At 42.3% G+C, this 57,671-nt stretch carries 51 protein-coding genes and 1 pseudogene (1 of these 52 running past the window's edge); 12 read left to right on the top strand and 40 right to left on the bottom strand.

Annotated features, from left to right (window positions below):
- From F0226_RS07005 to fkpA, 9 genes are all read right to left on the bottom strand, one after another.
- Positions 1 to 105: GTP-binding protein (locus F0226_RS07005; RefSeq protein ID WP_238928544.1), on the bottom strand; the 105-nt coding region annotated here is incomplete at its 3' end.
- 146 nt (positions 106 to 251) lie between these two features.
- Complete coding sequence (gene fusA / locus F0226_RS07010) at positions 252 to 2,348, bottom strand: elongation factor G (protein WP_171734979.1); 2,097 nt, start codon at positions 2,346 to 2,348, stop codon at positions 252 to 254.
- Between the two features lie 165 nt (positions 2,349 to 2,513).
- The gene (gene rpsG / locus F0226_RS07015) at positions 2,514 to 2,984 is read right to left on the bottom strand and encodes a 30S ribosomal protein S7 (RefSeq protein ID WP_012604916.1); all 471 of its coding nucleotides are present in this window, start codon (positions 2,982 to 2,984) and stop codon (positions 2,514 to 2,516) included.
- A gap of 103 nt (positions 2,985 to 3,087) precedes the next feature.
- Complete coding sequence (rpsL, locus tag F0226_RS07020; protein WP_017035800.1) at positions 3,088 to 3,462, bottom strand: 30S ribosomal protein S12; 375 nt, start codon at positions 3,460 to 3,462, stop codon at positions 3,088 to 3,090.
- A gap of 181 nt (positions 3,463 to 3,643) precedes the next feature.
- Positions 3,644 to 3,919, bottom strand: coding sequence for a sulfurtransferase complex subunit TusB (gene tusB, locus F0226_RS07025; protein WP_171734980.1), 276 nt, complete (start codon positions 3,917 to 3,919; stop codon positions 3,644 to 3,646).
- An 8-nt stretch (positions 3,920 to 3,927) separates the two neighbouring features.
- Positions 3,928 to 4,284, bottom strand: coding sequence for a sulfurtransferase complex subunit TusC (gene tusC / locus F0226_RS07030; RefSeq protein ID WP_171734981.1), 357 nt, complete (start codon positions 4,282 to 4,284; stop codon positions 3,928 to 3,930).
- Positions 4,281 to 4,679: a sulfurtransferase complex subunit TusD gene (tusD, locus tag F0226_RS07035; protein ID WP_171734982.1), complete on the bottom strand. Its 399-nt coding sequence runs from the start codon at positions 4,677 to 4,679 to the stop codon at positions 4,281 to 4,283. Before tusD ends, tusC begins: the two co-directional genes overlap by 4 nt.
- Positions 4,676 to 5,398 carry a PAS domain-containing protein gene (locus F0226_RS07040; RefSeq protein WP_171734983.1) on the bottom strand — a complete coding sequence of 241 codons (723 nt, stop codon included), beginning with the start codon at positions 5,396 to 5,398 and terminating at the stop codon, positions 4,676 to 4,678. Before F0226_RS07040 ends, tusD begins: the two co-directional genes overlap by 4 nt.
- 185 nt (positions 5,399 to 5,583) lie before the next feature.
- Complete coding sequence (gene fkpA / locus F0226_RS07045) at positions 5,584 to 6,369, bottom strand: FKBP-type peptidyl-prolyl cis-trans isomerase (RefSeq protein ID WP_137375121.1); 786 nt, start codon at positions 6,367 to 6,369, stop codon at positions 5,584 to 5,586.
- 131 nt (positions 6,370 to 6,500) lie between these two features.
- Here fkpA and F0226_RS07050 point away from each other — a divergent pair, with 131 nt between their 5' ends.
- On the top strand, positions 6,501 to 7,481 hold the full coding sequence (locus tag F0226_RS07050) for a hypothetical protein (protein WP_171735083.1): 981 nt from the start codon (positions 6,501 to 6,503) through the stop codon (positions 7,479 to 7,481).
- Between the two features lie 2 nt (positions 7,482 to 7,483).
- Positions 7,484 to 7,711 (top strand): SlyX family protein, encoded by a 228-nt coding sequence (locus F0226_RS07055; RefSeq protein ID WP_171734984.1) that lies wholly within the window; start codon positions 7,484 to 7,486, stop codon positions 7,709 to 7,711.
- A gap of 121 nt (positions 7,712 to 7,832) precedes the next feature.
- Here the strand turns inward: F0226_RS07055 and F0226_RS07060 are convergent, their stop codons facing one another.
- The 5 genes from F0226_RS07060 to kefG form a co-directional block, all read right to left on the bottom strand.
- Positions 7,833 to 8,813, bottom strand: a complete 981-nt coding sequence (locus F0226_RS07060; RefSeq protein ID WP_171734985.1) for an isoaspartyl peptidase/L-asparaginase — start codon at positions 8,811 to 8,813, stop codon at positions 7,833 to 7,835.
- Positions 8,814 to 8,981: 168 nt separating this feature from the next.
- Positions 8,982 to 9,575 (bottom strand): peptidylprolyl isomerase, encoded by a 594-nt coding sequence (gene slyD / locus F0226_RS07065; RefSeq protein ID WP_171734986.1) that lies wholly within the window; start codon positions 9,573 to 9,575, stop codon positions 8,982 to 8,984.
- A gap of 96 nt (positions 9,576 to 9,671) precedes the next feature.
- Complete coding sequence (locus F0226_RS07070) at positions 9,672 to 9,872, bottom strand: YheV family putative zinc ribbon protein (protein ID WP_137375116.1); 201 nt, start codon at positions 9,870 to 9,872, stop codon at positions 9,672 to 9,674.
- A 65-nt stretch (positions 9,873 to 9,937) separates the two neighbouring features.
- Complete coding sequence (kefB, locus tag F0226_RS07075; RefSeq protein ID WP_171734987.1) at positions 9,938 to 11,737, bottom strand: glutathione-regulated potassium-efflux system protein KefB; 1,800 nt, start codon at positions 11,735 to 11,737, stop codon at positions 9,938 to 9,940.
- Complete coding sequence (gene kefG / locus F0226_RS07080; RefSeq protein WP_171734988.1) at positions 11,724 to 12,332, bottom strand: glutathione-regulated potassium-efflux system ancillary protein KefG; 609 nt, start codon at positions 12,330 to 12,332, stop codon at positions 11,724 to 11,726. Before kefG ends, kefB begins: the two co-directional genes overlap by 14 nt.
- A gap of 195 nt (positions 12,333 to 12,527) precedes the next feature.
- Here kefG and F0226_RS07085 point away from each other — a divergent pair, with 195 nt between their 5' ends.
- The 6 genes from F0226_RS07085 to crp all read left to right on the top strand — a co-directional run bounded on the left by F0226_RS07085 (position 12,528) and on the right by crp (position 18,366).
- The gene (locus F0226_RS07085) at positions 12,528 to 14,450 is read left to right on the top strand and encodes an ABC transporter ATP-binding protein (RefSeq protein ID WP_171734989.1); all 1,923 of its coding nucleotides are present in this window, start codon (positions 12,528 to 12,530) and stop codon (positions 14,448 to 14,450) included.
- Positions 14,447 to 14,926, top strand: coding sequence for a TIGR02444 family protein (locus F0226_RS07090; RefSeq protein WP_171734990.1), 480 nt, complete (start codon positions 14,447 to 14,449; stop codon positions 14,924 to 14,926). Before F0226_RS07085 ends, F0226_RS07090 begins: the two co-directional genes overlap by 4 nt.
- Before the next feature lie 285 nt (positions 14,927 to 15,211).
- Complete coding sequence (locus tag F0226_RS07095) at positions 15,212 to 16,189, top strand: hydrolase (RefSeq protein ID WP_171734991.1); 978 nt, start codon at positions 15,212 to 15,214, stop codon at positions 16,187 to 16,189.
- 83 nt (positions 16,190 to 16,272) lie between these two features.
- On the top strand, positions 16,273 to 16,485 hold the full coding sequence (locus tag F0226_RS07100) for a YheU family protein (RefSeq protein WP_171734992.1): 213 nt from the start codon (positions 16,273 to 16,275) through the stop codon (positions 16,483 to 16,485).
- Positions 16,486 to 16,622: 137 nt separating this feature from the next.
- Positions 16,623 to 17,492, top strand: coding sequence for a phosphoribulokinase (locus F0226_RS07105; RefSeq protein ID WP_171734993.1), 870 nt, complete (start codon positions 16,623 to 16,625; stop codon positions 17,490 to 17,492).
- A 241-nt stretch (positions 17,493 to 17,733) separates the two neighbouring features.
- Positions 17,734 to 18,366 carry a cAMP-activated global transcriptional regulator CRP gene (gene crp, locus F0226_RS07110; RefSeq protein WP_017036097.1) on the top strand — a complete coding sequence of 211 codons (633 nt, stop codon included), beginning with the start codon at positions 17,734 to 17,736 and terminating at the stop codon, positions 18,364 to 18,366.
- A gap of 135 nt (positions 18,367 to 18,501) precedes the next feature.
- Here crp and F0226_RS07115 read toward each other — a convergent pair whose 3' ends face one another.
- The 21 genes and pseudogenes from F0226_RS07115 to pilM all read right to left on the bottom strand — a co-directional run bounded on the left by F0226_RS07115 (position 18,502) and on the right by pilM (position 45,889).
- Positions 18,502 to 19,293 (bottom strand): DUF1338 domain-containing protein, encoded by a 792-nt coding sequence (locus F0226_RS07115; RefSeq protein ID WP_171734994.1) that lies wholly within the window; start codon positions 19,291 to 19,293, stop codon positions 18,502 to 18,504.
- A gap of 208 nt (positions 19,294 to 19,501) precedes the next feature.
- The gene (gene astD, locus F0226_RS07120) at positions 19,502 to 20,959 is read right to left on the bottom strand and encodes a succinylglutamate-semialdehyde dehydrogenase (RefSeq protein WP_137375107.1); all 1,458 of its coding nucleotides are present in this window, start codon (positions 20,957 to 20,959) and stop codon (positions 19,502 to 19,504) included.
- A gap of 144 nt (positions 20,960 to 21,103) precedes the next feature.
- Positions 21,104 to 22,123, bottom strand: a complete 1,020-nt coding sequence (gene astA / locus F0226_RS07125; protein WP_171734995.1) for an arginine N-succinyltransferase — start codon at positions 22,121 to 22,123, stop codon at positions 21,104 to 21,106.
- 110 nt (positions 22,124 to 22,233) lie between these two features.
- Positions 22,234 to 23,445, bottom strand: coding sequence for an aspartate aminotransferase family protein (locus F0226_RS07130; RefSeq protein ID WP_171734996.1), 1,212 nt, complete (start codon positions 23,443 to 23,445; stop codon positions 22,234 to 22,236).
- Between the two features lie 400 nt (positions 23,446 to 23,845).
- Complete coding sequence (locus F0226_RS07135; RefSeq protein WP_171734997.1) at positions 23,846 to 24,424, bottom strand: aminodeoxychorismate/anthranilate synthase component II; 579 nt, start codon at positions 24,422 to 24,424, stop codon at positions 23,846 to 23,848.
- A 277-nt stretch (positions 24,425 to 24,701) separates the two neighbouring features.
- Positions 24,702 to 25,595, bottom strand: a complete 894-nt coding sequence (locus F0226_RS07140; protein ID WP_253820785.1) for an endonuclease — start codon at positions 25,593 to 25,595, stop codon at positions 24,702 to 24,704.
- A 47-nt stretch (positions 25,596 to 25,642) separates the two neighbouring features.
- Positions 25,643 to 29,032, bottom strand: coding sequence for an ExeM/NucH family extracellular endonuclease (locus F0226_RS07145; protein ID WP_171734998.1), 3,390 nt, complete (start codon positions 29,030 to 29,032; stop codon positions 25,643 to 25,645).
- Between the two features lie 165 nt (positions 29,033 to 29,197).
- Positions 29,198 to 32,371, bottom strand: coding sequence for an ExeM/NucH family extracellular endonuclease (locus F0226_RS07150; protein WP_171734999.1), 3,174 nt, complete (start codon positions 32,369 to 32,371; stop codon positions 29,198 to 29,200).
- A 22-nt stretch (positions 32,372 to 32,393) separates the two neighbouring features.
- The gene (locus F0226_RS07155) at positions 32,394 to 33,485 is read right to left on the bottom strand and encodes a porin (RefSeq protein ID WP_171735000.1); all 1,092 of its coding nucleotides are present in this window, start codon (positions 33,483 to 33,485) and stop codon (positions 32,394 to 32,396) included.
- Between the two features lie 399 nt (positions 33,486 to 33,884).
- Positions 33,885 to 34,901 carry a tryptophan--tRNA ligase gene (gene trpS, locus F0226_RS07160; protein ID WP_171735001.1) on the bottom strand — a complete coding sequence of 339 codons (1,017 nt, stop codon included), beginning with the start codon at positions 34,899 to 34,901 and terminating at the stop codon, positions 33,885 to 33,887.
- Positions 34,902 to 35,077: 176 nt separating this feature from the next.
- Positions 35,078 to 35,764, bottom strand: coding sequence for a phosphoglycolate phosphatase (locus tag F0226_RS07165; protein WP_171735002.1), 687 nt, complete (start codon positions 35,762 to 35,764; stop codon positions 35,078 to 35,080).
- 117 nt (positions 35,765 to 35,881) lie between these two features.
- Complete coding sequence (gene rpe, locus F0226_RS07170; protein WP_171735003.1) at positions 35,882 to 36,556, bottom strand: ribulose-phosphate 3-epimerase; 675 nt, start codon at positions 36,554 to 36,556, stop codon at positions 35,882 to 35,884.
- Between the two features lie 198 nt (positions 36,557 to 36,754).
- Entirely contained in the window at positions 36,755 to 37,645 is an 891-nt protein-coding gene (locus tag F0226_RS07175) for a Dam family site-specific DNA-(adenine-N6)-methyltransferase (RefSeq protein ID WP_171735004.1), read from the bottom strand.
- Between the two features lie 237 nt (positions 37,646 to 37,882).
- Positions 37,883 to 39,451: an AAA family ATPase gene (locus F0226_RS07180; RefSeq protein WP_171735005.1), complete on the bottom strand. Its 1,569-nt coding sequence runs from the start codon at positions 39,449 to 39,451 to the stop codon at positions 37,883 to 37,885.
- A 77-nt stretch (positions 39,452 to 39,528) separates the two neighbouring features.
- Entirely contained in the window at positions 39,529 to 40,617 is a 1,089-nt protein-coding gene (aroB, locus tag F0226_RS07185) for a 3-dehydroquinate synthase (RefSeq protein WP_171735006.1), read from the bottom strand.
- A gap of 24 nt (positions 40,618 to 40,641) precedes the next feature.
- Complete coding sequence (gene aroK, locus F0226_RS07190) at positions 40,642 to 41,160, bottom strand: shikimate kinase AroK (protein ID WP_171735007.1); 519 nt, start codon at positions 41,158 to 41,160, stop codon at positions 40,642 to 40,644.
- A 176-nt stretch (positions 41,161 to 41,336) separates the two neighbouring features.
- Positions 41,337 to 43,046, bottom strand: a complete 1,710-nt coding sequence (locus F0226_RS07195; protein ID WP_171735008.1) for a type IV pilus secretin PilQ family protein — start codon at positions 43,044 to 43,046, stop codon at positions 41,337 to 41,339.
- 59 nt (positions 43,047 to 43,105) lie between these two features.
- Positions 43,106 to 43,621 carry a pilus assembly protein PilP gene (locus F0226_RS07200; RefSeq protein ID WP_171735009.1) on the bottom strand — a complete coding sequence of 172 codons (516 nt, stop codon included), beginning with the start codon at positions 43,619 to 43,621 and terminating at the stop codon, positions 43,106 to 43,108.
- Positions 43,608 to 44,201: a type 4a pilus biogenesis protein PilO gene (gene pilO / locus F0226_RS07205; protein WP_171735010.1), complete on the bottom strand. Its 594-nt coding sequence runs from the start codon at positions 44,199 to 44,201 to the stop codon at positions 43,608 to 43,610. The genes F0226_RS07200 and pilO overlap by 14 nt, the downstream gene beginning before the upstream one ends.
- Before the next feature lie 124 nt (positions 44,202 to 44,325).
- Positions 44,326 to 44,883 (bottom strand): annotated as a pseudogene (locus F0226_RS07210) (PilN domain-containing protein); the annotation flags it as partial.
- Positions 44,867 to 45,889: a type IV pilus assembly protein PilM gene (gene pilM / locus F0226_RS07215; protein WP_171735012.1), complete on the bottom strand. Its 1,023-nt coding sequence runs from the start codon at positions 45,887 to 45,889 to the stop codon at positions 44,867 to 44,869. The gene pilM and the pseudogene F0226_RS07210, both read right to left, overlap by 17 nt.
- A gap of 204 nt (positions 45,890 to 46,093) precedes the next feature.
- Here pilM and F0226_RS07220 point away from each other — a divergent pair, with 204 nt between their 5' ends.
- Positions 46,094 to 48,739: a PBP1A family penicillin-binding protein gene (locus F0226_RS07220; protein WP_171735013.1), complete on the top strand. Its 2,646-nt coding sequence runs from the start codon at positions 46,094 to 46,096 to the stop codon at positions 48,737 to 48,739.
- Positions 48,740 to 48,849: 110 nt separating this feature from the next.
- On the opposite strand, the gene oxyR is transcribed toward F0226_RS07220, so the two are convergent.
- On the bottom strand, positions 48,850 to 49,752 hold the full coding sequence (gene oxyR, locus F0226_RS07225) for a DNA-binding transcriptional regulator OxyR (RefSeq protein ID WP_171735014.1): 903 nt from the start codon (positions 49,750 to 49,752) through the stop codon (positions 48,850 to 48,852).
- Positions 49,753 to 49,974: 222 nt separating this feature from the next.
- Between oxyR and F0226_RS07230 the strand changes: the two genes are divergently transcribed.
- Together F0226_RS07230 and F0226_RS07235 are read left to right on the top strand one after the other, a co-directional pair.
- Positions 49,975 to 50,703, top strand: coding sequence for a glutathione peroxidase (locus tag F0226_RS07230; protein ID WP_171735015.1), 729 nt, complete (start codon positions 49,975 to 49,977; stop codon positions 50,701 to 50,703).
- 189 nt (positions 50,704 to 50,892) lie between these two features.
- On the top strand, positions 50,893 to 52,359 hold the full coding sequence (locus F0226_RS07235) for a dihydrolipoyl dehydrogenase (protein ID WP_171735016.1): 1,467 nt from the start codon (positions 50,893 to 50,895) through the stop codon (positions 52,357 to 52,359).
- A gap of 107 nt (positions 52,360 to 52,466) precedes the next feature.
- Here the strand turns inward: F0226_RS07235 and F0226_RS07240 are convergent, their stop codons facing one another.
- The gene (locus F0226_RS07240; protein ID WP_171735017.1) at positions 52,467 to 52,814 is read right to left on the bottom strand and encodes a RidA family protein; all 348 of its coding nucleotides are present in this window, start codon (positions 52,812 to 52,814) and stop codon (positions 52,467 to 52,469) included.
- 87 nt (positions 52,815 to 52,901) lie between these two features.
- On the opposite strand from F0226_RS07240, the gene F0226_RS07245 reads away from it, so the two are divergent.
- On the top strand, positions 52,902 to 53,153 hold the full coding sequence (locus F0226_RS07245; RefSeq protein WP_171735018.1) for a DUF3624 domain-containing protein: 252 nt from the start codon (positions 52,902 to 52,904) through the stop codon (positions 53,151 to 53,153).
- A gap of 203 nt (positions 53,154 to 53,356) precedes the next feature.
- Here F0226_RS07245 and argH read toward each other — a convergent pair whose 3' ends face one another.
- The 3 genes from argH to argB form a co-directional block, all read right to left on the bottom strand.
- Entirely contained in the window at positions 53,357 to 55,231 is a 1,875-nt protein-coding gene (gene argH / locus F0226_RS07250) for an argininosuccinate lyase (protein WP_171735019.1), read from the bottom strand.
- A gap of 338 nt (positions 55,232 to 55,569) precedes the next feature.
- Positions 55,570 to 56,781: an argininosuccinate synthase gene (locus tag F0226_RS07255; RefSeq protein ID WP_171735020.1), complete on the bottom strand. Its 1,212-nt coding sequence runs from the start codon at positions 56,779 to 56,781 to the stop codon at positions 55,570 to 55,572.
- Between the two features lie 120 nt (positions 56,782 to 56,901).
- Positions 56,902 to 57,671 carry the 3' portion of an acetylglutamate kinase gene (gene argB / locus F0226_RS07260; protein ID WP_171735021.1) on the bottom strand. It continues 19 nt past the right edge of the window, so 770 of the gene's 789 nt are visible here — the last part of the coding sequence; its start codon lies off the right edge, out of view — the gene reads right to left on this strand; its stop codon occupies positions 56,902 to 56,904.

The raw sequence follows: 57,671 nt of genomic DNA on the forward strand, positions 1-57,671 counted from the left end.
TGTAGTACAGATAGCAGCAGTTAGAGTTGTTTTACCGTGGTCAACGTGGCCGATAGTACCAACGTTTACGTGCGGTTTCGTACGTTCAAATTTTTCTTTAGACACAATCGTGTTCCTTCCTAGTTATGATTCGCCACGTTCATTATTGAGCGAGACGCGCCAGAAATTGCTATTTTATGCGCCAACTCTCGTTAGCGCAATATTTGGACGCATTGATCTTTCAAAAAATGAAAGAAATGTATCCCTTTTGTTTAACCACGCTCTGCAATGATTGCATTAGCAACATTTTTTGGCACTTCAGCGTACTCACTAAACTCCATAGAGTAAGAAGCACGACCTTGTGTCGCAGAACGCAAATCAGTTGCGTAACCGAACATGACAGACAACGGAACTTGTGCACGAATTATCTTCAGGCCAGCTGTCCCCTCGTCCATACCTTCGATGATGCCGCGACGACGGTTAATATCGCCAACAACGTCACCCATCCAATCTTCTGGAGTAGTTACTTCAACTTTCATCATAGGCTCAAGCAGTACAGGTTGCGCTTCAAGTGCACCTGTTCTGAAAGCCATAGAGGCAGCGATTGTAAACGCCATCTCACTTGAATCTACTTCATGGTAAGAACCATCATATAGTGTAGCTTTGATATCCAAAACTGGATAGCCCGCTAGAACACCATTGTTCATTTGCTCTTCAACGCCTTTAGCGACAGAGGTAATAAACTCTTTTGGCACGATACCATTGGCAATTTCATCTACGAAGACAAAGCCTTCACCGACTTCTGATGGTTCCAGTTTAAGCCACACGTGACCGTACTGTCCTTTACCACCGTGTTCGCGGATAAATTTACCTTCAGCTTTCGCTGTACCACGAATGGTTTCACGATAAGCAACTTGCGGATTACCAACGTTGCAGTTCACGCTGAATTCACGTTTCATGCGGTCAACGATGATATCTAAGTGCAGTTCACCCATGCCAGAAATTAGTGTCTGACCAGTTTCGTCATCCGTTTCAACACGGAACGATGGATCTTCTGCCGCTAGCTTACCTAACGCGATAGTCATTTTATCTTGATCAGCTTGAGAGCGAGGCTCTACAACGATCTGAATAACTGGATCTGGGAATTCCATACGTTCAAGAACAATTTTATGGTTCTGATCACATAGAGTTTCACCAGTAGTAACATCTTTAAGACCGATAATGGCTGCGATGTCACCAGCTCGTACTTCTTTTACTTCTTCACGTTTGTTTGAGTGCATTTGAACAATGCGCCCTAAACGTTCACGTTGTTTCTTCACAGAGTTGTAAGCTGTCTTACCGCTTTCAACAACACCAGAGTAAACACGGATGAAAGTTAAAGTACCAACAAATGGGTCTGTTGCAATTTTAAATGCTAGCGCTGAGAACGGTTCTTTGTCGTCCGCGTGACGCTCAATTTCATTCTCGTCATCATCGATACCTTTAATAGCAGGTACATCGACTGGAGAAGGAAGGAAATCCACAACTGCATCTAGAACAGCTTGTACACCTTTGTTTTTGAAAGCACTACCGCAAGTTGCAAGTACGATTTCATTATTAAGGGTACGAGTACGAAGACCTTGTTTGATTTCAGCTTCTGTCAATTCACCTTCTTCAAGGTATTTATCCATTAGCTCTTCATTTGCTTCTGCAGCAGCTTCAACAAGTTCTATACGATATTCTTCAGCCATTTCTTGCATGTCTGCTGGAATGTCTTCGTACGTAAAAGTCATGCCTTGGTCAGCTTCGTTCCAGTTGATTGCCTTCATCTTAATAAGATCGACAACACCCTGGAAATTTTCTTCAGCACCAATGTTAAGTTGAATAGGAACAGGAGTCGCACCTAGGCGGTCCTTAATCTGTTCAACTACACGCAAGAAATCTGCGCCTGTACGGTCCATTTTGTTAACGAAAACCATACGTGGAACTTGGTACTTATCAGCTTGACGCCATACTGTCTCTGACTGAGGTTCAACACCAGATGAGCCACAGAAAACAACAACTGCACCATCAAGTACACGCAGAGAACGTTCTACTTCGATAGTGAAGTCAACGTGCCCAGGAGTATCGATGATGTTGATGCGGTGGTCAGAATACTGAGCTTCCATACCACGCCAAAACGTAGTAGTTGCTGCTGAAGTGATCGTAATACCGCGCTCTTGCTCTTGCTCCATCCAGTCCATGGTTGCTGCACCATCGTGAACTTCGCCGATTTTGTGAGAAAGACCGGTATAGAACAGAATACGTTCACTTGTGGTTGTTTTACCTGCATCTACGTGAGCAACGATACCGATATTACGGTACTGCTCAATAGGAGTTTTACGAGCCACGGTTGAATCCTCTTATTAGAGACTTAGGGACTATTGCTATGCCTAGATTATGCGTTAAAAGCGATACTTCGCTAAAAAGCTTTGCCCTAGAAATAGCAATAGTTCCTAGCATAAGCATAGGAACTAAAGAAGTGCTGCAAGGAACCTTGCAGCACTGAAAAGGTATTACCAGCGGTAATGTGCGAACGCTTTGTTTGCGTCAGCCATACGGTGAACGTCTTCACGTTTCTTAACCGAAGTACCTTTGTTCTCAGACGCGTCTAGCATTTCAGCAGCTAGGCGTTGAGCCATAGATTTTTCACCACGCTTACGCGCAGCTTCAACTACCCAACGCATAGCAAGAGCGTTACGGCGAACCGGACGAACTTCTACAGGTACTTGGTAAGTTGAACCACCCACACGGCGAGATTTAACTTCTACCGCTGGACGAACATTTTCAAGAGCTTCTTCAAATACAGCTAAGTGATCTTTACCAGATTTCTCAGCCATAACTTCTAGTGCAGTGTAAACAATCTTCTCTGCAGTAGATTTTTTTCCGTCAACCATAAGGATGTTAACGAATTTTGCCAGCAGTTCAGATTTGAACTTAGGATCTGGAAGGATCTTACGCTGGCCTATAACGCGACGACGTGGCATGGAATTTCTCCGTTGTCTTCTTCAGGTTTTTTCCAAAACTTTTCAGAATAATAAATAAATAGTGTTTGGCCTTACTTAACGCTTTCTTTTTAAAAAAGACGCATTAAGACTTAGGACGTTTCACACCATACTTAGAACGACCTTTCTTACGGTCGTTAACGCCTGCACAGTCAAGTGCACCGCGAACAGTGTGGTAACGCACACCTGGTAAATCTTTAACACGACCACCACGGATAAGAACAACACTGTGTTCTTGAAGGTTATGACCTTCGCCGCCGATGTATGAAGTAACTTCAAAGCCGTTAGTTAGACGAACACGACATACTTTACGTAATGCTGAGTTCGGTTTTTTTGGAGTAGTAGTATATACGCGAGTACATACACCACGTTTTTGTGGGCACGCTTCTAGTGCTGGCACGTTGCTTTTAACAACTTGCTTTACACGAGGTTTGCGAACCAACTGGTTAATAGTTGCCATTAACTAGCTCCTGATTTACTTAAAAGTAAGCTTGATGAAAAATCTAGACCCTATACACATAGTGTAAATAGGGACGCAAAATTCTATTCAGCAGTGGGATGTGTGTCAAGAAATATACAGATCTTTTTTAGCCGTCTAGAGCTCAGGAAAATTTACACATCCAAAATTACACTCACAATAACTACCAAGTTGTTGATTTTAAATGCAATACTGTCAACTCTACAAATTCTTCAAAATCTACTTGTTCAAGGGTTTCACTGACTAAATTTTGTAGACCTCGACTTTGTAGATCAGCTTCTAAGACTGATACCTTATTTAAGTCGTGTAATTGCGTGTGATATTCATGATTTGGGAGAGAGGCATAAACCGAATCTTCAGTCAAAATAAGATGATCATCTTCCGAAAAATACTGAAGAACTAAAGGAAGTTTGCTTAAAGATTTTACGATATGAAGCATATTCGACCTTAAAAGGTTAATAGTTGGTCACAAAGTGCTAACTTATTTATGATGTCGTTTTTCGAAAGGCATTCAACCTCGATAAGAAGCTTATCCTCACTCAGACCGAATTGTTTTAGGCTAGATTGGCAGACATATACGTTCTCAATATCGTATAGGTCCATCAGTTTAAACGCTGAGATATAATCACGGCTAAGCACCTTGTCTGGGCTTTGATTTTCGAGTAATTGAGTAACTCCATCGCCCAAAAAGAATACGGAAATCTCTTCTGTATACGCTGAAGCAGCAAGTAGTGCATCGAGTCCTTCTCGACCTGAAGAGGTACTATGAGGAAAATGGTGAAAAACGAATGCTAACTTCTTCAAAACTGTACAATCCTATCTTGGCTTAATAAGGCTTCAGCCAAGCTTCCTAAACCACTTTGAGAGAAGCCTTCAGCTAGGTTTGATGAGCTTAACTTATGCAGGCTAGCCTCATCCTCACCGATGACTCCTCTTCTTAACGCAGCCGCCACGCAAGTTTCTAAACTGACATTATGCTCAGACGAGAGAGCTTGCCATGCTGCTACTAAATCAAACTCATCGTTAGCAGGTACCGTTAGACTCGATCCATTGGTGACTCCATCTTGATAGAAAAATACGCTTTTAAGCTGATGCCCTTTCTCTATTAACGCCTTTGCAAACAAATACGCATTACGTGCAGACTGGGAGCCATACACGGGTCCGTTCACTACAAGCGTGTATGTAAGGAAAGAACTCAACTTTCTTCATCCTCTGTCTTACGTTGACGAATGTAGAGGTAAACCGTATGTTTTGAAATATTAAGGCGGTCAGCTACACGGTTGATAGCATCTTTAATATCAAAGATGCCTTTATCGTAAAGCTCCATCACTATTTGACGGTTTTTAGTATTATTCGAAACGGCTTTGTCCGCATTAATTTCTTCAATTGTGCGCTCTACCGTTTGGTCAACTAGCTCTTCTACATCACTCGCAAAGTTTACTGAAGATGCAGCTTCCTCAGCTTCTTGGGTCGGCATAAATGAATGTAATACTTGAGAAAAAGGAGCATCAAGGTTGACGTTAATGCACAGCAGACCAATCACTCGCTGATCTCCATTTCGGATTGCTACGGTGATTGATTTCATTAATACCCCGCCTTTTGCGCGTGTAAAATATGAGCGTGAGAAATTTCTTTCTGACCCTTCAATATCTTTTAGCATTTTAAGCGCGAGGTCGGTGATAGGCGAGCCTACTTGTCGACCAGTATTCTCGCCATTAGCAATCTTGATTGCAGAAGTATTAAGATCTTCTAATGAGTGCAAAACGATTTCACAAAACGGACCGATAAGGCTAGCAATACCATCGACAACCGCTTCATAAGATCGAAGAATTATTTTATCGTGCTCGCTGAATGGCATCACATGGACAGATTCCATTTCAAGCAACATATCAGCGTTAAGAGTTTCTGTAGTTGTCACTAATCCCTTACCTTCGTCTGAAAAATCAACAAATTTATGTAAGTTTATCAGAAAATTTGAAATGAACACCTAGCTAACATTAGAACTAGTGATTTAGAACAACTTCTATTTTCAAATATTATCCTGAATACAAAAAGAAAAGGCCTAACCTAAGTTAGACCTTTACGTATCGCTTAAAGCGCTAATTATTGAACAGCGGTCTCTTCGCCGTTATCAATTTTTAGAAGCTCAACTTCAAATACGAGAGTTGAGTTAGCTGGAATTGTCGGTGTATCTTGCTCACCGTAAGCTAGCTCTGGCGGGATAACAAACTTGTACTTAGAACCCACTTGCATTAGTTGAACACCTTCAGTCCAACCAGGAATCACTCGATTTAGAGGGAAAGTCGCTGGTTCGCCACGATCGTAAGAACTATCGAACTGAGTACCGTCAATCAAAGTACCTTTGTAATGTACTTGAACAGTATCTGAATCTTTTGGTGACTCACCTTCAGCTGAAGACAGTACTTGGTAAAGTAGACCTGATTCAGTTTGACTTACGCCTTCCTCTTTCGCGAATTCGCTGCGGAAGTCATTGCCAACCTTCATCGCTGCTGCTGCTTTTTCAACAGCTTGAGCTTGCATCGTTTCAGCAACACGCTTGTCTAGTGATTCTAGCGCAGCGCGAGTTTCTTCTTCATTCAGCTCAGAATTTCCAGCGAATACATCTTCGATACCCTTAAGTACGATGTCTTTGTCTAGATTAATACCTAGCTCGCTTGGCTTATCAATGCTTGTGCTTAGGTAGTTTGCGAACGATACACCAATTGCGTATGCCGCTTTATCATCGTCTGATTTAAAACTAGTAACTTGGCTTGCTTCTGCTTGCACTTGCTCAGTTTGTGGCGCTTCTGCTTGTGGCTCTTCTTTCTGACAACCAACTGCTAACATAACCGTTGCAGCAAGAAGCGATACTTTTAAAACTGATTTCATTAAAATCTCCAATTAATGGCCAAGCCATTGGTTATTGTGCACAAATCTCATTATTAGATTGGTGTGAATAGGTTAGTTATACCAATATACTAGTTATATGTCTGTCGACACAAACTGGATTATTAGAAGTGATGCGAATAATTTCTCACTCATTGCTATGTGCAATTGTCATCACCCTGTTAAATGGATGTCTGTTCTCTGCTAAAGAAGAACAACGTTGGGAAATAGAGCCCAGCGGTACCACCAGCTTCGCACTTAGCCGTGATGGTCGCTTTGCTTTACTCTATTCAAAGCAAAAGCATCTTCTGCTTTGGGACCTAGAAGAAGACCAAGAATTAGCGCAACTCGGTCAACAAGACCCTGCTGCCAATTCAGTATCCAAGATACGCATATCTGACAATGGTCGCTATGCCATTACTGCAAGCCAACTCAATTTTGCCGTTTGGGATTTATCTTGGACTCAAGCAGAAGGACTATGGTCGATATCTGACGGTCTTATCCGCGATGTTGATATATCAAGCAACGGTGAAAAAGTCTTGCTTGGGTTATCCAACGGTAAAGCTATTTATGTGGACTTAGTCACCGGGCGACGCCTAGAGTTCCTTGCCCACCGAGAAAAAGTTAATTCTGTCGCGTTATCTTCCAATGGTCGCTTTGCCCTCTCAGGTGGTAATGACTATAAAGCTTATCTTTGGGATACCGAAACCGGCTTAGTAATACGACAATTTGAGCATGAGCAACGTGTAAATAGAGTGGCTTTACAGCGCGATGGTGAGCTTGCTTTTACTTCTGATGGCGGTAACCAAGCCATTGTTTGGGATTTGAGTGATGCCGATAATCAAACCCCACTTAAAAGTTGGTCTCGCCAGCTTATATTCTCAAGTGCTCGATTTTCAGATGATGGTTCTAAACTGGTTACAGGCACACCTGCAGGGCAAGTTAATGTGTGGGATACAGAAAATGGGGAAAGGATTTCAAAGTACCAAGTTGAACCACTAAAAGATACTCGCCCTCCACGTGCGGTAGTGTATGATGCAGCCTTTGATTCACAGCAGCGAGTGATTACCGCTACTTCAGCCGGTATTGCACAAGCTTGGAAACTCGACGATTAATTATGACGGATAACAACCTTCAGCCATTGCAAGATCGCATTGAAGATCTTGAGTGTAAGCTAGCCTTTCAAGAACAAACCATTGAAGAGCTAAACGATGCTTTGTCTCAGCAGCAATTATTGATTACTAGAATGCAAGACCAGATGAAGTTTGTCGTAGGCAAAGTAAAAAACATGGATAACTCCAACTTAGCCGATGTATCAGAAGAGACACCACCACCGCATTATTAAAAGCGGAATGATGACTACTATCGCTGATAAAGAGTATACAAAATAAAAGGTAACCATTTATATTGGTTACCTTTTTATTTTATAGGATTCTTACTTTCTACAAGTTCATTCTTACGGGTATCTATTCATCCGCGTAAATTTTCACTTCTACCTTACCGTGAATATCCACACTTGCTCGGTACATCCCGGAGCTATTCATTCCAAAATGAATATCCCCTTTGCTGTCGACGGCAATTAAACCACCTTCACCACCCATTGTTTTTAAGTCTCCTTGAATAATATGCTCACAAGCCGTATGCACATCTTCATTCAAGTATCTCATTCGAGCAGCAACATCACCGGCAACCATTTTTCTTAAAAAGAACTCACCCATTCCAGTCGTAGACACTGCAACATTGCCATTTTCAGCCATAGTACCCGCCCCTACAATGGGTGAATCCCCTACGCGCCCGTACTTTTTATTCGTCACCCCACCAGTACTTGTAGCAGCGGCAAGGTTTCCTTGCATATCTAAAGCCACAGCTCCAACAGTTCCGTATTTTTTATCATCTGGATATTGAGTTTTTGCCGATGGTGACTCGGATGGCTCTGGATCTTTTGATTCAGAAAGGGCAAATAAGCCTTTTTCCTTCATCGACAATAGTTGCTCATAGCGACGTTCAGTGAAGAAGTAATCTTGCTCTGTATATTCATAGTCATGTTCAAACGCGAACTTTTCTGCACCTTCGCCAATCAGTAAAACATGGTTACTCTTTCGCATCACGTCACGAGCCAGCTCAATAGGGTTTTTAATATGGCGAACCCCAGCAATGGCTCCAGCATCTATTTCTAAACCGTGCATAACAGAAGCATCCATTTCAACAAACTCATCATGAGTCAATACAGAGCCTTTACCCGCATTAAAATGTGGGCAGTCTTCCATCACTTTTACCGCATCTACGACCGCATCTACCGCATCACCACCACTTTGCAATACTTGATGCCCAGCCAGAACTGATTTTTCGAGTGCAGAGATAATCTCTTGATGAAGTTCGTCACTCATTTGAGATCGTAAAATCGTACCCGCACCACCATGAATTGCTATTGAAAAAGGTTGAGTCATTGCCGCTCTCCGTTAAACTTGAACTTGAACTTGAACTTGAACTTGAACTTGAACTTCTCAGTATCAATATAACCACGAGATGTTCAACGTAATTTTCTTTGGGGTATAAAAAAGCCCCCATTAAAGGAGGCTATTGCTCAATGCATTAACACATTGAAGGCTCGATTCTTAGTGAGAACCGCAGCCACCGCCACCGCAGCAGCCTTCTTTTTTCTCTTCACCGTGGTCGTGACCTTCGCCACCACAGCAGCCGCCTTCGTGATCATGGTCATGATCGTGGTCGTGACCACAGCCACCTTCTTGGTGTACGTGACCGTGTTGAACTTCTTCTTCAGTCGCTTCACGAACTGCCACTACTTCAACGTCAAACGTTAGAGTTTGGCCAGCTAGCATGTGGTTACCATCAACCACTACTTCGTCGCCATCTACTTCAGTCACTTCAACTGGGATTGGACCTTGGTCAGTATCTGCTAGGAAACGCATGCCAACTTCGATTTGCTCAACACCTTGGAATACATCAGCAGGAACGCGCTGAACTAGTGCGTCGTTATGCTCGCCGTAAGCGTCTTCAGGTGTAACAGTTGCAGAGAACTTGTCACCAGCAACTTTGCCTTCAAGCTCAGTTTCAAGACCAGTAATTAGGTTGTTGTGACCGTGAAGGTAATCTAACGGAGCTTCGATTGTCGATTGGTCAACAACTACGCCGTCTTCAAGTTTTACTTGATACGCGACACTAACTACTACGTTCTTTTCAATTTTCATGGGAGCTCCAAGGAGGTTGAACTAGGCTCTTTACGCATAGAGCCTAAGAATAAAATTTACACATCGACATTATGGGGATGAATTGCTGAAACTCAATCATTCTGGCTTAAAAATACCAATCATTTCCTGCTTAGCATGTTCATTTTTTTCTACAGCTTTCGGTTTTCTTTGTTCCGAGAAGTCACATTCCACACATTCTACGAGCTCTATATTATTCTCAATCCACCAGCGTAGGGTGTCTTGAGTACTACAACTGGGGCAACTTGCACCCGCTATAAAGCGTTTTTTCTGTTTCACGTTATCTATCCTTTACGGCTTTGGTTTTTAGTAGGTAAGCCACTTAGGCAATAATGCCGATACACTTATTGCCAATAATTTCGAGATTGACGGTCATTTTCCATCTCATGACCAAAAATCTCTTCAAGCTCTTTACGGGCTTCTTTAGCTCTTGAGGCTAATTCTTTATCTTCAGTATGCTGAGGCAGCAATTCTTTTAACATAGCATTATCTAGCTTTCTAAAATGTGCTTCGGCTCTTTTTGCTTTATATGGATGCATGCCTAATTCGGTCAGTGTTTGGCGACCTAGATCTAATGCACCTAAGAAGGTTTCCCGAGAGTAATTATCCACACCATGATTCATCAATTGATACGCTTCTACCCGGCTTCTTGCTCGTGCAAGTAATTTTAAGCGAGGGAAGTGATGACGACACAAATCAACAATCTTCATGATCTCATCCGGCGAGTCAGTACAAATCACCATGGCTTCAGCTTTATCCGCCCCTGCAGCCCTTAATAGATCAAGCTGAGTAGCATCACCATAAAACACTTTATAACCAAACTTTCTTAAGAGATGGATTTGGCTCGCATCGCTTTCTAGTACTGTGATTCGGATTTTATTGGCATACATTAGACGCCCGATAATCTGACCAAAACGACCAAAGCCCGCAATGATAACTCTTGGACTACGATCAATCACATCCGAAGACATGCCTTCTTCTTCACTAATCTGATTTAATTGCTTAGCAAAAAACTTATCCTGCAACTTCAGCATCAATGGGGTTGTTACCATAGATAAGCTCACGACCACTAATAGAAAAGAGGCTTGCTCTGCCGTTAGAATGCCTTGAGTACTTGCAGCAGTAAAAATAACAAAAGCGAACTCACCACCTTGGCTTAAGATCATTGCCATGCGGCTTCTAGCTTTAGGACCAATAGAAAAAGCCCGTGCCAGATAATACAAAATCAAGCCTTTGGTTATCACTAACCCAGCAACCGCGATCAATACTTCAAATGGCGCTAAGGCTAATAGACCTAGATTGACCGCCATACCTACTGAAATAAAGAACAAACCAAGCAATAAACCTTTAAACGGCTCAATCGCAATTTCTAATTCATGGCGATATTCACTTTCGGCAAGAAGTACCCCTGCCAAGAATGTCCCAAGAGCCATCGACAGACCAATTTTTTGCATCAACACCGCAATGCCGATAACAAGCAATAACGCCGCAACAGTAAATAGTTCTCTTACTCCACTCATAACAACATAGCGGAATAAAGGTCTTACTAAGTAATGACCACCCATGAGTAAACCAAGAACCCCGGCTATCATCCATGCTGCATCATGCCAACCGCCACCAGTGCTACCAGCCAATAATGGCAGAACAGCAAGCATTGGAATTACCGCGATATCTTGAAAAAGTAAAACCGCGAAACCAGAGTCACCAGCTTCTTTTCCTGCTAAGCCTCTTTCTTCTATTACTCTTAATGCAATAGCCGTAGAAGAGAGTGCTAACCCCATACCAATTACAAGGCTGACTTGCCAAGTGTCTACAAACAAACTGGCCACGGCTGAGATAAACAATGTGGTCAAGGTGACCTGAGCGCCACCTAAACCTAAAATAGGTCCCCGCATTTGCCACAATTTTTTAGGGTTAAGTTCTAGCCCTATAAGGAACAGGAGTAATACAACGCCAAACTCGGAGAAATGCAGTATTGCTTCTACATCACTTATTAACCCAAGCCCCCATGGACCAATAGCCACACCTGCTAATAAATAACCGAGAACCGATCCCAGACCTGTTCGCTGAGCAATAGGAACTGCAATAACAGCAGCAGATAGGAAAATCACACTACTTTGGAGAAAGTCACTAGTCAGAGCCATCTTCTGCTCCTGTGTCTTGAGTCGAATCTTCCGGTGAAATGACTAACGGATTGCGTAACCAATTTCGATATTGGTCAGCATGTTGGTAGCGCTCTGCATCTGAAACGTTTCTCGCCCAGTGGAGCACTAAAGGCTCCATCCAGTTCATCTTGCAAAGCAAAGCCGTCAATTCGAACGGTTGCAAAATTTCTTGTAGAGGATATTTATTATAGCCGCTCTCACCGAATGCTTCTTCTTTGCCACCAGTAGTAATCACACTACGCCAGTATTTACCTTGTAGTGCCGTTTCTTCACCAAAAGCAAAACCTTTACACAAAACACGATCGAACCATTCTTTTAAGAGGGATGGGCATGAGTACATAAACAAAGGATGTTGGAACACAATGACATCATGTTCACTTAACAATTGATGCTCAAAAGGAACATCAATGAAAAAGTCAGGATAGGCGGCATACAAATCATGCACCTTAACGTGATGCAAAGACTCGATCTTTTTGATCATGACCTGATTGGCAATCGAGCTTTGCGGCTCAGGGTGAGCGTAGATAATCAGAACTTTAGGCACTGACTCATTAGCTAATGGTGTATTACTCATTCCTTCGAAACATTCCTTACAAAGCAAAGCGTTGAAACAGCGTCTATTTACCTAAAATAAAACAGTACGCATTCAAGTAAAGGTTATCAATATGTTATCTGCATCATAACCCAAATTGCATTGTGATCGACTTTTATCTGGTTTACCCCTACTATGCCTGTCGTCTGCCCACCTCTAATTTCAATTGCTATTTCTATGATTACTTTCTCTGATATTCAACTGCTTCGCGGCGGTAAACCATTACTTGAACAAGCTTCAGCAACTATCCAACCTGGCGATAAAGTCGGTCTAGTCGGTAAAAACGGCTGTGGTAAGTCCACATTATTCGCTCTTATTAAAGACGAACTTTCTATTGATGGCGGTACCTTTAGCCAACCTGCTCATTGGGAATTAGCGTGGGTTGCTCAAGAAACACCTGCATTAGAGCGCACGGCCATTGAATACGTAATTGATGGTGATAGAGAGTATCGAGGATTAGAAGATCAACTAGCAAAAGCCGAGCAAGATGATAACGGCACGTTAGTAGCGGAGATTCACGGTAAAATAGAAACGATTGGTGGCTACACAATTAAATCACGTGCGGCTGAACTGCTAGATGGTTTAGGCTTTAGCCAAGAGCAAATGTCATGGAACTTGCCACAATTCTCTGGTGGTTGGCGTATGCGTTTAAACCTAGCGCAAGCACTACTGTGCCGAAGTGATCTACTGCTACTTGATGAACCAACCAACCACTTAGATTTAGATGCAGTAATGTGGTTAGAGCGTTGGTTGCAAAACTACCCAGGCACACTGGTACTGATTTCTCACGATAGAGACTTCTTAGACCCAATCGTGAACCGTATTATTCATGTTGAAAACCAACTGCTGAACGAATATACCGGTAACTACTCGTCTTTCGAAACACAGCGTGCTCAGAAGCTAATCCTTCAACAAGCAATGTATCAAAAGCAGCAGAAACAAATGTCGCACATGCAAAGCTACATTGACCGTTTCCGTTACAAAGCATCGAAAGCTCGCCAAGCACAAAGCCGCATTAAAGCATTAGAAAAAATGGAACAGGTGTTACCTGCTCAATTTGATAACCCGTTTAACTTCCAATTCAAAGAACCAGACGCTTTACCAAATCCGATCATGATGATGGACGAAGTATCAGCAGGCTATGGTGATCACCTCATCCTCGAAAAGATTCGTTTGAATTTGGTTCCTGGTAGCCGAATTGGTTTACTGGGTCGTAATGGCGCAGGTAAATCAACACTGATCAAACTGCTTTCTGGTGAATTGAAACAACAAGGTGGTGAATTAAGTTATTCTCAAGGCGTTAAGATCGGCTACTTTGCTCAGCACCAATTGGAAACTTTGCACCCTGAAGAAACACCATTACAGCACATGATGCAAATTGCGCCAAAGCACACAGAACAGCAATTGCGTGATTACCTAGGTAGCTTTGGTTTCCAAGGCGAAAAAGCCATGGATAAGGTTGCGCCTTTCTCTGGTGGCGAAAAAGCACGCCTCGTGTTGGCATTAGTCGTTTGGCAAAAGCCGAACTTACTTCTACTTGATGAACCAACCAACCACCTTGATTTGGATATGCGTCAGGCTCTGACTTTTGCCCTACAAACATTTGAAGGCGCAATGGTCATTGTCAGCCACGATAGATACTTACTCCGCGCGACAACTGATGATCTATATTTAGTACATGACAAGCAAGTTGCTCCTTTTGATGGTGACCTAACAGACTATTACAAATGGTTATCAGAGCAACAAAAAGTCGAGCGTAAAGAAGCGCAAGCACTTGCTCCTGCAAAAGAAAGCACCAATAGTGCTGCCGCTAAAAAAGATCAAAAGCGTCGTGAGGCAGAATTCAGAAAACTGACTGCACCAATTCGTAAAAAGCTGACTCAATTTGAAAAGAAAATGGACTCGCTGACACTTTCTTTAGAAGAAGCAGAACAAGAATTGTCAGACACTTCTCTTTATGAAGCCGAAAATAAAGCTAGACTTAATAAAGTATTGGCACAACAAGCCACCAGTAAATCTCAATTAGAAGAAGTTGAAATGGATTGGATGGCAGCCCAAGAAGAACTAGAACAAATGGAACAGGATATAGATAGCCTATGAGCCTAGAGCACGTAACGATATCACTAACACTTGAACGACTCTGGCAGTTTAGCCTTCAGTATTACAGTGTGCGTGAAGTAAAAGATGCGTGCTTATCTCTCCAAAATAATTTCCATGGCAATGTTAACTTGCTGCTGCTACTTAAATGGCTAGATGAGCAGCAAGTTAGCTTTCACGAAGAAGACTGGCACAAAGTCCAGCAATGTTTAAGTCGCTCAGAGACTTTACTGCATAGCTATCGTGAATTCAGAAAACACCTAAAGCATCACGTTTCTGATTCTCTGTATCGAGAAGCTCTTCAGTTTGAGCTTCAGCTTGAAAAACAGCAGCAGTCGGATTTGGTGGACTGCATTAATACCCTTCCCCTTAATACGAATTACCAAGAGCCTCTTGTTTTACGCTACTGCCGTTTACTGGGTGGAGAGTCTCTTTATCGCGCATTTTCAGAACCTGCTCCTCATATCGCCAATCAATAAGCTCCAATTGATCAAATAAGCTCAATTGACTAAAGAAGCCTGACATCAGCACTCTTAAATATCAACCTAGTCTTATCCCTCTCCTATAAGGGACATCTATTACTTGGATACTTGGTTTATCGGCTAATGAGCTAATGAGCTAATGACTCACTGGCACTCCCCAATATGCCATCATTGCTTCCATTCATACGTACTCAACACTTGCACTCAACGCACTGATAGACCAAGCTCAAAGAGTAAAAGCCTAAATATTATTACTCATTAACAGATGGACTGAGTTTTTCTATGACCATATTTACCGCAGCTGCGGGCTTATCAAACCCTCATCTACAAACTCTAGTGCCGCGGTTTATTCGCAAGCAGACGTTGTTCAAACCCACTTGGCAAACCTTAGATACACCAGATGGTGACTTTCTCGATCTTGCTTGGAGCGAAGACCCGAAAAGTGAGCAGCTAAAGAAGAAGCCTATCTTCGTGTTATTTCACGGATTAGAAGGCAGCTTTGAAAGCCCTTATGCCAATGGGTTAATGAATGCTTTCGCGAAGGACGGTTGGCTATCTGTGATGATGCACTTTAGAGGATGCAGCGGAAAACCCAACAGATTAGCTAGAGCCTATCACTCAGGTGAAGTGGAAGATGCCCGCTTCTTTCTCGAATTTTTAAACGAGCAATTCCCAGACAATCCTAAAGTGGCTGTTGGCATTTCTTTGGGCGGTAACATGCTCGCTAATTACTTAGCCGATTACGCTGATGACCCTTTGCTATCAGCCGCAACCATAGTGTCAGCCCCTTTTGATCTTGCCAGCTGCTCAAGTCGCATTGAGCAAGGCTTCTCCAAGGTCTACAAAAAGTACTTATTAAACTCACTAAAAGATAATGCCTTGAAAAAAGGTCAGATTTTGCTTGATGAGCTAGGGATAAGCGCAGAATCAATCAAGAATATCCGTCGCTTATACGAATTTGATGAAAAGATTACCGCTCCATTGCATGGTTTCAAAAACGCTCAAGATTACTATGTGAAATGTTCAGCGCTTTCAAAGCTGCAAAAGATCAAACTGCCTACTCAGATCATTCACGCTAAAGATGATCCTTTTATGACTGATGCCGTGATCCCTAAATTTGTGCTTCCTGAAAATATTGATTACCGACTCTTTCAGCATGGTGGTCATGTCGGATTTATTACAGGGAATACTTTAAAACCTCGCTTTTGGTTAGAAGAAGCATTACCTGCCTACTATGAAAGTATCCAAGATTCGGCATAATAGCCGCCTTGTTTTCTTTCGTCATTTCAATTGAGCCAATTAAGGTTCAAACCAAAATCTGACCGTAAAATAGAGATGTATTTATGATCATTCCATGGCAAGACATTGCACCTGAAACCTTAGAAAACCTCATTAAAGAGTTTGTGCTTCGTGAAGGTACTGACTACGGTGATGTTGAAATTTCTCTACAAAACAAAATTGACCAAGTTAAAAATCAACTGAAAACAGGTGATGCCAATATCGTTTTTTCTGAGCTGCATGAGACCGTTGATATTCAGCTGCGACATACGATGTAATACAAGAGAAGTAGTACAAGAAAATAAGCGAGAAATGCGATATTGGTGAGCATACAGCTATGCTGCGTTAGCCAATGAGCCATGTTATAGTGAAAACGATTGCTAACAAGTAAGTTATTACAAAGACAAGGGTTGTCATGTCCGCTAAACATCCAATTATCGCAGTAACGGGTTCATCAGGAGCCGGTACGACTACAACTTCAGAAGCCTTTAGAAAAATGTTCAATATGATGGACGTAAAGGCTGCATGGGTAGAAGGCGATAGCTTTCACCGTTTCACTCGCCCAGAAATGGACGTAGAGATCCGTAAAGCCCGCGAGCAAGGAAAACACATCAGCTACTTTGGTCCGCAAGCGAACGACTTTGGGGCACTAGCTGAGTTTTTTCGTAAGTATGGCAATGAAGGGGCTGGTCAAGTACGCCGCTACCTACACACTTTTGATGAAGCCGTTCCATACAATCAAATGCCAGGCACTTTCACTCCTTGGCAAGAAATCCCTGAAAATTCAGATGTGATGTTCTATGAAGGACTGCACGGTGGTGTTGTTGATGGCGATATTAACGCCTCACAGCATGTCGATTTATTGATTGGCATGGTACCTATTGTGAACTTAGAGTGGATTCAAAAGTTCGTCCGAGATACTCGAGATCGAGGGCATTCTCGTGAAGCGGTAATGGACTCAATTGTTCGCTCAATGGACGACTATTTGAACTACATTACACCGCAATTTTCACGCACACATATTAATTTCCAGCGTGTTCCAACAGTAGATACATCGAATCCTTTGAACGCAAAAGGCATCCCTAGTTTAGACGAAAGTTTCGTAGTCATACGATTGCGCGGTATTAAAAATGTCGACTTTCCATATCTTCTAGCTATGATTGATGGCTCATTTATGTCCCGACATAATACGCTAGTCGTGCCTGGCGGGAAGATGAGCTTTGCTATGGAGCTCATCGTAAGACCTATCCTTCAACAGCTGATTGAAACGGGAAAAATCGGTTAACAGAACGATGTATTATCAGGTTACTTTTCATACCGTGATCATGTGCACAATTTTGCGTAAAAAATCGCAGCTTGGTCACGATTAAAATCAAGAAATAGTGACTGAAAAAGGATACTATTTTAGACCGAAACAAAAGATAGCTTGCAGCACTGAAAAAGTGCTCTTACCCTAAAGCCTAATTTAGGCTTAGCTAATTAATACGGAAAGCAGCAAGCATACCCTGCAGAGGAAGTGAGATATTATGGTTCTAGGTAAACCTCAAACCGATCCAACATTAGAATGGTTTCTGTCACATTGTCATATTCATAAGTACCCTTCTAAAAGCACGCTAATTCACGCTGGTGAAAAAGCGGAAACCTTGTACTACATCGTAAAAGGTTCTGTTGCAGTTTTAATCAAAGACGAAGAAGGTAAGGAAATGATTCTTTCTTACCTAAACCAAGGTGACTTTATTGGTGAACTTGGTCTATTTGAAGAAGACCAAGAGCGTACTGCTTGGGTTCGTGCTAAATCTCCTTGTGAAGTGGCTGAAATTTCATTTAAGAAATTCCGTCAACTTATCCAAGTGAACCCAGACATCTTAATGCGTCTATCATCTCAAATGGCTAATCGTCTACAAGTGACTAGCCAAAAAGTAGGTGATTTAGCTTTCCTTGACGTGACTGGTCGTATCGCTCAAACGCTACTAAACCTAGCTAAACAGCCAGATGCAATGACTCACCCAGACGGCATGCAAATCAAGATCACTCGTCAAGAGATCGGTCAGATTGTTGGCTGTTCACGTGAGACTGTTGGTCGTATCTTGAAAATGCTAGAAGAGCAGAACTTAATTTCAGCTCACGGTAAGACTATCGTTGTTTACGGTACTCGCTAATTTTTAATCGCTAGTATCTAGCCATTAAAAGCCGAGACAAATAATAAAGCCACTAACTGTAAAGTTGGTGGCTTTTTCTTTTAGTCGGTCGTTCTAGAGCTTAATCATGAAAAAGCCTAGGAAAACTTAGATAGATTAACTGTCTGTACTTTCAAAAATCTTATCGGCAGAAGCTGCGACAAAACCAGTATAAATTTCGCCATTTGCCATCACGTATCGCTTCGCAAATTCATAAAAGCCACCCGGAATCATTTCGACACCTTCAGTGAAAGTAACCGCAACTTTATCTGCCATCGTTGAAGATTGCTCAAGAAGCACTTCAGGTGACCCTTTTACTTCTCCACCAGCGCCATTAATAGTAAAGCCTTCAGCTCTCAAGTAGTCATTCACAGATTGTACTTCATCAAACTTATTCAGCTGATTCACACTTACTGTAAAGTGGTTTGCTCCATAACCATGCGCAGCAAGCCAAGAAGCGTACTCACTTTCTTTCGCTAGTGCTTGGAAATCAGTGAAGCTTAAATCCCATAGTCGCCCACCGAATAGGAACTCATGACCTTTTAGCTTGCTGGTGTCTAATTGCTCTACTAGCTTAGCGACTATCGATTGTAATTCACTTGAACACTCTTCAACCTTCAACTCACTGATGAACACTTTAGGTTGATTTGGATCTGGATGTTCAAAATGCTTCGCGACTAATTTTTTACTTTCGAAAAGGTAATCACCACATGCTTGATAGCCCAGATCTATAAATGGCTTCGCTAAGGTATCAATACCAAGAGGTGCTACGTTGAAAGTCCGCAGTGCAATATGGTCATTAATCAACGTTTCATCTTCTTTCAACAACTGTTGAACTTGTGCCGCTGAAGGACATAAGCGTTGAATATAATCGTTCCATAATGAGCTAAATAATAGATCGGGCGTCATGGTGACTCCTTGTCGAGGGTCTAGCAAGCTAGAGAGATTGGATTAAAAAGATACGCTACCGCTCTTAATGCCATAGCAATTTTACAATCGTTATACCGACTAAAAGCCTTCCATGAGCAAGCAATCGTCAGTAATTTTTTATTATTATGCCTAGCCTTACATCTAGGTAAGGCTAGTATTTAAGTTATATGTTTAGTGAGGTCTTTATCTAAAGTTCAATACCAGGGCTAAACGTCGCAGGCAGTAATGTTTCGCCACCTTCCATTGAAGCCATTGGGTAAGCACAGTAATCCGCTGCGTAGTAAGCACTTGGTCGTAAGTTACCAGACGCACCTGGGCCTCCAAACGGAGCATCACCACTTGCTCCCGTCAGCTGACGGTTACGGTTTACAATACCCGCACGGATATGATCAACGAAGTATTCCCATTCAGAGTCATCCGTTGAAACAAGCCCTGCCGATAAGCCAAAACGGGTATCGTTAGCTAAGTTAACGGCTTCTTCCAATGATTGGTAACGCACAACCTGTAGAAGTGGTCCAAAATATTCCTCATCAGGCAACTCAGCAATGTTTGTTGCATCGATAATACCAGGAGTCACAAATGCAGCTTCAAGACCTTTAGCTTCCACTAGGCTAACTCCGCCAAGAGACTGAAGATTTGCTTGAGCATCAAGAATGAACTTCGCTGCCGCTTCTGAAATTTGTGGGCCCATGAAAGGTGCTGGCTCAGCAAATGGTTGATCTACACGAATCTTCTGAGTCGCGGCTACCAATTTATTAATGAGTAGGTCGCCCTTCTCTCCCACCGGAACATACAAGCGACGTGCACAAGTACAACGTTGACCTGCGCTAATAAACGCAGATTGAATAATGGTATAAACCGTCGCGTCAACATCCCCATATTGGTCAGAAATAACCATAGGGTTGTTACCACCCATTTCGAGTGCCAGCATTTTGCCCGGCTGCCCTGCAAATTGACGATGTAAAATATGACCGGTATTTGCACTACCAGTAAATAGCACGCCATCTAAGCCTTTTGAGTCAGCTAATGCGATACCAGTTTCTTTAGCGCCTTGCACAAGGTTAATGACACCAGCAGGCAAACCCGCTTCTTGCCATAACTTCATTGCAAATTCTCCAGTCCAAGGAGTTTGCTCTGAAGGCTTGAATACCACAGTGTTACCCGATAGCAATGCAGGGACAATATGACCGTTTGGTAGGTGACCAGGGAAGTTGTAAGGACCAAAGACAGCCATTACACCCAATGGGCGATGACGAAGTACAATTTGGTTGCCAGCAGCTTCACGAGAGGCTTCACCCGTACGCTCATGGTATGCACGGATTGAAATAGCAATTTTACCTGCCATTGCACCCGCTTCAGTACGAGTTTCCCAAATTGGTTTACCCGTTTCTTTTGCAATAATTTGTGCAATTTCTTCGCTGTTTTCTTTCACTTTTTCAGCGAAAGCTAAAACAATAGCTTCACGCTCAGCAAAGCTTAGCTTCTTCCAACCCACAAATGCATTACGTGCAGCGCTAACCGCTGATTCTACTTGAGCGGGAGTCGCACTGTCGCCTTGCCAAACAACCTCATTATTAAATGGGCTGACTGATGTCATCGCTTCGCCTTGTCCGGCTACCCATTGCCCTGCAATCCACTGAGTCATACTACTGTCCTTACTTACAATTCTGCTAAAAAGCACTTAATGCACTTTCTTGAACACTTGATCACGTCAAACGCTGGTCACTTAAAACGTCATCACTTCAAACCTCGGTCAATTCACGGCTCCATTAAGAAGCCGAAATCGAACTTACTGAGCTAACATGCGAACAAAGTCGCCTTCTTTGACTTCCAAAGCTTTCGCCACTTCAGGGGATAAAATCACCTTATCGCTTGCTTGATCGTAAGCAGCTTTCGCAGCGGCCGCTCGGAAGTTTTCAAATGAAGTATTACCAATTAAATAATCTTGGGAGCTTGAATGTTCAGCGACCTTCACTTGCGCTCTGATCGAATGACGAACCGATTCAATATTTCGTAAATCACATTCAACGGTAGGACCTGCATCAAAAATGTCGACATAACCTCGGTTGGTGAAACCTTCTCGCTCTAAGAGTTTTAATGCAGGGCGAGTATTATCGTGAACCTGTCCGATTACCGCTTGAGCTTCTTGGCTAAGTAAATTCACGTATATCGGCAACTTAGGCATAAGGTCGGCAATGAAGCCTTTTTTACCTATACCAGTTAAGTAATCTGCCAGCGTGAAATCAATAGAGAAGAAGTGCTCTTGCAACCACTGCCAAAAAGGTGAATTACCATCAGCGTCAGATACGCCACGCATCTCTGCAAAAATCGTTTCGGAGAAACGCTCTGGATGCTCAGACATGATCAAGAAACGGCACTTTGACATCAAACGACCATTCAATCCCCCACGGAAAGATGGACGCAAAAACAAAGTACAAATTTCACTGCAGCCTGTGTAGTTATTACCAAAAGTCAGCAGCTTAACAACATTGTTCACACCCAACTTTTGCGAGGAGTGCACAACCTTACTGATATGGTAAGAATAAAATGGGACGTCCCAACCGATAGAAGCTTCGATACCTGTAGTACCGGCTACTTCTCCCGTTTCGCTATCAACGCCAACCATTAGGTAGCCTTCATCACCAGGTTCGGTGACATTCGCTTTGGAAAAACTGTATTCGGAGTGCGTAATTCGGTTAGTTAAGAGCTCTTCATTTACAGGAAGAGATGTGAATCCATGTCCTGATTCAACGGCGCAAGCATGCAGCGCGTCATAATCAGATAATTTAATAGGGCGAACAACTAGCATCAATATTCCCTCCAGATGCAAAACAGGCCCAAAACTAGACAGTCTGGGCCTTTAGCAAGTCATCATAGAACCGCTCTATGGCGAATATTCTTATGACGCGAGCTTTGAGGCTAAACTAACGTCGCAATTGCTTTGTCTAGTTTTGCTAAGCCTTCTTCAATTTCTTGTTTAGTGATGACAAGTGATGGTGTGAAACGAACGACATTTGCTCCCGCAACCAATACCATCAAGCCTTCTTTACCCGCAGCAACTAATACGTCACGAGCTCGACCTTGCCATTTCTCATTAAGTGCAGCACCTAGCAGTAAGCCTTTACCGCGGACTTCACTGAAAAGCTGGTACTTATCATTTATTTTAGTCAAACCTTCACGGAATAGCGCTTCACGCTCTTTAACACCCGCTAAAGTTTCAGGTTGGCTAACTACATCAACTACCGCTTCTGCTACTGCACAAGCCAACGGGTTACCACCGTAAGTTGAGCCATGAGTACCCACTTTAAGGTGAGGAGCTAAAGCGTCAGTAGTCAGCATTGCACCAATTGGGAAACCGCCACCAAGAGATTTTGCTGTACTAAGAATATCAGGTGTTACCCCTAAACCTTGGTAAGCATAGAAATCACCAGTTCGGCCATTACCTGTTTGTACTTCATCAAAAATAAGAAGTGCATTGTGTTTATCACACAGTTCACGAACAGCATTCATGAATTCAGATGTTGGCGAAATAATACCGCCCTCACCTTGCAGAGGTTCCATCATGATTGCACAAGTGCGCTCAGAGATATGCGCTTCTAAAGCGGCAATATCATTATAAGGTAGATGAGTAACATCGCCTGGTTTAGGACCAAAGCCATCAGAATAAGCTTCTTGACCACCAACCGTTACAGTGAAGAATGTACGACCGTGGAAACCTTGTTTGAATGCAATGATTTCTGATTTTTCAGGTCCATGTACATCAACAGCCCAACGGCGAGCTAATTTAAGTGCCGCTTCATTCGCTTCAGCGCCAGAGTTAGCAAAGAAAACTTTATCAGCAAAGCAAACGTCTGTGAGTTTCTTAGCAAGGCGTAATGCTGGCTCATTGGTCATAACATTACTTAGGTGCCAAATCTTATTTGCTTGCTCAGTCACTGCTTTAACCATTGCAGGATGACAGTGACCTAAACAACTAACTGCGATACCACCAGCAAAGTCGATATACTCTCGACCTTCTTGGTCCCAGACTCGTGCGCCTTCGCCTTTAACTGGAATCATTTCCATTGGGTTATAACAAGGCACCATCACCTCATTAAACAGACTACGTTCTACTTTATTTTCCACTGTCATCGCACATTCCTTTATCGATACCGCATGCTTCGCAAATAAGCGTAATGATTCATAAGTGAGACAAAATTATTTTGTTCCGCTTTTATCCCGCTGCAGCATTGTATTTACATTTAATTAACCATTTCAATAGTGATTTATTCTTTCACATCGGAAAACAACTGAATAAACGTCACTGCCTCTGACTATTTATGCATCAAGTAGTTTGTTTTATGAAGCTTTTTTTATCGAAGGAGGTATTTGGCCGTAACAATACATAGCAAAGACGGCGATATAGCGCTGTCCGCACTAAATACGGCGAATAAGTTTGCAAAGGAGGTATTACGAAATATAGATATAACAAATGTTATAAAAAGTGATCGATGCCCATTAGAGGTCAGGCGCAGAACAAGGAATAAAACACTTAGCGAGCGAGGAAGTTAGCCAGTAACTGGTGTCCCTGTTCTGTTTTAATTGATTCAGGGTGGAATTGAACCGCATCAATTGGCAATGTCTTATGCTGATAACCCATGATTTCATCCATGCTGCCATCTTCAAATTCAGTCCAAGCCGTTAGTTCGAAACAATCAGGTAATGTGCCATTTTTCACAACTAATGAATGATAGCGAGTTACCGTTAATGGATTATTTAAGCTTTGAAAAACACTTCGTCCATTGTGTCTAATTGGAGACGTTTTTCCATGCATAACTTGCCTAGCTCGTACGACTTCACCACCAAAAACTTGGGCAATCGCTTGATGACCTAAACAGACTCCCATTAAAGGCAGTTTACCGGCGAAATACTCTATGGCAGCTAATGAGATTCCAGCATCGTTTGGAGTACAAGGACCAGGAGATATCACTAAGTGAGTAGGTGCGAGGGCTTCAATTCCTGCTATATCAATCTCATCATTACGTACCACTTTCACCGTTGCACCTAACTCACAAAAGTATTGGTACAGGTTATAAGTAAAAGAGTCGTAGTTATCGATGATTAATAGCATGAGTAAATCGTTGACCGTATTGAAGGGAGGACAATAGGGTGTGTATTGTGCAGTAAGAGGCTAGAAAGGCAAGTATTTCTGTTCAAAGGTAAAATATCCAACTATGAAAAATTCCCTATTCCTTGAAGGCTAGAACTCTCTGATACTTGCATTAGCCAAGGAGTCACCAATAAAAAGAAAGGCGCACAAGGCACCTTTCTCTGTTATTGATTCTTTAGTTATTGGCTTCTTATTTAAAACCCGTCACCTAGTAACAAGCATAGCGATGATCTATTCGCTACTTACAATCTTTAGCAAAGATTGAGTCCACCCATTGTGGGTTATCAACGAATGGGTTTCGGTTACCTTGAATCTCTTGAATTTTAGTGTTTCTATTAAATTCAAATTCATCTACTGCATCTTGGGTATTCCAAGCCAGTAACGTACACACATTCCCTAGAGCAGTACCGTTATCTACCACTGTTGGTACTAATTCTAGATCTGGTGTCTTAGAGTCATTACCTTCATAACGTGTTGCCATGTAGAAGATCATACGAGCAACGTCGCCTTTCACTTGATCACGAGGCTCAAATGAGTCGCCATCACTGTAGTTTCCAGGCGCTTCAGTTAACTCACTTCCGCCGTTATCAAACTCTAAATTCCCACGCTTGCTGTTCACAGACTCATCTGTAGGACGAAGGTGATGGATATCGGTATAGCCGTAAGCACTCTTATCGTTGAATCCACCATTTGATTTCGGGTAAGTATGTTCACGGTTCCAGTTATCCTGACCTAAACTGCCTTGACCTGTCTTCTGCCCTTTCTCTTGCGAGCGACCGGTATACATTAGAATAACGTTGTTACTGTTATTCGGATCTTCATCCGTTTTATCTAATGCATCCCACACATCAAAGCTGCTAGATGAATACGATAATTTAGTAATACCAGTAGAAATAATACTATTCAGGGCAGCTTTCAATTCATCGCCTGATTTGTCTAACGCGCTATCGTAGTAACCATTTGGGTTATGTATCTCACCTGGTGGTACTGGCGGCTCTACAATTGTCATTTCACACGTTACCGATGGAATACCACCAACAACATGTGGATCATGAGCTTGTTCATAAGCTGCCGTTGCGACAGAGGCATACGCACATGGGATAAGTAATGTAAGTAATGTTTTTTTCATCATAATATTTCGATTAGGGGCGAATTCACCCCTCTCCTATCAGCAACGAGTTATTTGAACTTACGACGTAAGAAGCCAAGACCTAATAGGCTTAATAAGCCACCTAAGCCAAATGAACCACCGTCGCTATCGCTGCTACTTTTCGCAACTTGAACGGTTTTTGTCTCAAGTACACTGCCTGCAACACTCGTGGTTACTGTGTATTCACCTGCTCCCACTCCTGTAATTGGTACTTCCGTCCAACCGAAGGCAATTTCAAACTGATCAAGAACGTCTTTCTGCACATTAGAAGAAGTCGCCACAAATGCTTGAGTTGCATTGCTGAAGCTTACTGACACTTCATCACCTACTTTAAGGTAAGCAGAATCAGCGTATTGAGTCAGATCAACGAAGTAATCAAAACCACCGTCTGTCGGTGCTTCGAATCGAGGTTCATTCAATGGCTCAGATGGAAGCTCAATTGGTGTACCAGGCACAATTGGTTGATCCGGGTTACCAGGATAGATAGGGTCAACTGGCTCTAGTGGCTTGCCATCAAAATCAATGGAAAGAACAACAGGATCATGTGCCGCTGAACGGTACACATCAGTATATTTTTGTCCTGTTTCATGGTCTGCACCAAACACTTCAGACTCACCAGCGTTTATGTTCCACTGGGTTGCTCCGATAACTTTTGTTTTCAAACCCGCAGAGGTTAAAATGTAATCTAAGCTTCCGCTTTCATCCCCTTTAACTACGTTGTAGCTATTCGGTTCAACGATTTCTAAAACATTTTCATAACCATAGCTTTCAGTCACTACTGAACCATCTGCACCGTGTAAAGGTGTATCACCAATATAGGTATTTGCTGCGGTTTTGATTTCGTAGCCTTCTGGAGCATCAGTACGATCTGTTAATACAGTAATCGCATCTTCGTTATTGTAAGCATTCAAGCTACCTAGAATAACCTTCTCGCCCTCAAGGTTTGCTAACTGTTGACCTAAATAATCAGCAGCAGAGACTCGTAAACTTCCACACGCACCTTGGCTATCAGTTTCAGCACTATCTTCTGAACACGTTTGTTCTTTGGATGCAAAGTGGTTGAGCGCAACCACCAATTTCTCTTCACGGTCTTTAAATGAGAACACAGGAACAACAGCATCATGTTGTGCTGTCATCGTATCATCCGCATTTTTTTGAGAAGGCATTGGGATGACTTGCAATGAATCAAGACCAACCTTATTCGCACGGAAAATAACGTAGTTACTTGTCGCCAGCGTACCTACGTGAGTTAGCCCTTCACTACTTGCAACGTGGTACTGATCAATCTCATCTAATTCAGCGTTTAGTTGTGTCACTAGATAAGCAATCGCAGAACTTTCTTCAAAACCATTATTTTCAACTTCCATCAAACCAACAATGTCAGCATTTAATGACTTCAAAGCAGAAACGAGTTTAAGCGTTTGATGATCAAATTCCGTTGAACTTTGAGCTCCTGGGTGAGCATCCGCTTCTAAATATTGATTGGTTTCACCGCTGCCTTCTAAACTATTGATGTACTGGTTAGCGTTGAAAGTGGCAATACGAATATCGCCATTATCAAGAACAGGTTCGGCTTTACGCTTACTGTTATCAGCGGCGAAACTATCCTTAGTAACATTTTCGGTTACATAGAAACGATAATCTGAGTAAGAGTAACCCACGACGCCTTGAACGCTACTCGCAAGATCGCCAACGCGGATAAAGTCCTCAGTTGTGCCATCTTGGTCTACATCGGTTTGACCAAAGTCAGGGTACCAAGCAGGAGCCCCAACCGTATCTTTTGTAAATGATTCAACCACTAAGCGATTATCATCATTACAATCAGCAGCTTGTTTAGCTTCTTGCGTACCAGGGAAGAAAGATTGGTTCGGGTGAACATTAATTTCACCTTGGCTTAGAACCATGTTGAATCGCTGTGGCCCTTCATCAAAACTGTAGTTACGCGACACTTTCATATCAGAAGCAGAGGTCAGCTTAACTAGCATGCCTTCGTGACGTTCAAGGGTGAAGTCAAATTCAGGATCACTCGATGCGATAGATAATTCAGTTGCGGTAACAGTACCCGTTCCAACCGTTTCAATCGCTGTAGCAGGAATTTGTGTCCAGCCAAAGTTCTCTTCTACAGGACCAGTGACTTTGACTTTATCGCCCAGAGCTAAACCTGAAACATCACCCACAACAAAGATGCCGTCCGATGTTTTTGGATCGCTGTCAGGTGTTTCATCTTGCATATAGAAACCAACTGCAACATCACCATCTAAAGCTTCGCTTTGAATTGCAGTGATCACACCAACGACAGTGAACGCTTCATTTGAAATAAATTGTCCGTTTGCTGGGTCGGTATATGGCGAAGCCCAAGAATTACCCTGAAGCTCACTGATCAATGTATCTGGTGTTGGCTCCGGATCGGGATCAGGATCTGGGTCAGGGTCTGGATCTGGGTTGCCGCCACCTAGGTCAACATTACCAATATCGGTCCAATCATCTTGATCTAACGTTTCAAATTTAGCAGGGTCATAAGCTGTGCTAGCCGTCATCGTAGTACGCTTCAAAGTTACGTTTTTATTGTAATCCGTATCATTCACGTAACCCAAAATATCGACAATAGAACCATCTTTAAATAAGGCAATAGAGTCATCACCGTTAAAATAAGTGATGCTTCCTGTACCATCCGATTTATCTAACAAATCCGCTACAGCGCTAGAGTTAGCAACCACATAAGTCTCTCCAGCTTGAAGCGTGACTCCAGCTAGATCAAACTCATTTCCCCAGTCACCACTACCATTTGATTCCATCATCAAGCTGTAGCCATCCAGTGTTACAGCAGTAGAACCCACATTCGCTATCTCGATAGCTTTATTGCTGCCTGAACCCTCAACAACTTCAGTGATAAGAATATTTTCAGCCGGAGCACCTAGCTCGACGTTACCGAAATCGCTCCAATCATCTTTATCAACTACTTCAAATTTAGATGCATCGTATGACTCGCTTGGAGTTAGATCAGTTCGGCGTAATGTGACATCTTTATTGAAGTTTTCGCCATCGCCAGCACCCACAATATCAATAATTGTATCGCCTTGCTTGACCGCAACAGCATCATTTCCGTTGAAGTAAGTAACCGTCGATTCGACATTGCCTTTACCTTTTAACTCTGCATCGGCACTTGCGTTGACTATTACATAGGTTTCTCCAGAGGCTAAAGTTACACCATCTAGTGCCTCTTTATTTCCCCAGTCTCCCCCATTTGCTGCCAATTCAACAGTATAGCCATCTAGTGTCACAGAAGCAGAGCCAACATTGGCTACCTCGATAGCTTTATTACTACCAGAACCTTCTGTAATTTCAGAAATAATAATATTGGCGTTTGCCGTTGGAACAAGAACAGCCCCTACCGCAAGTGCTATTAAACTCTTTTTCATTATGATTCCTCTTATTGCACCAAGATTAAAATTTGGTGCTGAGTATTCTTAACTTAGACGTACAGCAATGCCTTCTATGATTGAGATAAGACTGAAGGGCAATACTGTACTTGATATAAATATGAATAAGGCTAGCAAATGCTAGCCTTATTATTGAGTGCGTAATTAGCTACGACGGCGGCGTAAGAAGCCAAGACCAATCAATGATAAAAGTGCACCAAAACCAAAACTACCACCTGAACCATCAGATGATGGGTAGATAGGTTTTACGTTGCTTGAATCACGCTTAGTCACTTCAACAGACATCGCCATTGAGTCGATCGTGCTTGATGCGGCAGTTGCTTGGCTCGCAACCGCGCGTTTTAGCGTCATGTTGATTGAGTAAGAACCCGCATCAAGACCTGCAACATCAAACATCACTGTTTGAGCACCATCTGAACCTAACGTTACTTTTGGTAGCGCTACGTTCTCAGGAAGTGGTGAAATTGTGATTTCAGCAATATCTCCTGCTTTTGCTTCAGCTGAAACTGGGAAACCAATATCAGCACGGCCGCTCTTAGTTGCAATAGTGATAGCCGACTCACCAGCTTCACCGTACTTATAACCAAGACTTACAATTGCAGAGTCATGGTCAGAAGAGCGGAACGGTGTTTCAGCGTAGAATGGGTTTGCTTCATTCTCATCGCCACCTTTGTACTTGCTGTTGTAATCAAACAGCGAAGACTCAGGTGCATTAATGTGCCAATCAACAGCATCAACTAAACGATCTTCAAGAGAGCTTGTAATAAGCATATGATCCAAAGAACCTACTTCATCGTTGTACGAGTAGCTCCAAGATGTTTTGCCTTCTTCAGTTTTCAGATCAACTGCATTTAGGAAACCAAATGTTTGAGTGACACGTTGTCCATCTACTGCCGATGGCTGCTTGCCAAGGAAAGTATATGAAGATGCGTAGATCTCTTTATTTGTTGGGTTACTGGTTAGAACAAGCATTGGATCTTCATTCGCGTATGAGTTCATATCACCCAATACAACTTGATCCCCACCGATTTTCGCCATTTCAGTACCTAATTGGTACGCAGCCGCTACTCGGAAGTTTTCACAAGAACCTTGGTAATCATCATTGCGAACATCATCTTTTGCAGGGTCAAAGTTGCTCCATGTTTCCCAACCAACCCAGTCTTCGTAACAAGTAGAACCTTTAGATTTCAAGTGGTTTACTGAAACCGTTAGCTGTTTACCGGTATTTAATACACTGAAGGTTGCGGCAACCGTATTACGTTGATAGTTGTCACCGCTTTCACGAATCTCACCTTTAGAATCAACAATCGCTGCGCCATTTTCATCCACAATCATTGGAGCATGCTGCTCTGGCATTGGGATTACAGTACCTGAAATAACCGATACTTTTGACGGACGGTAGATAATACCAGTAGTAATAGCATCGCTGCCTACCGTATCTTGCTCATCAAGAATCACATCGCCATTTTTATCGAAACCAACAAAAACATAGCGGTTATGAATCGAGTTTTGGTTTCCACGGTCACCATAATCTTCGTCGTAGTATTTTTCGTTTATTGCAGACAGTAATTCTGTAATCGCGCTGAAATCACCAAATCCGTTGTTCTCAATTTCCATCAAACCAAGAATATCTGCATCTAGGCCGTAGATTGCTGAAACAAGCTTCGCTTGCTGACGTTCAAACTCTTGCTGAGACTCTGCACCACGGTTGTCACCGAATGAGTTATCAGAACCACCATAAGGTGAGTTAAAGTAGTTAAGTACGTTTTGAGTCGCGACTTTAATGGTAAAGCCATCGTCACCGTAGCTTTCATCAATTACAGGCGCATTGGTACGGTCTGTATTATGAACAAAAGAAACAGAACTGTTATTTGAGCTTTCTAATGTTTTAGGTACTGTGATGTTGAAATCACCGTATGAATAGCCAATAACACCCGTTAAACCAACTACGCTGTCATTAATACGAACGTAATTGTTTTGTGGATCTGAAGCAAAATCAGAGTAGTAAGGGATCTGACCATTTGGAGCTTTACCATCTGATTCAAGGATCAAACGGAAATCATCATTTTCAGCAGCTTGACCCATAGAGTCAATTGAACCAGCAATATGATCTTGGTTTGGTTGAGCATTTGGACGCTTGTAAGCTAGTACCATGTTGTTACGGAAAGCATCGTAGTCGAAGCTAAAGCTACGAGATACACGCATATCTTGGTTGCCTTCTTCTGTTGCATCCATATCAGCAACAGTTTTAACCAACATACCTTCATAACGTTCTAGAGTAGATTCAAAAGTCGTATCACTTGCAATACGCTTCATTTCTACTGGCGTTACCGTAACAGGTGTCGCCTCTAGTACTTCCCACTTGTCGTCTTCAGCAACAAGCTGAGTCAAGCCATAGTTTTCTTTAACTTTTGCTACAACACACACTTTCTGACCGACCATGCTGTCAGAAGCCGTTGCTGTAGGTACAAAAATACCATCAGAACTTAATTCTTTTCCGTCAGCATTTTCGTCATATAGGTAGAAACCTTTTGATGGGTAGCTTGTTACAGCAGAAACAATACCAGTTACTTTAAACAGGTCTGTCGATTCATAGCTGCCAGATGGAATCAGTGGAGAGAATTTACCTTCACCTTGCACTTCACCAATAAGCTTGCTCTCAACACCTGTTGCATCTGTACATACTTGCTCTACAGGTACAACCACAGGATCATCATTAACATCCGTAGGGTGACCTAAACCACCAAACGCATCTTTTCCAAACTCTTCCCACTCTGATTCATTGTAAGTAGAAGATTGAGAGCTACCAGCTTTACGACGCATGGTCTTGTCAACCCAAAGCTTATCGCCTGAATGACCATATGTAGCAAAGATATCTTTAACATTCGCTTCTGAAGAATCCGTGCCTAACCAAACGGCATCATCGCCATTAAAGTTCATCGCATTATGGCTAACTTGATCAAAAGTTCCCGCCACAACTAATGCATCTTCACCACCAAGGCGTTCGATGTATAAACGAATATCAGCGCCAGCTTCACCATTCAGTACGACGATACTTTTACCTGGCTGAAGAGTGATACCTTGCAGTACGTTATCGCCATTTGGCGCTTTAATTTGGTTCTTATATGAAGAGTAGTAAAGCGACAATGTGCCATCGAAGGTATGAGCAGTTGTACCTGTGTTACTGATTTCAACCGCTTTATTGTTAGCAGACCCTTCGACGTACTCTGTAATTAATACGTCATTAACATCTGCCAGCGCTGCACCACTTAGTACACCACTAATCGCACCAGCAAGTAGAGTTATTTTCTTGTTCATTATTAGATTCTCTCTGATTGGATTAGAAGTAAACGCGAGCGTATGCGTATGCGTCTTGCGCTGCATCACCGGTATTCATTTCAAGTGCAATGATGCTTGAAGTCGTCGGTTTGTAGTTCACACCAATAGTGCCCCACGTACGATCATCACCCCAGCTCTTATGATCACTTACATCAGAGCTCGCATTATCAATTGACCACTGTTCATATTCTTCAAAGTTGTATGACGCAGTAAATTCCCATGTTTTAGAGAACTTATACTTAGCCGATGCTAGGTAACCTTTATTCTCTAAAGTTTGGTAATTGCTATTAATGTAAGTTTTTTCGCCTGTGATTGGGTCTGTCGATACCAGCGTTCTATCTTGAGCAATATCTTCTTCTTCAATATAAGCATTTACACCTAGGTGAATATCATCAGTGACTGCCAAACGAGCACCGAAACCTAATAATTGTTGCTCACCGTACTTAGATGCACCATCAGAGCCAGCACGACCTTCTAAGCCAACAACAGCAGATAAGCGATCACCGAAGTAACCAACATAACCATTCACAATATCGCCAAGTTCAGAACCAGAAGAAGATTCAGCGCGGTTAGTGTAAGAGACACCGACTTCAATCCCGCTAAAGTATTTACCTTCATATTTAACCGTCATATCTTGGTCGCCGGCTTCGCCAGTTTCAACCGTAGTGTCAAACGTAAAGTCACCCCATTTATCGTAATCATCAAAAGCAGTATCGGTTAAACCAACTTCTACGTAATGAGAGTAAACATCACTCTTATATAAGTCGTACCCAATAAATACTTTATCGATCGCCAGAACCATATCGCCAGTGCCGTAAGCCCAGTTTTCACGTTCGTAATCTAGCTCTAAACGGTAATGCATTTTATCGTTCTTACCCTTCACACCCATAGTTGCGAAAGAGTCGTCTACATAATTTTGGTCTGCATAAAATTCGCCGTATTCGTAGTTAGCACCAATGTGACCACCAACCCCTACTTCACCATATAGCTTAACGAAATCACCATTATCAGCTTCGTAAATAGTGACTGCATTCGCGCTAGCCGCTACAAATAAAGAAGACAAAGCCAATGCAATAGCATTCTTTGAAGTCATTTTAAAAATCCTTATCTAAGACATTATTCTATTTAACGGCTTGGTAAGTTTGGCGAAGGCATTCATTGCAATTTTGAATACAATAAAATAGAAGAATACAACGCAGACCACTCATACAAACCAGTAGATGCTGCGTAATATCCCCTTTTTATGTAACAGTAAGAAGTCATCCATGTTACAAATGAGACTCTTATCACTAGTAAAACTTTTTTTTTATGAGGGACCATTTTTTTTCAACAGATAACGTTATTAGTGCGATTAAATTGTAAGCAAATGCGTTTTATTTTGACGAACCCCTCAGAATTTAATAATCAGTAACAATTTTATGGAACTTTATTTTTTGTTCACGCACAAAAAAACCGCCTAAGTCGGCGGTTTATTTTAAGCAGAATCAAGTATCTAAGGGCGAGATACAAAACCCACAGCTTCATAAGCTTTTTTCAAAGTAACGGCTGCACGTTCTGATGCTTTCTCAGCACCCGCTTTCATTACTGCATCCATATAAGCACGGTCAGCACGGATACGATGATATTCAGATTGGATTGGCTCAAGCATTTCTACGATAGCTGCGCCGACATCTTTCTTGAATGGACCGTACATTTCAACACCTTGGTACTGCGCTTCAATCTCTTCAAACGTTTTCCCCGTCGCCGCCGAGTAAAGACCCATTAGGTTAGAGATACCCGCTTTGTTCTCCCAATCATGAGCAATACGTGGTGGTGTTTCTGCATCCGTTTGCGCTTTGTTGATCTTCTTGATGATCGACTTAGGCTCTTCTAGCAGAGTAATCACATTCTTACGGTTGTCATCTGACTTAGACATCTTCTTAGTCGCATCTTGCAAGCTCATTACACGTGCATTCACTGTTGGAATGTAAGGTTCTGGTACTTGGAAGATTGGCGCTTCAGGGCCGTAGATGTTGTTAAAGCGAGTTGCGATATCACGCGCTAGCTCTAAGTGTTGTTTCTGGTCGCTACCTACTGGCACTTGGTGAGCGCCGTAAAGTAGGATGTCTGCAGCCATCAACACTGGGTAATCGTATAGGCCTACGTTTACGTCATTTGAGTGACGTGCAGACTTATCTTTAAACTGAGTCATACGGCTCAGTTCACCCATTTGTGTGTAACAGTTAAGAAGCCAACCAAGTTGAGCATGCTCTGGTACGTGTGACTGAACAAATAGCGTGCTCTTCTTTGGATCAACACCGACAGCAAGACAGATTGCTAATGCGTCTAGAGTCGCTTCATGCAGTGCTTTCGGATCTTGGCGAACCGTAATTGCGTGAAGGTCTACAACACAGTATTGGCAATCGTAATCATCTTGCATCTGTTGCCATTGACGTAGAGCACCCAAGTAGTTACCGATACTTAGTTCACCAGATGGTTGAACACCACTCAATACGATGGGCTTGCTCATGGTTTTAATTCCTTTGCTTGTTCGCTAAGCTCGTTAACTTAGTTTCTTAACGTAGTATCTGAAAAACTTAGCTTCTTAACTTTAAAATAGAAAAGCCGCACAGCTCTTCTGTGCGGCTCATCCAGTGTACTCATTGACAAGTATTTTGCTAGTAGGTTCGCTAACTTTTGTCCGCTTTATGCTGAAACTAGAACGACATCTAGTAATTGCGCAATGTTGTCTGCGACATAGTCAGGGTTTGATGCTGAAATTGGTTCGCCATGGTTGTAACCATAAGTCAGACCAAACGAGTGACAGCCTGCATTCTTAGCTGCTTTGATGTCATTGCTTGAATCACCCACCATCAACATTTCTTCTGGTTTTACACCATGCTTTTCTAGTAACCAATTTAATGCGACTGGGTTCGGTTTTTTCTCTGGGAAAGAGTCGCCGCCCAAGACATCAACAAAGTACTTATCGATACCGTGCTGTGCCAAAACATCAGGCACGAATTTAGATGGCTTGTTGGTAACAAGTGCCATAGTGAAACCCGCTTTGTTCAACTCAGCTAGCGTTTCTTTTACTGATGGGTATAAATGACTCAACTTATGACCACTTCTTTCATAGAAGTCATCAAATAGAATACGGGCTTTTTTAAGCAATTCAGGTTCTAATTCAGAGCTTACCGTAATACTGCGGCTAAGTGAGCGCCCGATAAGAACATCAGCGCCGTTACCTACATAGTCACGAACTTCTTCTTCGCTTACGGCTGAAAAACCTAACTCTTGGCAGGCTTGGTCTGCTGCTACCGCTAAATCAGGTACGCTATCTAACAGGGTTCCATCCAAATCAAATGCGATTAATTTTATTGAGCTTAATGACATCTTACTTTCCTATTTATTATATTCGCCCCATGCGCTAAGCATGAGACGAAAAAAAGGGGCTAATTAGCCCCTTAATCTAAATTTATGATTTTAGGTCAACAGACCGTAGTTCTACTTTTATGCGTTAACTTTTGCAAGCTCTACACGCATTTGATCAACGACTTCTTTGTAATCAGGTTGATTGAAGATAGCGGAACCAGCAACGAACATATCAGCGCCTGCTTCTGCAATTTCACGGATGTTATCAACCTTCACACCACCATCAATCTCAAGGCGGATATCACGACCTGACTCATCAATAAGCTTACGAACAGCGCGCAACTTGTCTAGTGTATGTGGAATGAAAGATTGGCCGCCAAAACCTGGGTTAACAGACATCAGTAGAATCATGTCTACTTTGTCCATAATGTAATCTAGGCAAGAAAGAGGAGTTGCAGGGTTCAGTACAACACCTGCTTTACAACCGTGTTCTTTGATAAGTTGTAGAGTACGGTCAACGTGCTCAGACGCTTCAACGTGGAAAGTAATCATTGATGCGCCGGCTTTGGCAAACTCAGGAACAATGCTGTCCACTGGCTTAACCATTAGGTGAACATCGATAGGAGCAGTGATGCCGTAGTCGCGTAATGCTTTACAAATTGGAGCACCAAAAGTCAGGTTAGGTACGTAGTGGTTGTCCATCACATCAAAGTGCACAACGTCAGCACCAGCTGCGAGTACTCTTTCTACGTCTTCACCAAGACGAGCAAAATCTGCAGACAAAATAGATGGAGCGATGAGAAAATCTTTCATACCTGACCTCTTAAGAGTGAGTAAATTGCATTCGTAGCAGCATCATCAAGAATAAGAAAGACAATACTATCTAGGCGGCAATTCTACCTAAGCGATTAAGCAGATCCTAGCAGTTCAATAGATTTGTTTATCAAAGTGTCCGTGGAGACACTTTAATTGACCTGTCTAAAGGTGGTTCCATAACTTACATTCGAAAGCTTAAACATCTTTAGATGATGAAGAGTCTGTAGAAGTTCGCTCTTCACTCTCAAGGGAAGAATGCTGCTGATTCTTTTCGGCATGGAATAGTGCCAGTAGCTCATTCACTTTATTTCGTCCTGAGCCTTTACTGCTTATCGTGCGTTTTACTTTAACCACACTCAGGTCTGCACCGTGGTATAAACGGCGCGTGAGGGTTGTGTCATGGTTAGAGATTAAAACGGGAATATCACGTTCCATTGCCGCTTTTTCTGCAATATCGGCTAACGCCGCTTGGTCATCTAAAGAAAAACCATTGCCTGAATAAGAAGTGAAATTCGCAGTAGTCGATAGTGGCGCGTACGGCGGATCACAATAAACAACACACCCTTTGCGAGCTCGGCTAAAAGTCTCTGAATAGCCTTCACAAACGAATGTTGCTTTCTTCGATTTTTCAGAAAAAAATTCTAATTCAGCTTCAGGGAAATAAGGTTTTTTGTATGAACCAAAAGGGACGTTAAAACCACCTTTTTTGTTATAACGGCATAGGCCATTAAAACCGAAACGATTCATATAAAGGAATGCAAGAGAACGGTACATCACGTTATCAGTAGCGTTGAATTGAGCTCGTATATCTAAATACGCTTCTTTGCGGTTATTTTCAGCACAAAACCAACGCTTCGATTCCGCTATATAAGTGTCAGGATCGGTCTTTAACAGATTGTAAAGGTTGATTAAATCTGGGTTGATATCTGCAAGCAAGTACTGGTCATAATCTGTATTCAGAAACACAGAGCCAGCGCCAATAAAGGGCTCAACTAGCTTACGAGCAGGTGGCAGGTGGCGTTTGATATCTTCAACTAGGCCATATTTACCACCAGCCCATTTTAGAAAGGCACGCTGCTTTTTCATTTACTGCTCTGTCTATCAACCAAAAAATAAGGCTGCGGAATGTAACATATTTTCGACCTAAGCTCAGTTATTTATTACTGAGCTTAGCTATTTATTGTTGAGCCCAGTTATTTATTGCTGAGCTTGGCTCTTTCTTACCATGCTTCTTTATTTACTACTCACCGTCAGCTTATTTACTAAAGAACCATGAAACTTGATCCGTTATCTTTCGAGTAAATAGGCGTAAAGAGCCACTAACTATTTCACTCGATCAATTTCTCGGTGAACTTGGTTAAGTGACTTAGCCCAAGGACCTAAATTCTGTAGATCTTTAGGTAAGGTTTCTACTGAATCTCGAGCAACTTGTATGGTTGGGTAATCTTGGTAAACAATGATGAACCACTCTGCTCCATTTCTTACTGTAGGGTAAATACGAGCTTGATCTTGAATACTATATTGCTCAATGAATGACTGTACATCTTCTAAAGAAGTCATTGCACCAAGTTGCAATGTATAAGCTCTCGGTGACAATGCTTTCAGCTCTTCCCTAGCAAAAGAAAAAGTAATCGTTTTATTCGGTGCTGTTTCTTGCTCGTTTACACCTTCAGCTTGGACCACAGCATCACTACTAGAAGGACTTAGTGGCTGTTGAACATTGTCTTGATTAGTTATCTCCTGCTGAACGTTATTTTCAGGCACAAGCACGGATACCGTATTTTCTTCAACTGCAGCTTCTATGGTACTTGTGTCTACACTTTCTGGCTTATCATCTAATAAAGCGTCCACCACATCAGAAGTAATAACCACTCGCTGTTGATCTTGCGAAACAGTACCAACCCCTGTCATATCTTCAATAATTACCGGAGGTAAAGCTGATGAATCATCCGTTGCACCTTCATAGCTCGGGTCAAGTGATTGCTCACCCGACTGATTGTTAGCGGTATCAATTTGAACATCACTCGAGCCATCAGTAGCAACTTCTAGAGTGGGAATTGCCGTTTGCTCAGTAGGAGAAATCAAGGCTTGAGCTTTATCATCGGGTGATGGCTGGCTCAACATCCACCAGTAACCTCCTCCAATGATCACTAAAAGCAATATAACCAACAAAGCTATCGTGGTTGGTGACCCAATAATCGAACGAATAATAATCCTTTTTTCCACTTTCAACTCTCCTAGAGCCATAAGGTCGCCGGGGATAGGCTTGGTTTTCTTAAATGCTGAACGCACTCTTTTTTCAGAATCATCATCTACATAACGAATGACCAAAGATTCAAAAAACTGCTCTGCTTCCACTTGCGAAAGCACATCTATTTCCAGGTCAATCGGTTTATGGTCTTGCCCATAGCTTAAACGAGTTAGTAAAGCATCTAAATTACCGACTTCAGAAAACAGAACAATATTGATATTCCAAATAGGGTTCGCTTGGGCTTCAAGTACTAACATCCAAAGTTCTGAAACCAATACTTCTGTCAATTGATGAGCGTCATCGATAACAATGACCACATCGCACGACTCCCCATCCAATAACCGAGTCAGGCTATCTGATAATGAATCTTGCTGATTAAAGAGGGGATCTGAGACGATTTGACTAAGGAGTAAAGCACGACGTTGTTGATCATCTTGACTGGGGTGGCACAAGAGAAGGCATTGGTTCTGTTCACTCGCCCACGCTTCAAGGTAGCGTTGCGCTAACCAAGATTTACCAGAGCCAGGTTGACCAGCAACCGTCACCAAATTAGAACCAAAATTAGTAAGCAGCTGTAACCTCTCAAGCAATTCTACTTGAGATTCTAGTTCCAACACTCTTACTTCATGAGCCAAACTCATTGGATATCCTTACTGATAAAATTGATCAGTAAATAGAGTTAGCTGCTAGGTATTACCCTAACAGCTTAACAACCAAACTAAAGTGTACGGCAGAAATCTATTGCTTGCTCAATGATATCTTGAGGTACATCAGCAACAACTTCAGCTGTACCAATTCCTGTTGGTAAAACCAAACGTAACTGACCAGAGAGTACTTTTTTATCTCTCATCATATGCTTCATGAAATCATCAAAAGACATACTTTCTGGTGTATGGATTGGTAGCTTTGCATTCTTGAGTATAGAAATAATTCGTTCAAGTTGCTCCTGTGAAATCAAACCTTGTAATTGAGCTGTTTTAGCAGCCATTACAGTACCTGAAGACACAGCTTCACCATGTAACCAATTACCATAGCCTAGTTCAGCTTCAATCGCATGACCAAATGTATGACCTAGATTCAATAATGCTCTGATTCCTGACTCTTTTTCATCCAAAGCAACCACTTCAGCTTTAATAGCACAACAACGAGAAATTGCAGTGATCAAAGCTTGTTCATCAAGTTGATAAAGCTTTTCTAAGTTATCTTCTAACCAAGAGAAAAAAGTATCATCATAAATAATGCCGTACTTAATCACTTCTGCGATACCAGCTGCAAATTCACGCTCAGGCAGCGTAGACAAACACTCAATATCGATAACAACAGATTTAGGCTGGTAAAATGCCCCAATCATATTCTTACCAAGCGGATGATTTACTGCTGTTTTCCCGCCAACAGAAGAGTCAACTTGAGAAAGCAAAGTGGTTGGAATTTGAACGAAGTCGATCCCACGTTGATAACAAGCTGCAGCAAAACCGACTAAATCACCAATGACACCACCACCTAATGCAATTACGACCACATCACGGCTGTAATTCCCTTCAAGCATGTAACTCATTACTGAATTGAACGTTTCAAGCGTCTTGTACTGCTCACCGTCAGGCAACTCTAAAAGAGAAGCTTGGCAGCCAACTTGTTCAAGTAAAGATAGAATTTTATCTGCATACAGTGGAGCAACCGTTACATTACTGATAACAACTACTTTCTGCTTTTCAGATAAAAAAGAAAGGTACGCCGGGTCATTAAATAACCCGGCGCCGATAGAGATTGGGTAGCTACGCTCAGCTAGATTGACCGTAATCCGTTCCATGGTTTTGCTCTCCGAAAAATGAACTTAACGTTCTTCTAGCATTTTTACGATCTGGTTGGCTACCACTTTTGCACTTTGATCATCAGTACGAACGGTATAGTCCGCCACTTCTTCGTATAGTGCATTACGTGATACCGCTAAGTCTTCTAAGACGTCGCGTGGATTGTCTGTTTGAAGTAAAGGACGCTTCTTGTCGCGGTTAGTGCGAGCAAGTTGCTTTTCAATCGTTGTTTCTAAATAGACAACGATGCCTCGTGCAGATAGACGGTTACGGTTATCCTTGCTCATCACTGAACCACCACCTGTCGCCAGAACAATACCTTGTTCGTCCGTCAGATCGTTAATTACAGATTCTTCGCGTTTACGGAAACCTTCCTCTCCCTCAACATCAAATACCCAAGCGATATCAGCGCCAGTGCGCTCTTCGATTACAGTATCAGAGTCTAAAAACTCCATGTGAAGTTGGGAAGCTAGGTGTCTACCAATTGTACTTTTGCCGGCGCCCATTGGGCCAACAAGAAAAATATTGCGTTTCTCAGCCATGTTTTTAGCAGTAATTTACAACGTTAATTCAATGACATCGCCACAAGGCAGGTCAGCACTCGTGCTGAAATAAAAAGGCCTGTGGCACCGATTCCTCACAGATAATTCGTGATAAGACCCGAAATTATCAAGGTTAGGTGCCACTAATGCAACTTTATTTTTAATCTAATTGTTCATTACTGAATCACAACTTTAGGTGTAACGAAGATCAGCAGCTCACTTTTACCAACATTTTCATAGCTACGGCTAAATAATGCGCCAAGTAAAGGAAGGTCTCCGAGCAAAGGCACTTTATCAACGGTGTTGGTCACACTGTGTTGAAAAATACCACCAAGAACAACCGTTTCCCCATTATTAACAAGCACTTGAGTGCCAATACGTTGTGTATCAATCGCTATCGCTTCGCCAGTACCAGTCTTAACAACTGCACCCGGTCTATCCTGAGTAACACTTAAATCTAAGACTAATCGGTTGTCTGGCGTAATTTGAGGGGTGACTTTCAAGCTTAAGACCGCTTTCTTAAATGCGACGGATGTAGCACCACTCGATGAAGACTCTAAATAAGGAATTTCAGTACCTTGTTCAATATAAGCCGGTTTCTTATTGGTCGTAATTAATCGCGGGCTCGAAATAATCTCAGCTTTCGATTCTTGTTGAAGTGCTGATAGTTCTAAATCAAGTAAAGTATCAGACCCTAATTTAGCAACTTGGAAAGCAATACTTGATGCCTGGGGTGATGTAGCGCCTAAGTTAACATTTAAGAAATCATCAATAGGTAAACCGCCACCTTCTTCACCATCACCGCCGCCACCGTCATACAAACCAATAGTGGCTAAATTGCTCTCTATAGAGCCCCCTATAGTATTATTTCCATTTGTTGAAGAGATGCCCCATCGAACCCCTAATTCATCCAAGTTACCCTCTGTAACGGTCACTATACGAGCTTCAATTTGAACCTGTTTAACAGGTATATCTAACGATTCAACAATTTCACGAATAACGGCAATATTTTCAGGTAGTTCTCTTACCAATAGGGAGTTAGTTCTCTCATCTATCGTGATTGAGCCACGCTCTGAAAGCATACTTACTGTACTATCACCACCAATCATTTCTGCGATTTCAGAAGCTTTAGCAAAATTGATTTTTACAATTTCAGACTTCAACTCACCTAACTCTTCTTCAAGTCGAGATTTCTCTAAAGCTTGCTGCTCTCTCAGATCAAGTTCAGCTTTCGGAGCGACCAAGATAACGTTACCGTCCACTCGCTTATCAAGTCCCTTAACCTGTAAAATAATATCAAGCACTTGTTGCCAAGGAACGCCATCTAGCCTCAACGTTAAGTTTCCTGAGACAGAGTCTGATACCACCAAATTAAAGCTGTTGTAATCAGCAATCAACTGGAGCACGTTTCTGACTGGAATATCCTGGAAGTTAATTGAAATTAGTTTTCCTTCTTTCTCAAGAACACTCTGTTCAATAACAGGTGCATCTTCTTCTAATTTACTAATCACAACCTCAATGAAACGACCTTTAAGAGTATATTCATAATGATAATCTTGGTCGATGGATGCTAATAATCGCGTACTTGGTGATTCACGGAACACTTCGATAGTCTCCACAAGCGTAGAGAAATCTTTAACATCAAGCATGTACAGCTTATCATCCGCCACTTGAGTACTAAGCAACTCAATACTTAACCCCTCTTGCGCTCGCTGAACATCGACCACTGTTGAACTGCTTTCTAGTTCAATAATGATCACGGCATCTTTATCTTTGTTTAGTCTAAAATCGATACTCTTCAGTTCATTGGAAGACGTTTCAGCTTGCGTTACTAGCGCAAAGCTCAAGGCAACAAAGAGCAAAACACTCTGAAAAACCTTATTCATATTCACAGCTATTCCTTTAATCATAATTACATCTCATATCCACATCGTGTGAAATCGGGTTACTTCAAAGCGAGCTTGACGTTGCGCTTATGCCAACAACCTAGACCATCTGGAAGGGTTTCATTTATCAGAACATATTTGTTGGTCACTTTAATAACTCGACCATTATTCAATCCTATGAACTGACCTTTTTGAATTTTCACTACATTCCCAATAGGAGTTTGAACTAAGCCAGAAACAGAAGAACCGCTCCCCATCACCCCTTTTAAGCGCAGTTTATTCAACGGGAATTTTTCTAACTTTCCGTTTTTAGAGCGATAACTAGGTTGCCAGCAATCTTTTTTGGCAATCGGTTGGTCTTGTACAATCGCTTCTTTAGGCAGGACAAAAGGTCCTCTAGGGACTTGAGGATCATAGATTGCAGCAATAAATTCAGAAGCGGGCTTTAATTGAGCCACTTCTTTTCTTGCTTGCTCTTCCACTTTTGATACGAACTCTTCCAAAGAATCTTGATTCGCTTTGCACCCCGTCAGCATCACTAGCAGGATCAAATAAGCCAATTTATTGGGCTTCATCTCTCACCTCCGGTTTAAACTGATAGGTATAAGCTCTTACACGGAAGTGAAGCGTGCTACTTTCCTGGCTAACTCGTTGCCAATTCACATCATCAAAGCTGATAATCCTTGGTAACTTGGCAATCGCCGCAGAAAAATCACCAATCTCATGGTAATCGCCTGTTAGCTCGATATTGAGTGGCAAACGATAAAGAAACTCTTTGTTTTGCTTTTCACCCCAGTCAATACGAGTAAAAGTCAGTTTGTTGTCCAGACCCAGTTCGTTAACCGCAGCCAACATGCTTGCCAACTCTTTTTGAACAGGTAATTGCTGCAGTAAGTAGTCATAACGGCTAGTTAACTCATTCAGCTGCTTTTGCAGTTGAGGTAAGGTGGCAACTTTATTCGCTTTAATTCTCAACGTCGTTTTCAATGTTTGCTCTTGTTGCTTTAATCCTTCTAACTCATCATTTTGTGGCATCAAATAGAACCATGCACCAAAGCCTTGAATAATCAGCATCAGTAATAAAACCACGAGTATTTGAGGGAATAACGGCCATTCGGTGATCTCATCAATATCGAGTTCTTGTAAACTAACCATTCAACACCTCCTGGCTTGCAATGAGTTCCAACTGGCTAGTCACCTTCGAGATATATTGTTCTTGCCATATTGACTGCATTTCAGTCAAAGATTGCCGAACAGTAGTGGCGTCGCTTTCGATCGGATTTTGTAAAGATAAAGGAGTAAACATGAAAGAGACTTTGAAAGTCTGAAACTCTTTATTGAAGCGTTTCTTGTTATGCACGATGGAGTGCATTTCAACATCACTTAAAGAATCTGAACGTTCAAGATTATCGAGCATTGTCGCTAAACGTGCGGTGCTATCACTGATCCCTGACATTTCAATTTCTTGACCATTCATCTTAATTTTATCTACATAAACCCCTTCAGGAACTAGGTTTGGCATTAAGTTCATGAACTCTGTGGTTTTATTTCTGCCAGACTGAAGAGACTCAACCACATCTAAACGAGTCAGAATCGATTTATGCTCCTCTTCTGCCACTTTTAATGACTGTATTTGAGTGTCGAGTTGAGCGATATATTGCTGTAAATAATTCAAGCGAGCTTGCTGATGAGATTTTTGCTCATGGAAATAGTTACCCACCATCCACTGAGCAATCACAGCGACTAGAGTTCCTAAAACAACTAAATTGATGAAGCGTTTCTTATGCTGAGCACGAATCTCATCACGCCAAGGTAATAAGTTAACTTGATGCAACATGCTTCACCTCTCTCCACTTAAGTCCACTGATCGCCATTCCTGCGGCAATACCAAAACTCTGCCAATCGGTATGCATGCGTCGTCTCTTGGATAATTTATTCTCAAATAAAGAAAGAGGGTTCAGAAGCTCGCAGCTCAGCCCCAACTGCCTTTCCAGTTCCTCAATTAACATCGGGGTATTGGCACTTTCCCCCATCAGCCAAATTCCTGAAAGTGGTTGTGCAGAATTCACTGAAGAATAAAGCTGTAATTGCCGCTTTAATTTTTCAATAAAATCATTAATGTACTTTTGATTTTCTTCTGCGCTACCAAATGCACTCGTTGCGTGATTATCTGCGCCTACATTCATTGACCCATTACCAAAGGAAATGTCTTTATAAAAAGCAGGGCTGCTCTGAGGCATTGTCCCCAAAGACAACTGATTCAGCCCGACATCGACGAGTAACCAGTTTCTTTTATCTGGATTTAACCGAGATGCTAATTGCCAGATATTCAATAAGCCGTGTGCGTGAATATCCACAACCACAGGCTCTAACCCTGCTTTTTTTACGGCTAAGGAACGACTTTCTACGACTTCTTTTCGAGTAGCGTAAACCTGATAGCTTGTTGTTGAACTTTTACCAAAGCGTTTTTCTTCAACTTTGACAAAATCTAAACTGAGGTCTTCGATTGGAAAGGGAGATTGATGGGCGAAGGTTTGATAAATAGAAAACTCTTTTTCTCTATCTTCTAACTCGCTTTCAATTTGAAGTACTTTACTAATAACAGAATTGTCAGGGATGGAAATCGCGACCTTTCGACTAAACAAAGGTAACTCTTTTTTAAGTTCTTTGAGTTTCTTTACAATTTCCTGATACTCGAAGGTATGATTATCAGAGAAAATGTCGTCCGAAATAGGAAGCTCTTTATATCCAATTAATGCATATAACTCCCCTACGGGTTTGAGAACCACAGCTTTAATACTGTGGTTACTTATATCTATACCGATGACTGATGATGAACCCATTTTACCTAGCTCCTAAAGCCTCGACTTGAGACAATGGTCTAACATTATCTATGTCTTAACTTTTTATTGAGTTAGCTTATCGTTGGCTTAGTTCTAAGGGGTTGAGATTATTAGTTAAATAAGCGTTAATAAACGAAAGCTAATTTTTAGCCTAGAGTACAAGAGATTGCTGCCTATCAGCCTTAACAAATCAGGGATTATCCGGTGAAGTTCATAAAGCGATTATTCATATTTACATTGATTTGCATGATTCTTGGAGTCGGTACAATTTTTGGGTTCTATTATTATGTAAAACCTGAATTACCAGATGTTGCAACTTTGCGCGATGTCGAACTCCAAACACCTATGCAAGTGTTCAGTCAAGACGGTAAATTGATTTCACAATTTGGTGAAAAACGCCGTAACCCAGTGAAGTATGAAGATATTCCACAGCACTTAATTGAGGCTTTGATCGCAACCGAAGACAGCCGTTTTTACGACCACCCGGGAATCGACCCAATTGGTATTACTCGTGCCGCTCTAGTAGTTGCGATGTCAGGTTCAGCGAAACAAGGTGCAAGTACGATTACTCAGCAGCTTGCGCGTAACTTTTTCTTATCGAATGAGAAAAAGATCATGCGTAAGATTAAAGAGATCTTTATTGCGATCCACATTGAGCAACTTCTTAGTAAAGAAGAGATCTTAGAGCTATACGTAAATAAGATTTTCCTTGGCCACCGTTCATACGGGTTTGGTGCCGCTGGTCGTGTCTACTTCGGAAAAGATCTTTCTGAGCTTACTCTTAGTGAACTTGCGACTTTAGCGGGTATGCCTAAAGCCCCTTCAACAATGAACCCTATCTATTCTTTAGAGCGAGCAACCAATCGTCGTAATGTCGTTTTAATGCGTATGCTTGATGAACGCTACATTACTCAAGAAGAATACGATGAGGCGCGTGCTGAAGAACTAACCTCGAAATACCACGGTGCAGAGATCAAACTAAGCGCTCCTTATGTAGCAGAAGTTGCACGAGCTTGGATGGTAAAACAATACGGTGAAAATGCTTATACTTCAGGCATGAAGGTCTACACCACTATTGACTCTAAACTGCAAAAAGCCGCGAATAAAGCCGCGATTAATAACCTTTTAGCTTACGATGAGCGTCACGGTTATCGAGGTGCTGAAAAAATCCTTTGGCAAACCGAGCAATCCATTTGGGATCAAGAGCAGATCATCAAGCACCTGAAGTCACAACCAACTTATGGCTCTCTTTTGCCAGCAGTCGTGACTGGTGTTACCAATAAAACAGCCACAGCTTGGGTGAAGAACAAAGGCGAAGTGACCATTGAATGGTCAAACATGAACTGGGCGCGCAAGTTTTTGACGGATGAACGCCAAGGTTCAGCACCTAAACAAGCTCAAGATATTCTTGCTCTGGGTGAGCAGATTTGGGTACGCCGCGTTGATAACATGGCTGACCCCTCTTCTGAAGAAACTGAAACCGAAACAGACATCGCTATCGATGAAAATACTCCAGAAGCAGTTGAAGCAATCTGGCGTTTAAGCCAAGTTCCTAATGCCAATACTGCCTTTGTCGCGATGAACCCTGATAATGGCGCGGTGTTGTCTATGGTCGGTGGCTTTAACTTTGTTCATAACAAATTCAACCGTGCGACTCAGTCTATTCGACAAGTCGGCTCTGGTATCAAACCATTTATTTACTCGGCTGCTATTGATGAAGGCTTAACACTGGCCTCATTAATCAATGACGCGCCAATTAACAAGTGGGATAAAAGCCAAGGCACCGCGTGGAGACCTAAAAATTCACCACCTACTTATGTAGGTCCAACTCGCTTGCGTATTGGTTTAGCTCAATCGAAAAACGTGATGGCAGTGAGAGTACTGCGTGAAGTCGGCTTAGATGATACTCGTAACTACCTTACCCGCTTTGGTTTTGATATTGATGAAGTGCCACGCTCAGAAACTATCGCGCTGGGTGCGGGTAGCTTAACGCCAATGGAAGTGGCTCAAGGTTACTCAGTATTTGCGAATGGTGGTTACTATGTTGAACCATTCTACATTAGTCATATAGAAACACCGTTTGGTGAGATTGAATTCGAAGCTCAACCTAAAGTGGTTTGTCACCAAGATTGCCAACCACAAACGGATTTAGTCGATCTATCATCGCTAGAGCCTGCGAACCCCGGGAGCACAGTTCTAACAGAGACTGAACTTCCGACTGCCTCTATCGCCGATGAATTTAATGAGCACGATGTACTAGAAGAGCCACAATTTGCTCCTCAAGTTATTTCTGAACAAACGGCATTCCTAGTTCGCGAAATGATGTACAGCAATATTTGGGGTGGTGGTAATTGGCGTGAAGGTACTGGTTGGAATGGTACTGGCTGGCGCGCTCAACCACTCAAGCGTCGTGACATTGGTGGAAAAACAGGTACAACCAACGATTCAAAAGACACTTGGTACAGCGGTTATGGGCCAGGTCTTGTCGCAACGGTTTGGGTTGGCTTTGATAATCACAACCGTAAGTTAGGCAGAACAAAAACCAACAATAACCTTGGTAAAGGGCAAACAACAGGGGCAGAAGCTGGTGCTAAAACGGCGCAACCTGCATGGGTTGACTTCATGAGTATGGCTTTAGCTGATGTGCCTGCTCAAAGAAAATCATTACCTGAGAACATTGTAAGAGTAAGAATCGATCGTGAAACTGGTCTATTAACTAACAAGTCCGATGGTTCATCAATGTTTGAATATTTCTTAAAAGGCACTGAGCCAACAGAATTCATTAACGAAACATTTAGTAATGACATTTACTCAACATCCTCTGGTGAAACTGAAGAAGAGCTATTTTAACAAAGCCGTTCATTTGGTCTAGATAAAGGGCAGATATTGAAAATCAATATCTGCCCTTTTTTAATCTTAACTGTAGCAACTCACTCTAGTCATCAAGCCTAGTGTCATACCTAAAAACGAGAGCTGACTCGCTCAAGTTGCTGACTAATCACTTCAGCAAGTTGCTCAAAACGAGGTCTTAATGGTGAACCAGGGCGATACGCCACCACAATACGTCGTGATGGCGTAGGGTTTACTGCGGGTAAATAACACACCCCATCTTTTTTCTTTTCGCTTGGAATCGATAACTCTGGTAATAGAGTAATTCCAGCTCCAGCCGCCACCATATTGCGCAAGGTTTCTAAACTCGTGGCTTTGAACCTTTCATCATCTTTTGCGCCCGCTGCAAAACAAAAGCCCAATGCTTGATCGCGTAAGCAATGACCATCACCTAAAGCTAAAACGGTTTGACCATTAAGCTGCAACATATCAACGCTGTCTTGTTTTGCCCACTCATGGTCACACGGTACTGCGACGCTCAAAGGTTCATCATAAACATCAATCTCTTTGAAAGCCGCCGTTTCATCCACTGCGGCCAGTACCAAGCAATCCAATTTGCCATCTTCTAACTGACTCACCAGTTGATGGGTCTGAGCTTCATGCAAATAGAGCTCAAGATCTGGGAAGCTCTCTTTCAGATGAGGTATAATCTTAGGCAAGATATAAGGACCAACTGTTGGAATGAATCCAATATGCATAGGACCTGTCATAGACTCTCCATGCCCGCTAGCCATTTCTTTAAACGTCTTCACTTCCGCTAAGATACGCTTTGCTTGATCGACAAGCTGCAGCCCAGATTCTGTAAAAATCACTTTTCTTGGACTACGCTCTGTTAGCTGCAAACCGATTTCATCTTCCAGTTTACGGATTTGCCCACTAAGCGTTGGTTGGCTGACAAAGCACGCCTCGGCAGCTTTTCTAAAGTGTTTATGCTCAGCAAGAGCCACTAAGTATTCAAAGTCACGAATGTTCATGAGCTGTCTCTTACCTCTGGTTTTAATAAGAACATGGGTCTGAATGGAAATTTTTTAGGATAAATTACTTTTGATAGAATTTACCTATCAAAACCATAACATCAAACGATTAGAGCTATCAAAGAATTTATCTAATAATGGGCTCAACGAAACGAAACAGAGCAAAGAAAAACGTTAAGCTCTGATAGAACAAAATTAAAAATACTATTTAAGGAAATCAATATGTTTGCATCTAAAGAAGGTCAATCAATCCCTCAAGTAACATTCCCAACTCGCCAAGGCGATGCATGGGTTAACGTAACGACGGAAGAGCTATTCAAAGACAAGACAGTTATCGTATTCAGCCTACCAGGCGCGTTTACACCAACCTGTTCTTCAAGCCACCTACCTCGTTACAATGAACTGCACTCAGTGTTCAAAGAAAACGGCGTTGATGACATCCTTTGTGTTTCTGTAAACGACACGTTCGTAATGAACGCATGGAAAGCAGACCAAGAAGCTGAAAAAATCACATTCATCCCAGATGGCAACGGTGACTTCACAGACGGCATGGGTATGCTAGTTGAGAAAAACGACATCGGCTTCGGCAAACGTTCATGGCGTTACAGCATGCTGGTTAAAAACGGCGTGGTAGAAAAAATGTTCATCGAAGAAGACGTACCAGGCGACCCGTTCAAGGTTTCTGATGCTGATACTATGCTTAACTACCTTGCTCCTGAACACAAAGAGCAAGAGTCAATCACAGTATTCACTAAGCCAGGCTGTCCTTTCTGTATGAAAGCGAAACAAAACCTAATCGACAAAGGTCTAAACTACGAAGAAGTGGTTCTAGGTAAAGACGCAACAACAGTAAGCCTACGTGCAATCTCTGGTCGCACAACAGTTCCTCAAGTATTCATCGGTGGCAAACACATCGGTGGTAGCGAAGAACTAGAAGCTTTCCTAGCTTAATTGCTTAGTCGCTAATAATCGCTTAAACCTTTAAATAACTTAAGCGATACCAGCTAACCCACCCTCTTGTGGGTTAGCTACACCTAATAAACAAAATCACAAAACTGACCCGCAATCCTAACTCTCAAAAAGTCATCAGAGTTGGAGGGGTTCGTTCAAACTAAATTTAGCCATTGCGAGAAAATTATTATGAAACAAGTCAATGTAGATGTAGCAGTTATCGGGGGCGGTACAGCAGGTCTAGGTTCTTACCGCGCTGCAAAAGCACACACTGACAGTGTTGTGATGATTGAAGGCGGTCCTTACGGTACAACCTGTGCTCGTGTTGGTTGTATGCCATCTAAACTGCTTATTGCAGCCGCAGAAAGCGTACACCAAATAGAGAAAGCTCCGGCTTTTGGCGTTCACCCACAAGGTGATATCGTGATTAACGGTCGTGAAGTGATGGACCGAGTGAAGTTTGAGCGTGACCGTTTTGTTGGTTTTGTTTTAGAAGGTGTTGATGAAATCCCAGAGCAAGACAAGATCTCTGGTTACGCAAAATTTTTAGACGACAACACACTACAGATTGATGACCATACCGTTGTGACCGCTAAACGCATTGTTATTGCAACAGGTTCTCGCCCTGCATACCCTGCAGTTTGGAATGAACTGGGTGATCGTCTGATCATTAACGATGACGTATTCAGTTGGGATGACTTACCAGAATCGGTTGCGGTATTTGGCCCTGGTGTTATTGGTCTAGAGCTTGGTCAATCACTACACCGCTTAGGTGTGAAGACAAAGCTATTCGGTTTAGGTGGTCAAGTGGGTCCTGTAACCGACCCAGAGATCATGGCTTACGCAGACAAAGCCTTCAATGAAGAGTTCTATCTAGATGCTGATGTAAAAATCGAAAGTATGATACGTATTACTACTGAATCAGGTGAGCCACGTGTCGAAATCCAGTTCATCAATAAACAAGGTGAACTAGAAACTAACGTCGTTGAATACGTACTAGCAGCAACAGGTCGTCGTCCTAACACAGACAAACTGGGGCTAGAGAACACTTCTCTTGAGCTTGATGAACGTGGTGTACCAATCGCCGATCACTACACGCTACAAACATCACTACCATCTGTATTTATCGCAGGTGACGCAAGCAACCAACTGCCTCTTCTGCATGAAGCAGCAGACCAAGCACGTATTGCTGGTGACAACGCAGGTCGATTCCCTGAGATTCGTGCAGGTCTACGCCGCTCTAAAATCTCAGCGGTATTCTCTGACCCGCAAATCGCGATGGTTGGCGAAACGTACAAAGAGATCACTACTCGCTTAGGCACATGTGGTTGTTTCGCAACAGGTGAAGTGTCTTTCGAGAACCAAGGTCGTTCCCGAGTGATGCTACGCAACAAAGGTATTTTGCACGTATACGGTGAGCAAGGTACAGGGCGCTTCCTTGGTGCTGAAATGATGGGACCAAATGCAGAACACTTGGCTCACTTATTAGCATGGGCACACCAGAACAAGATGACGGTTTCTGAAATGCTAGATATGCCGTTCTACCACCCAGTAATTGAAGAAGGTGTACGAACAGCTCTACGTGATTTGAATGCGAAACTGCACCTTGGCCCTGAGATGGTGAAACACTGTCTAGATTGTGGTCCTGGCTGTTAATCTCAGTTCACTCGAAAAATAGCAGCTTGATCTGCGAGCAACGATTAGATACTAAAAAGGAAAGCCATGAGCTTTCCTTTTTGTATTTTTATCCGCTAGAAAAACTATTATTTCTCAGCGGCAACCACAGAGATTTCAACCAATAATGCTTCACGAGCCATATCTGCAGTAACACATGCACGTGCAGGTGCATGGCCTTCAGGAACCCATGCATCCCAGACAGCGTTCATTTCTTGGAAATCATCCATAGTTTTAATATAGATAGTCGCTGACAGCATATGCTCTTTGTCACTACCAGCTTGTTCAAGTAGAGCTTCCACTTTATCAAGCATGGTTTGAGTTTGCTCTTTAATGCCTTGAGTAGCATCGGCACACACTTGACCACATAAATAGATCGTCCCATTGTGCTTCACAATACGGCTCATACGTTGCTTCGTTTCTTGGCGCTCAATCATCAACTTTCTCTCTCTAAGCCACCGTAATTAAAAATCCGATGACGTGTTATTATCTAGGCAATAAGCATAACGCGAATTAAACCTAATATGACATGTGTTAGATGCAATAAAACTGAAAAAATCACACAGAAACTTGGCCGCTGCCAACGCTGTATGAATCAACTCACAGTGTTATCTATTCTTAGCTGGGGCGTATGGTGGTTATTTTTCAAAGAAGATCCAAAAACAATTAATGCCATTGCGTTGATGATGGCAGCTTGTGCGTTTAGCGGATTGTTAAGCATTCATTTAGTGATGAAATTTGTAATCCTTCCTCTTGGAAAAAGAAACGCTAAATAACTCGTCGATAAACACTAAAAAGATAAATAGACAGATTAACAAACGACAGATAGAAAAAAGCCCCAAAACCAATCGATTTTGGGGCTTTCTTAGATAAATCTAAGAAAAAGCAGTGGTACTTTAATAGACCGGACTTTTCTTAATTTGTTCCCAAAAAAGATCAGATTTTTGATCTTTTATTTAGGCATAATAAAATCAATACCTTATGCGACGTTAACTTTAGCGATAATCTGCTCAACTAAATTCACTTCCAATGCAACTTCATCACAAGCATGCTGGCGAGGGCATTGGTCACAATCTTTCAGAACTTTCTCAGGCAACAATGACTTAGATGTTGGTAAGAAGTCATGCTTCATAAAGAACTCAGGGGTACGAGTCAGTACAAACACTTTCTTAATCGCCATTTGGCGCGCTTTATCAACAAGGTGTTGAACTATCGCAGTACCCTGCCCTTGACCTTGCCACCCAGCTTCAACACCGAGTGAACGAATTTCAGCTAGGCCAGAATCATATACGTAGAGTGATGCACAACCTGTCACCTCGCCGTGATGTTCAGCGACCGCAAACGAACCGATATCGCGCACCAACTCATTACGGGAACGAGGGAGGTTTTCACCCATGTTAGCCCAGTAAGCCACCATGCCTTCCAGTGCTTCAATATCGGTTAGACGAGCTGGACGCACTTTCACAATTGAAGTATCACGCTGCGATAAACGCTTCTCAGCTTGGTCTACAGCATAAGCCACTTGTTTAGGAGAAACGCCGCCCAATGCGCTACGCTTTTCTAAACAAGATTCAATGGTTAAGATGTCGTAAACATCATCTTCTATCACCTCAGAGAACTCTTTCATCTCTGCGATGGTTAATTCTTCTAGTGCACAGCCTTTTGAAATTGCAGCGACAACCGTCACACCCACAATGTGGTGAGCTTCACGGAACGGAATGCCTTTCGCTACAAGGTAATCAGCCAATTCTGTAGAGTTTGCGTAACCTTGTTTCGCCGCTTCAAGTGTACGTTCGCCGTTCACTTTAATGCCGTCAAAACAAAGAGCCGCCATTTCCATACAATCATTCCAAGTGTCTAAAGCGTCAAACAGACCTTCTTTATCTTCTTGCATATCTTTGTTGTATGCCAAAGGCAATGCTTTCACTGTCATCATCATTGCTGCTAATGAACCGTATACACGGCCAGTTTTACCACGGATAAGTTCTAGCGCATCTGGGTTTTTCTTTTGTGGCATCAAAGATGAACCTGATGTCACTGTATCTGCTAACTCGATGAAGTTTGATTCACCTGAGTTGTAAAAAATCATATCTTCTGCAAGACGCGAAAGGTGAAGCATAGAGATAGAAGCTATCGACATCAGCTCCATCACATGATCACGGTCAGATACCGAATCTAGAGAGTTACGTGTTGCACGACGGAAACCTAAGTTGTGAGCTAACTCTTCACGGTCCATCGGGTAAGCGGTTCCGGCAAGGGCACCAGAACCCAGCGGACATGTATCTAAACGCTTAATTGCATCACTTAAACGAGAGTAATCACGCTCAAGCATTTCAACGTAAGCCAAGCACCAGTGAGCAAAAGTTACCGGCTGAGCACGTTGAAGGTGGGTATAACCAGGAAGCACGGTTTCTTGATGCTGAGAAGCAACGTTCACCATTTGGCTTTGCAGACGATCAAGCGCTAGCAATAGTTGATTACCTTGCTGACGACACCATAATTTAAGGTCTGTCGCCACTTGGTCATTACGAGAACGGCCAGTGTGAAGCTTTTTACCCAAATCACCGACTTTACCGATAAGTTGTTGCTCCACCCAACTGTGAATATCTTCTGCATCAGAACGTAGAATCTGTTCAGGATCCTCCATCACTTCAAGTTTTAGCTCGTTCAGTGCAAGCTCCAGTCTTTGCTGTTCTTCTTCTGTTAGAACATTGACTGAATGAAGAGCTTTAGACCAGGCAATTGAGCCCACAATGTCTTGCTCAGCGAGACGGTAATCAAAACGAAGAGAGTCGTTAAAATCTTTAAACCGTGTATCTGCTGCTTGGGTAAATCTACCGCCCCATAATGCCATTGTGTATCTCCTAATTGCACAGTGCTCACTGTTTTTGCAAATGATAATTCTGATTAAGATTCAGTATTTTTCTGATGGTTTAAACTTACGGCAATTCAAATTAAAAATAAAGTATTAATTCATTATTTTTACATATTTATTCATCAAAAAGATCATCCATTGATTCTTTACAGCGTGAGATGCGAATTATATGTCATTAGATACAAAAGGCCGATGCCCATTTACTAAGCAAATTGACCAAGAAAAAAACCCATTCACTAATCAAATAGCAAATGGGCTTAGATATCTCTATTTTCAAACTGTAGGCTTAAAGCGGTAAGCTAAGTCTTTATTCAGTTTTACTTTTGGCTATTCAGAGCACGAATACGGCTTGATAGCGAGTAAAGACGGATGAAACCTTCAGCATGGCTTTGGTCGTAAACTTCATCTTCACCAAAGGTTGCAAACTCTTCTGAATATAGGCTGTTATCAGAACGCTTCTGAGTCACCGTTGCATGACCTTTGTAAAGTTTGATAACCACTTCACCATTCACGTCTTGTGCTAGTTCTTCTGTCGCTGCAAGAATTGACTTACATAGCGGAGTGAACCAACGACCGTCGTATACAAGGTGAGAAGCTTTAACACCTAGCTCTTCACGGAATTCGAATGCCGCTTTATCAAGAACCAGTTGCTCGACTGCACGCAAAGCTTCCATCATAATTGTGCCACCTGGAGTTTCATAACAGCCACGAGACTTCATGCCAACAAGACGGTTTTCTACTATATCGATACGACCAACACCGTGCTTTGCACCTTTCTCATTTAGGTAAACCAGTGCGTTGTATGGCGTCATTGTTTCGCCATCAACCGCAACCACTTCGCCTTTTTCAACTTTAAGCGTCACTGTTTCAGATTCGTTTGGTGCTTGTTCAGGGTCTACAGTCCACGCCCAGCAATCTTCATCAGGTGCGTTCCATGTATTTTCTAGAACACCGCCTTCTGTAGAGATGTGCCATGCGTTTGCATCACGCGAGTAAATCTTAGTAAGAGAAGCCGTACAAGGAATGTTACGCTCTGCTAGGTAATCTAGGCACTCTTCGCGGCTCACTAGATCCCACTCACGCCAAGGTGCAATTACGTGTAGATCCGGTGCTAGTGCAGCAAATGCGCCTTCAAAACGAACTTGGTCATTACCCTTACCGGTACAGCCGTGACATAGAGCGTCAGCACCGACTTTACGTGCAACTTCAACCTGAGCTTTCGCAATGATTGGACGAGCCATTGAAGTACCTAGCAGGTATTTACCTTCGTAGTAAGCGCCAGTTTTTAGTGTTGGGTAGATGTAATCTGCCACCATCTCTTCTTTAAGGTCAGCGATGTAACACTCAGAAGCACCAGATGCGATCGCTTTCTCTTCAATGCCAATCAATTCTTCGTCGCCTTGGCCAACATCTGCGACAAACGCAACTACTTCACAGTCATAATTCTCTTTCAACCATGGAATGATTACTGATGTGTCTAGACCGCCAGAGTAGGCTACTACAACTTTCTTTACGTTAACTTTGCTCATTTTATTTCTCCTAATTTCCATACTGCACATGGCGGTCAGCGTTGGAAATGACTTTAATAGTTATATGCTTGTACTAAATATTTTGTCTAAAATTCTTTAAGTAGCGACTCACCATGAGACCTACTGAGGTAAAAACTGTGTTCCTATGCTCTTACCTGAAAAAAGTTGTGTTAGCTTTTCTGGGTATCGCCAAGTGGCAACTTCGATTGGTCGTCCTAGGTCGTTCGCGGCTTCTAATGCAGCTTGGACTTTAACGATCATGCCATCTGTAATCACTTTCCCTGTAATAAGGTCATCAGCTTGCTGTTGGTTGAGGCTTGGAATCAAATGACCTTTGCCATCCAATACACCGCTTACATCAGAAAGCAGCACCAATTCAGCATCCAAAGCACCTGCAACCGCAACGGCTGCTTGATCTGCATTTACATTCATTAATTGACCATCATTCGTTAAGCCAATTGAACTAATAATAGGTAGGGCACCTGCATTAAGAATGGCTTGCAGAACAGTTGAGTCACCCGGCTCAGCTTTACCTACAGCACCCAATTCAGGGTTTAACTCGCTAACTTTACACAAACCACCATCAGCGAGACTCAAACCAACAGCATTCAAACCATCTTTAATCGCTTGACCTTGAAGTAACTTGTTCGCTGTGCCTGCAAGTGCACCTGCGATCAATGGAATTTGATCATAAGGGGTCACACGTAGCCCCTCTTTTTTTACGGTTTCAAGGTTTAGCTTGTTCATCAAGTCATCAACAAGGTAACCGCCACCATGCACAATCACAATTGGACGCTGAGCTTGTTGTTGGTAAGTAGAAATAGCACCAAATACTTGAGTTAGCGTATCAGGAGAAGACAGTGCAGCTCCACCTAACTTTATGATTAATG

Origin of the sequence: Vibrio sp. 99-70-13A1, assembly GCF_013114625.1 — a bacterium.
In the GTDB taxonomy this organism is placed as follows: domain Bacteria; phylum Pseudomonadota; class Gammaproteobacteria; order Enterobacterales; family Vibrionaceae; genus Vibrio.

Excerpts from the sequence above, each read along its gene's own strand:
- F0226_RS07165 (WP_171735002.1), bottom strand. The coding sequence starts at position 35,764 with ATGTCATTAAGCTCAATAAAATTAATCGCATTTGATTTGGATGGAACC.
- F0226_RS07085 (WP_171734989.1), top strand. The coding sequence starts at position 12,528 with ATGATTACTTTCTCTGATATTCAACTGCTTCGCGGCGGTAAACCATTA.
- F0226_RS07100 (WP_171734992.1), top strand. The coding sequence starts at position 16,273 with ATGATCATTCCATGGCAAGACATTGCACCTGAAACCTTAGAAAACCTC.
- trpS (WP_171735001.1), bottom strand. The coding sequence starts at position 34,901 with ATGAGCAAGCCCATCGTATTGAGTGGTGTTCAACCATCTGGTGAACTA.
- F0226_RS07175 (WP_171735004.1), bottom strand. The coding sequence starts at position 37,645 with ATGAAAAAGCAGCGTGCCTTTCTAAAATGGGCTGGTGGTAAATATGGC.
- slyD (WP_171734986.1), bottom strand. The coding sequence starts at position 9,575 with ATGAAAATTGAAAAGAACGTAGTAGTTAGTGTCGCGTATCAAGTAAAA.
- F0226_RS07060 (WP_171734985.1), bottom strand. The coding sequence starts at position 8,813 with ATGACTCAACCTTTTTCAATAGCAATTCATGGTGGTGCGGGTACGATT.
- kefG (WP_171734988.1), bottom strand. The coding sequence starts at position 12,332 with ATGAGTAATACACCATTAGCTAATGAGTCAGTGCCTAAAGTTCTGATT.
- astD (WP_137375107.1), bottom strand. The coding sequence starts at position 20,959 with ATGACTCAGTGGATTGCAGGGCAATGGGTAGCCGGACAAGGCGAAGCG.
- F0226_RS07200 (WP_171735009.1), bottom strand. The coding sequence starts at position 43,621 with ATGAAGCCCAATAAATTGGCTTATTTGATCCTGCTAGTGATGCTGACG.
- F0226_RS07115 (WP_171734994.1), bottom strand. The coding sequence starts at position 19,293 with ATGACGCCCGATCTATTATTTAGCTCATTATGGAACGATTATATTCAA.
- F0226_RS07245 (WP_171735018.1), top strand. The coding sequence starts at position 52,902 with ATGACATGTGTTAGATGCAATAAAACTGAAAAAATCACACAGAAACTT.
- argH (WP_171735019.1), bottom strand. The coding sequence starts at position 55,231 with ATGGCATTATGGGGCGGTAGATTTACCCAAGCAGCAGATACACGGTTT.
- F0226_RS07050 (WP_171735083.1), top strand. The coding sequence starts at position 6,501 with ATGCGAATAATTTCTCACTCATTGCTATGTGCAATTGTCATCACCCTG.
- F0226_RS07105 (WP_171734993.1), top strand. The coding sequence starts at position 16,623 with ATGTCCGCTAAACATCCAATTATCGCAGTAACGGGTTCATCAGGAGCC.
- F0226_RS07150 (WP_171734999.1), bottom strand. The coding sequence starts at position 32,371 with ATGAACAAGAAAATAACTCTACTTGCTGGTGCGATTAGTGGTGTACTA.
- tusB (WP_171734980.1), bottom strand. The coding sequence starts at position 3,919 with ATGCTTCATATCGTAAAATCTTTAAGCAAACTTCCTTTAGTTCTTCAG.
- fkpA (WP_137375121.1), bottom strand. The coding sequence starts at position 6,369 with ATGAAATCAGTTTTAAAAGTATCGCTTCTTGCTGCAACGGTTATGTTA.
- oxyR (WP_171735014.1), bottom strand. The coding sequence starts at position 49,752 with ATGAACATTCGTGACTTTGAATACTTAGTGGCTCTTGCTGAGCATAAA.
- aroB (WP_171735006.1), bottom strand. The coding sequence starts at position 40,617 with ATGGAACGGATTACGGTCAATCTAGCTGAGCGTAGCTACCCAATCTCT.
- rpe (WP_171735003.1), bottom strand. The coding sequence starts at position 36,556 with ATGAAAGATTTTCTCATCGCTCCATCTATTTTGTCTGCAGATTTTGCT.
- F0226_RS07240 (WP_171735017.1), bottom strand. The coding sequence starts at position 52,814 with ATGATTGAGCGCCAAGAAACGAAGCAACGTATGAGCCGTATTGTGAAG.
- F0226_RS07055 (WP_171734984.1), top strand. The coding sequence starts at position 7,484 with ATGACGGATAACAACCTTCAGCCATTGCAAGATCGCATTGAAGATCTT.
- F0226_RS07090 (WP_171734990.1), top strand. The coding sequence starts at position 14,447 with ATGAGCCTAGAGCACGTAACGATATCACTAACACTTGAACGACTCTGG.
- rpsG (WP_012604916.1), bottom strand. The coding sequence starts at position 2,984 with ATGCCACGTCGTCGCGTTATAGGCCAGCGTAAGATCCTTCCAGATCCT.
- F0226_RS07140 (WP_253820785.1), bottom strand. The coding sequence starts at position 25,595 with ATGATGAAAAAAACATTACTTACATTACTTATCCCATGTGCGTATGCC.
- F0226_RS07155 (WP_171735000.1), bottom strand. The coding sequence starts at position 33,485 with ATGACTTCAAAGAATGCTATTGCATTGGCTTTGTCTTCTTTATTTGTA.
- aroK (WP_171735007.1), bottom strand. The coding sequence starts at position 41,160 with ATGGCTGAGAAACGCAATATTTTTCTTGTTGGCCCAATGGGCGCCGGC.
- F0226_RS07145 (WP_171734998.1), bottom strand. The coding sequence starts at position 29,032 with ATGAAAAAGAGTTTAATAGCACTTGCGGTAGGGGCTGTTCTTGTTCCA.
- F0226_RS07195 (WP_171735008.1), bottom strand. The coding sequence starts at position 43,046 with ATGAATAAGGTTTTTCAGAGTGTTTTGCTCTTTGTTGCCTTGAGCTTT.
- F0226_RS07230 (WP_171735015.1), top strand. The coding sequence starts at position 49,975 with ATGTTTGCATCTAAAGAAGGTCAATCAATCCCTCAAGTAACATTCCCA.
- F0226_RS07180 (WP_171735005.1), bottom strand. The coding sequence starts at position 39,451 with ATGAGTTTGGCTCATGAAGTAAGAGTGTTGGAACTAGAATCTCAAGTA.
- F0226_RS07255 (WP_171735020.1), bottom strand. The coding sequence starts at position 56,781 with ATGAGCAAAGTTAACGTAAAGAAAGTTGTAGTAGCCTACTCTGGCGGT.
- crp (WP_017036097.1), top strand. The coding sequence starts at position 17,734 with ATGGTTCTAGGTAAACCTCAAACCGATCCAACATTAGAATGGTTTCTG.
- F0226_RS07130 (WP_171734996.1), bottom strand. The coding sequence starts at position 23,445 with ATGACAGTGGAAAATAAAGTAGAACGTAGTCTGTTTAATGAGGTGATG.
- pilM (WP_171735012.1), bottom strand. The coding sequence starts at position 45,889 with ATGGGTTCATCATCAGTCATCGGTATAGATATAAGTAACCACAGTATT.
- kefB (WP_171734987.1), bottom strand. The coding sequence starts at position 11,737 with ATGGCTCTGACTAGTGACTTTCTCCAAAGTAGTGTGATTTTCCTATCT.
- pilO (WP_171735010.1), bottom strand. The coding sequence starts at position 44,201 with ATGGTTAGTTTACAAGAACTCGATATTGATGAGATCACCGAATGGCCG.
- F0226_RS07095 (WP_171734991.1), top strand. The coding sequence starts at position 15,212 with ATGACCATATTTACCGCAGCTGCGGGCTTATCAAACCCTCATCTACAA.
- rpsL (WP_017035800.1), bottom strand. The coding sequence starts at position 3,462 with ATGGCAACTATTAACCAGTTGGTTCGCAAACCTCGTGTAAAGCAAGTT.
- F0226_RS07235 (WP_171735016.1), top strand. The coding sequence starts at position 50,893 with ATGAAACAAGTCAATGTAGATGTAGCAGTTATCGGGGGCGGTACAGCA.
- astA (WP_171734995.1), bottom strand. The coding sequence starts at position 22,123 with ATGCTAGTTGTTCGCCCTATTAAATTATCTGATTATGACGCGCTGCAT.
- F0226_RS07135 (WP_171734997.1), bottom strand. The coding sequence starts at position 24,424 with ATGCTATTAATCATCGATAACTACGACTCTTTTACTTATAACCTGTAC.